The 57,671-nt window shown below is 45.0% G+C and carries 45 protein-coding genes and 2 tRNA genes (2 of these 47 running past the window's edge); 43 read left to right on the forward strand and 4 right to left on the reverse strand.

What is annotated here, in order from left to right; translation table 11 throughout:
* The 16 genes from clpX to K8S19_02625 form a co-directional block, all read left to right on the forward strand.
* Positions 1-602, forward strand: partial view of an ATP-dependent Clp protease ATP-binding subunit ClpX gene (gene clpX, locus K8S19_02550; GenBank protein ID MCD4812560.1) — the end only. Its footprint begins 661 nt before the window's first position; the window shows 602 of its 1,263 coding nt (coding positions 662-1,263); its start codon lies off the left edge, out of view; its stop codon occupies positions 600-602.
* A 25-nt stretch (positions 603-627) separates the two neighbouring features.
* Positions 628-3,084 carry an endopeptidase La gene (gene lon / locus K8S19_02555; protein ID MCD4812561.1) on the forward strand — a complete coding sequence of 819 codons (2,457 nt, stop codon included), beginning with the start codon at positions 628-630 and terminating at the stop codon, positions 3,082-3,084.
* Positions 3,066-3,692, forward strand: coding sequence for a ribosome biogenesis GTP-binding protein YihA/YsxC (yihA, locus tag K8S19_02560; GenBank protein ID MCD4812562.1), 627 nt, complete (start codon positions 3,066-3,068; stop codon positions 3,690-3,692). The genes lon and yihA overlap by 19 nt, the downstream gene beginning before the upstream one ends.
* A gap of 50 nt (positions 3,693-3,742) precedes the next feature.
* On the forward strand, positions 3,743-4,897 hold the full coding sequence (locus tag K8S19_02565) for an alanine--glyoxylate aminotransferase family protein (protein MCD4812563.1): 1,155 nt from the start codon (positions 3,743-3,745) through the stop codon (positions 4,895-4,897).
* A 17-nt stretch (positions 4,898-4,914) separates the two neighbouring features.
* Positions 4,915-6,501, forward strand: coding sequence for a phosphoglycerate dehydrogenase (gene serA / locus K8S19_02570; protein MCD4812564.1), 1,587 nt, complete (start codon positions 4,915-4,917; stop codon positions 6,499-6,501).
* A 155-nt stretch (positions 6,502-6,656) separates the two neighbouring features.
* Positions 6,657-7,940, forward strand: a complete 1,284-nt coding sequence (locus tag K8S19_02575; GenBank protein MCD4812565.1) for an adenylosuccinate synthase — start codon at positions 6,657-6,659, stop codon at positions 7,938-7,940.
* Positions 7,941-7,947: 7 nt separating this feature from the next.
* Positions 7,948-8,023 (forward strand) — tRNA-Lys (locus K8S19_02580).
* A 263-nt stretch (positions 8,024-8,286) separates the two neighbouring features.
* Entirely contained in the window at positions 8,287-10,179 is a 1,893-nt protein-coding gene (locus tag K8S19_02585; protein MCD4812566.1) for a tetratricopeptide repeat protein, read from the forward strand.
* Positions 10,180-10,211: 32 nt separating this feature from the next.
* Positions 10,212-11,738, forward strand: a complete 1,527-nt coding sequence (locus K8S19_02590; protein ID MCD4812567.1) for a SpoIIE family protein phosphatase — start codon at positions 10,212-10,214, stop codon at positions 11,736-11,738.
* A gap of 77 nt (positions 11,739-11,815) precedes the next feature.
* Positions 11,816-12,178, forward strand: a complete 363-nt coding sequence (locus K8S19_02595) for an STAS domain-containing protein (protein ID MCD4812568.1) — start codon at positions 11,816-11,818, stop codon at positions 12,176-12,178.
* A 277-nt stretch (positions 12,179-12,455) separates the two neighbouring features.
* Positions 12,456-13,325 (forward strand): ATP-binding protein, encoded by an 870-nt coding sequence (locus K8S19_02600; GenBank protein ID MCD4812569.1) that lies wholly within the window; start codon positions 12,456-12,458, stop codon positions 13,323-13,325.
* Between the two features lie 223 nt (positions 13,326-13,548).
* Positions 13,549-14,928, forward strand: a complete 1,380-nt coding sequence (locus K8S19_02605; GenBank protein MCD4812570.1) for a diguanylate cyclase — start codon at positions 13,549-13,551, stop codon at positions 14,926-14,928.
* A 43-nt stretch (positions 14,929-14,971) separates the two neighbouring features.
* Complete coding sequence (locus tag K8S19_02610; protein ID MCD4812571.1) at positions 14,972-15,673, forward strand: hypothetical protein; 702 nt, start codon at positions 14,972-14,974, stop codon at positions 15,671-15,673.
* Positions 15,670-17,271, forward strand: a complete 1,602-nt coding sequence (gene lnt / locus K8S19_02615; GenBank protein ID MCD4812572.1) for an apolipoprotein N-acyltransferase — start codon at positions 15,670-15,672, stop codon at positions 17,269-17,271. The genes K8S19_02610 and lnt overlap by 4 nt, the downstream gene beginning before the upstream one ends.
* A gap of 41 nt (positions 17,272-17,312) precedes the next feature.
* Positions 17,313-18,248 (forward strand): sugar kinase, encoded by a 936-nt coding sequence (locus tag K8S19_02620; GenBank protein MCD4812573.1) that lies wholly within the window; start codon positions 17,313-17,315, stop codon positions 18,246-18,248.
* Between the two features lie 27 nt (positions 18,249-18,275).
* Entirely contained in the window at positions 18,276-19,442 is a 1,167-nt protein-coding gene (locus K8S19_02625) for an aminotransferase class I/II-fold pyridoxal phosphate-dependent enzyme (GenBank protein ID MCD4812574.1), read from the forward strand.
* An 8-nt stretch (positions 19,443-19,450) separates the two neighbouring features.
* On the opposite strand, the gene K8S19_02630 is transcribed toward K8S19_02625, so the two are convergent.
* Positions 19,451-21,793: a GAF domain-containing protein gene (locus tag K8S19_02630; GenBank protein ID MCD4812575.1), complete on the reverse strand. Its 2,343-nt coding sequence runs from the start codon at positions 21,791-21,793 to the stop codon at positions 19,451-19,453.
* A gap of 330 nt (positions 21,794-22,123) precedes the next feature.
* On the opposite strand from K8S19_02630, the gene greA reads away from it, so the two are divergent.
* Positions 22,124-22,597 carry a transcription elongation factor GreA gene (gene greA / locus K8S19_02635; protein MCD4812576.1) on the forward strand — a complete coding sequence of 158 codons (474 nt, stop codon included), beginning with the start codon at positions 22,124-22,126 and terminating at the stop codon, positions 22,595-22,597.
* Positions 22,598-22,612: 15 nt separating this feature from the next.
* Here greA and lptG read toward each other — a convergent pair whose 3' ends face one another.
* The 3 genes from lptG to K8S19_02650 are packed head-to-tail and all read right to left on the reverse strand — an operon-like array spanning position 22,613 to position 26,474.
* A complete protein-coding gene (gene lptG / locus K8S19_02640) occupies positions 22,613-23,722 on the reverse strand; it encodes an LPS export ABC transporter permease LptG (GenBank protein MCD4812577.1) in 1,110 nt (369 codons plus the stop codon).
* Positions 23,719-24,876: an LptF/LptG family permease gene (locus K8S19_02645; GenBank protein MCD4812578.1), complete on the reverse strand. Its 1,158-nt coding sequence runs from the start codon at positions 24,874-24,876 to the stop codon at positions 23,719-23,721. The genes lptG and K8S19_02645 overlap by 4 nt, the downstream gene beginning before the upstream one ends.
* Positions 24,873-26,474 carry a glycosyltransferase family 39 protein gene (locus K8S19_02650; protein MCD4812579.1) on the reverse strand — a complete coding sequence of 534 codons (1,602 nt, stop codon included), beginning with the start codon at positions 26,472-26,474 and terminating at the stop codon, positions 24,873-24,875. The genes K8S19_02645 and K8S19_02650 overlap by 4 nt, the downstream gene beginning before the upstream one ends.
* Before the next feature lie 210 nt (positions 26,475-26,684).
* Here K8S19_02650 and K8S19_02655 point away from each other — a divergent pair, with 210 nt between their 5' ends.
* The 26 genes from K8S19_02655 to K8S19_02780 form a co-directional block, all read left to right on the forward strand.
* Positions 26,685-33,047 carry a hypothetical protein gene (locus tag K8S19_02655; GenBank protein MCD4812580.1) on the forward strand — a complete coding sequence of 2,121 codons (6,363 nt, stop codon included), beginning with the start codon at positions 26,685-26,687 and terminating at the stop codon, positions 33,045-33,047.
* Between the two features lie 552 nt (positions 33,048-33,599).
* The gene (locus tag K8S19_02660; protein MCD4812581.1) at positions 33,600-34,127 is read left to right on the forward strand and encodes a hypothetical protein; all 528 of its coding nucleotides are present in this window, start codon (positions 33,600-33,602) and stop codon (positions 34,125-34,127) included.
* A gap of 129 nt (positions 34,128-34,256) precedes the next feature.
* On the forward strand, positions 34,257-34,763 hold the full coding sequence (gene coaD / locus K8S19_02665) for a pantetheine-phosphate adenylyltransferase (protein ID MCD4812582.1): 507 nt from the start codon (positions 34,257-34,259) through the stop codon (positions 34,761-34,763).
* 3 nt (positions 34,764-34,766) lie between these two features.
* Entirely contained in the window at positions 34,767-36,407 is a 1,641-nt protein-coding gene (locus K8S19_02670; protein MCD4812583.1) for a peptide-binding protein, read from the forward strand.
* A 187-nt stretch (positions 36,408-36,594) separates the two neighbouring features.
* On the forward strand, positions 36,595-37,353 hold the full coding sequence (locus K8S19_02675) for a fumarylacetoacetate hydrolase family protein (GenBank protein MCD4812584.1): 759 nt from the start codon (positions 36,595-36,597) through the stop codon (positions 37,351-37,353).
* 17 nt (positions 37,354-37,370) lie between these two features.
* A complete protein-coding gene (locus K8S19_02680) occupies positions 37,371-39,662 on the forward strand; it encodes a glycosyltransferase family 39 protein (protein MCD4812585.1) in 2,292 nt (763 codons plus the stop codon).
* 106 nt (positions 39,663-39,768) lie between these two features.
* Entirely contained in the window at positions 39,769-40,737 is a 969-nt protein-coding gene (locus tag K8S19_02685) for an ABC transporter permease (protein ID MCD4812586.1), read from the forward strand.
* A gap of 194 nt (positions 40,738-40,931) precedes the next feature.
* Positions 40,932-41,780, forward strand: coding sequence for an ABC transporter permease (locus tag K8S19_02690; protein MCD4812587.1), 849 nt, complete (start codon positions 40,932-40,934; stop codon positions 41,778-41,780).
* On the forward strand, positions 41,773-42,735 hold the full coding sequence (locus tag K8S19_02695; GenBank protein ID MCD4812588.1) for an ABC transporter ATP-binding protein: 963 nt from the start codon (positions 41,773-41,775) through the stop codon (positions 42,733-42,735). Before K8S19_02690 ends, K8S19_02695 begins: the two co-directional genes overlap by 8 nt.
* Positions 42,732-43,724, forward strand: coding sequence for an ABC transporter ATP-binding protein (locus K8S19_02700; protein ID MCD4812589.1), 993 nt, complete (start codon positions 42,732-42,734; stop codon positions 43,722-43,724). Before K8S19_02695 ends, K8S19_02700 begins: the two co-directional genes overlap by 4 nt.
* 34 nt (positions 43,725-43,758) lie before the next feature.
* Positions 43,759-44,676, forward strand: a complete 918-nt coding sequence (locus K8S19_02705; GenBank protein MCD4812590.1) for a diguanylate cyclase — start codon at positions 43,759-43,761, stop codon at positions 44,674-44,676.
* A 27-nt stretch (positions 44,677-44,703) separates the two neighbouring features.
* Positions 44,704-45,042: a YbjQ family protein gene (locus K8S19_02710; GenBank protein MCD4812591.1), complete on the forward strand. Its 339-nt coding sequence runs from the start codon at positions 44,704-44,706 to the stop codon at positions 45,040-45,042.
* 115 nt (positions 45,043-45,157) lie between these two features.
* Positions 45,158-45,242, forward strand: a tRNA-Leu gene (locus K8S19_02715).
* Between the two features lie 220 nt (positions 45,243-45,462).
* Positions 45,463-46,383 carry a diguanylate cyclase gene (locus K8S19_02720; protein ID MCD4812592.1) on the forward strand — a complete coding sequence of 307 codons (921 nt, stop codon included), beginning with the start codon at positions 45,463-45,465 and terminating at the stop codon, positions 46,381-46,383.
* Positions 46,384-46,392: 9 nt separating this feature from the next.
* The gene (locus K8S19_02725) at positions 46,393-48,381 is read left to right on the forward strand and encodes a beta-galactosidase (GenBank protein ID MCD4812593.1); all 1,989 of its coding nucleotides are present in this window, start codon (positions 46,393-46,395) and stop codon (positions 48,379-48,381) included.
* Positions 48,375-49,001 carry a hypothetical protein gene (locus K8S19_02730; GenBank protein ID MCD4812594.1) on the forward strand — a complete coding sequence of 209 codons (627 nt, stop codon included), beginning with the start codon at positions 48,375-48,377 and terminating at the stop codon, positions 48,999-49,001. Before K8S19_02725 ends, K8S19_02730 begins: the two co-directional genes overlap by 7 nt.
* Positions 49,002-49,282: 281 nt before the next feature.
* On the forward strand, positions 49,283-50,248 hold the full coding sequence (locus K8S19_02735; protein MCD4812595.1) for an ROK family protein: 966 nt from the start codon (positions 49,283-49,285) through the stop codon (positions 50,246-50,248).
* 31 nt (positions 50,249-50,279) lie between these two features.
* Complete coding sequence (locus K8S19_02740) at positions 50,280-50,657, forward strand: response regulator (GenBank protein ID MCD4812596.1); 378 nt, start codon at positions 50,280-50,282, stop codon at positions 50,655-50,657.
* A 141-nt stretch (positions 50,658-50,798) separates the two neighbouring features.
* The gene (gene dtd / locus K8S19_02745) at positions 50,799-51,248 is read left to right on the forward strand and encodes a D-tyrosyl-tRNA(Tyr) deacylase (GenBank protein MCD4812597.1); all 450 of its coding nucleotides are present in this window, start codon (positions 50,799-50,801) and stop codon (positions 51,246-51,248) included.
* A 42-nt stretch (positions 51,249-51,290) separates the two neighbouring features.
* Positions 51,291-52,415 carry a DNA repair exonuclease gene (locus tag K8S19_02750; GenBank protein ID MCD4812598.1) on the forward strand — a complete coding sequence of 375 codons (1,125 nt, stop codon included), beginning with the start codon at positions 51,291-51,293 and terminating at the stop codon, positions 52,413-52,415.
* Entirely contained in the window at positions 52,406-54,469 is a 2,064-nt protein-coding gene (locus K8S19_02755) for an AAA family ATPase (GenBank protein MCD4812599.1), read from the forward strand. The genes K8S19_02750 and K8S19_02755 overlap by 10 nt, the downstream gene beginning before the upstream one ends.
* Positions 54,470-54,517: 48 nt before the next feature.
* On the forward strand, positions 54,518-55,411 hold the full coding sequence (locus K8S19_02760; protein ID MCD4812600.1) for an OmpA family protein: 894 nt from the start codon (positions 54,518-54,520) through the stop codon (positions 55,409-55,411).
* A 93-nt stretch (positions 55,412-55,504) separates the two neighbouring features.
* Positions 55,505-56,248 (forward strand): DNA repair protein RadC, encoded by a 744-nt coding sequence (radC, locus tag K8S19_02765; protein ID MCD4812601.1) that lies wholly within the window; start codon positions 55,505-55,507, stop codon positions 56,246-56,248.
* A complete protein-coding gene (gene rsfS / locus K8S19_02770) occupies positions 56,226-56,546 on the forward strand; it encodes a ribosome silencing factor (protein ID MCD4812602.1) in 321 nt (106 codons plus the stop codon). The genes radC and rsfS overlap by 23 nt, the downstream gene beginning before the upstream one ends.
* Positions 56,547-56,603: 57 nt before the next feature.
* Positions 56,604-57,428, forward strand: a complete 825-nt coding sequence (locus K8S19_02775) for an SAM-dependent chlorinase/fluorinase (protein ID MCD4812603.1) — start codon at positions 56,604-56,606, stop codon at positions 57,426-57,428.
* Positions 57,429-57,545: 117 nt separating this feature from the next.
* A protein-coding gene (locus tag K8S19_02780; GenBank protein MCD4812604.1) for a GAF domain-containing protein crosses the window boundary here: on the forward strand, positions 57,546-57,671 show its beginning. Its footprint extends 2,148 nt past the window's final position; only the first 126 of its 2,274 coding nucleotides appear in the window; the start codon lies at positions 57,546-57,548; the stop codon falls past the right edge of the window.

The raw sequence follows: 57,671 nt of genomic DNA on the forward strand, positions 1-57,671 counted from the left end.
CGCCCAAAGGCGGACGTAAACATCCCCATCAGGAATATTTAAAAGTGGATACAACGAATATTTTGTTTATTTGTGGCGGTGCTTTTAATGGGCTGGAAAAAATTATTGAGCATCGGATTGGGAAAAAGTCGATTGGATTTGGTGTTGAACATTTTACCCATGAAAAACGCGGGCATGATGAACTGCTGGGTCATGTTCAACCGGATGATTTGATTAAATACGGCATGATCCCGGAATTTGTTGGACGTCTGCCCGTTGTTTCCGTGCTTAATGAACTGGATGAAGTGGCGTTGATAAAAATTTTGTCTGAACCTAAAAATGCATTAATCAAGCAGTATCAAAAGTTTTTTCAGATGGAAGATGTCTTGCTTACCATAAGGCCTGAAGCCCAGGTGGCGGTTGCACAGGAAAGCTTAAAACGAAAAACCGGGGCACGCGGCTTACGTGCGGTTATGGAAGATATTATGCTGGATTTAATGTATGATCTTCCCGGACGTGATGACGTTCGTGAGTGTATTATTACACCGGAAGTTATCAGTAAAAGCGCCAAACCTCAATTGGTTTTGATCGAAAATGAGGACGCAGAAGAAAAACTCGCGTAAAAAAATGAAAAGAAAAAGTGCCATGATGTTAAAAAACAAAAATAAACAACCGGTTGGCAGGCAAACACTGCCATTGATGCCTTTGCGGGATCTGGTTGTCTTTCCGCATATGATCGTTCCTTTGTTTGTGGGACGGGAAAAATCAGTGGCTGCTTTGGAAGCGGCCATGCTGGAAGATCGTATGATTGTGTTGGCAACCCAAATGCGTGCTCAGATTGATGATCCAACAATCGAGGATGTCTATTCTGTGGGTATTCAGGCACAAGTATTACAGGTGCTTAAGATGCCGGATAATACGATCAAGGTGTTGGTTGAGGGCAAGGAGCGGGTTCGTATTCAGTCGTTTATTGAAAATGATAAATACTATTCCGCTCTTGTCGGTAAGATCACTGAAGTCCCCGGACCTGCGGCGACAACCAAGGCGCTGATGCGCAATTGTATTCAACTTTTTGAGCATTATGCACGTTTGAATAAAAAAATTCCTTCTGACATTATTTCGAGTGCGGCACAGATCAATGAACCAAAACGGTTTATCGATACAGTCGCCGCGAACATGAATTCCAAGATTGAGGAAAAACAGCGTCTGTTGGAGATTGAGGACACTATCGGCCGCTTGGAACTGTTGGGGAAGCTGCTTTCCGATGAAATTGAAATCCTTGAAATTGAGCGCCGCATTAAGGGGCGGGTCCGGAAACAAATGGAACATACTCAGAAGGAATATTATCTTCAGGAACAGATGAAGGCCATTCGGAAAGAACTGGGACAAAAAGATGACGGAAATGAAATTGAATCCCTGAGACAAAAAATTAAAAAAGCGAAAATGCCTGAAGAAGCTGAAGAAAAAGCATTGAAAGAACTGCAGCGTCTCGAACGGATGCAGCCGATGTCACCTGAAGCGGCGGTAATTCGTACTTATATCGACTGGTTTCTATCTTTGCCCTGGGCGATACGCACGCGGGAAAAACTTGAATTGCGGAATGTTGCGCGGCAAATGGATAAAGATCACTATGGACTCAAAAAAGTTAAGGAGCGTATTCTGGAATATCTGGCAGTGCGTAAATTGGCACCGGCGATGAAGGGGCCGATTTTATGTTTGGTAGGTCCTCCGGGTGTGGGGAAGACTTCATTGGCCAGGTCGGTGGCCAAGGCGATTAATCGAAATTTTGTCAGAATTTCATTGGGCGGAGTTCGCGACGAAGCGGAGATACGCGGGCATCGTCGAACTTACATCGGCGCCTTGCCGGGGCGGATCATTCAGTCGTTGAAAACAGCTAAAAGTAAAAATGCGTTACTGTTGTTTGACGAACTGGATAAAGTCGGATCGGATTATAGGGGCGATCCGGCGGCTGCGCTTTTGGAAGTTTTGGACCCGGAACAAAATGTTCATTTTTCAGATCATTATCTGGATGCGTATTTTGATCTTTCGGAAATCATGTTTATTGCCACGGCCAATGTCATGCATCATCTTCATCCCACGCTCAAAGACCGCATGGAGATTATTGAGATTCCGGGATACACATTGGAAGAAAAGGTGAAAATTGCTGAAAAACATTTGGTGATGCGTTTGATGACGGATCATGGTTTGACACCCGGAGATATTAGTTTGTCCCGGGAGATGATTGAAAAAATCATTATGGGTTATACGTCTGAAGCAGGGGTTCGGAATCTCAATCGTGAGCTGGCAGCGGTTATGCGTAAAGTGACACGCTTGAAAGTTGAAAAAAAAGTTTCGTCCGGCGGTAAAAAAATTAATACTGCGGATTTAGTGAGGTTTCTCGGAGCGCCTAAATATTTGAAACGAAAAGGTGAACGCAAGCATACTGTAGGTGTTTCAACCGGACTGGCTTGGACTGAAGTCGGGGGTGAGATTTTGGTCATCGAGGTGACTTTGATGCCGGGAAAAGGGCAACTGATTTTAACCGGTAAGCTGGGTGAGGTGATGAAAGAATCCGCGCAGGCAGCGGTTAGTTATGCCAGGGCGCATGCACAGGATATCCAAATTCCGGCTGATTTTTATCAGCAGACGGATATTCACATTCATGTCCCCGAAGGGGCGATTCCCAAGGATGGGCCGTCTGCCGGGATTGCAATTGCCACCGCAATTTTATCGGCACTCTCGGGAAAGCCGGTCAATAAGGATGTGGCCATGACCGGTGAGATTACATTGCGGGGACACGTGCTGGCCATCGGCGGCCTCAAAGAAAAACTTTTGGCAGCCACCCGGGCCGGTTTGAAAATTGTTTTGGTTCCAAAAGAAAATGAGAAAGATTTGTCGGACTTGCCGTCGGAAGTGAAAAAAAGCCTTGCAATTAAACTGGTGGAAGATATGTGTGATGTTTTGCCGGTTGCATTGTTGGGCGCGTCTAAAAAAAAGAAACAGGTAAGCGGTGCTGTTAGGAAAAAAACAGTGGCGGAGCAACCGGCGCAACACATTTGCCGAACACTTAAACATGAAAAACGTATATGGTTCAACGGTCGCTGACACTCATCAAGACGGCTTTTGAAAGCAAGCAATTTCCGCCGGAAACCGGCGTGGAAATAGTCTTGGCAGGTCGTTCCAATGTTGGGAAATCAACATTGATTAATCAACTTGGCGGGCAAACCGGGAAAATCCGGACCCGGGCCGGGGCGCGGGTTTCGCAAAAACCGGGGTGTACGCAATCAATTAATTTTTATGCCTGGGAATCCGGAATTACATTGGTGGATTTTCCCGGATTTGGGTATGCCAAACTGCCCATGGCACTACGCAAGAAGATTCAAGGATTGATTGATAGTTATTTTGCAAAAAGACAGAATATCGGGTTGTTGGTTCACTTGGCGGATGCGCGACTTCCGGTGCAGAAATTGGATTGGCAGATGATTGAGTGGGGAAAACATTTTGAGTATCCCTACTTGTTTACTTTGAACAAATGTGATAAATTGTCGCGGTCGCAAATTGCAGTACGAACCAATGAAATGAAGCAATTGCTTCGGACGGTACTGAAAAATCACCAAATTGTTCCCATATCGGCACAAACCGGACAGGGTATCAATACATTGAAACAGATGATTAAGTCGGCAGCTGAAACATTTCGTTCCACTGACGGCTGAAACGGTCATCAGCTTGTGCGGGTGTGTTTAAAAGAGAGGAGTAAATGACAATGATGTATAAAAAAAGACTCATGACACCTGGTCCCACCGATGTCCCGCCTACAGTACTTTCTGAGGCAGGTAAGCCGATGATTCATCATCGGACTCCCCAATTCCGGAAGGTTTTGACCGGTGTGGTTGCAGGCCTCAAACGGATTTTTCAGACAGAAAATGATATGCTGGTTTTTCCTGCTGCCGGAACCGGCGGCATGGAATCAGCCATCGTCAACTTGTGCTCACCCGGAGATAAAATTTTGGTTGCATCTTGCGGTAATTTTGGTAACCGCTGGACAGCCATTGCTAAAGCTTATGCAGTGGAGAGCGAGCATTATGAGGTGGCTTGGGGTGAGGCGGTGGATCCTTTGGAAATTGAAAAACGTCTCCAGGCCAATAGCGGTATTAAAGCCGTTTATATTACCCTGTCGGAAACATCGACCGGCATTGAATCAGATGTTCAGAAAATCGGTGAGATTGTATCAAAATTTAAGGCAGTTCTGGTGGTGGATGCCATTTCCGGGCTGGGTGCAACGGCCATGAAAACCGATGAGTGGAAAGCGGATGTGGTTGTGGTTGGCGCGCAAAAGGGACTGATGATTCCGCCGGGATTGGCCATGATCTCTATTTCAAAAAAAGCCTGGGACGTGGTGAAGGAATCCACGTTGCCCAAATTTTATTTTAGTTGGGAAAAGAGCCGGAAATCCATGGTTGCCGAGGAATTGGCCAATACACCTTATACACCTTCCGTATCTTTGATTATGCAGTTGGCAGAGGCGATTAAAATTATTGAAAATGAGGGCCTGGAAGCGATTTGGGCGCGTCATGCAACCATGGCGGAAGCGACACGGGCAGCCATGGTTGCGCTGGGTCTGAAATTATTTGCGACCGGCAGCCCCAGTAATGCAGTGACCTCGATTTGTGTTCCTGACGGGGTAGACGGCGGAAAGTTGTTTAAAACAATTCGCGATACCTATGGCATTACATTGGCCGGTGGTCAGGGGCAGATTAAAGGAAAGATTTTTCGGATCGGGCATTTAGGCTATGCTGACGACTGGGATGTTATTGCTGCGGTTGCCGCAGTTGAACGGGCGCTTCAGGAACAAGGTTTTAAGTTTGAACTTGGAAAAGGTGTTGCTGCTGCCGAAAAAGTTTTGTTTGCAGGATCCTAAGATGGAGGGATGAGAAGATGTTTAAGGTACTGATTAGTGATAATTTGGCAGTAGAAGGCCAGGAAATTCTTAAGAATGATCCGGAGATTGAACTTGATGCACGGGAGAAAGTAACTGCAGAAGAATTGCTTAAAATTATTCCTGACTATGATGCATTGATTATCCGGAGTGCCAGCAAAGTTACCTTGGAGGTGCTGGAAGCGGCAAAAAAATTAAAGGTTATTGGTCGTGCTGGTGTTGGTATTGATAACATTGATCTGGCCGAGGCAACCCGGCGGGGTGTCATTGTGATGAATACGCCGGATGGCAACACGATTTCCACTGCGGAGCATACTTTTTCTTTGATTATGGCGATTTCGCGCAATATTCCCATGGCAGATAAATCAGTGAAAGAAGGGAAATGGGAGCGGAAGAAATTTATGGGAACAGAGCTCTACGGGAAGACGCTGGGTATTGTCGGGCTTGGCCGTATCGGCACCGAGCTGGCCAAGCGTGCGCAGTCTTTTGGTATGAAGATCATGGCATTTGATCCTTTTTTAACCAAAGAAAAAGCGGACAAATTGAGTGTGAAACTTGCAACCTTGGATGAAATTACAACTCAGGCGGACTACATTACGGTACATACGCCGAAAAATAAGGAAACGGCAGGCCTGTTTAGCAAAGCGCAATTTGCAAAAATGAAAAAAACCACCAGGATTATTAATTGCGCCCGCGGTGGGATTGTCAATCAACAGGATTTGAAAGAGGCATTGGAAAATGGTGTCGTAGCAGGTGCAGCACTGGATGTTTTTGATTCGGAGCCGCCTGAGGATAATGGGCTGTTTGCTCTCGGAAATATCGTTTTAACCCCGCATCTTGGTGCGTCGACAGAAGAAGCACAGATCAATGTCGGGATTATTATGGCAGAACAGGTAAGGGACGCACTCAAGGGTGGTATGATTCGCAGTGCGGTGAATATTCCTACGGTTGCACCGGAAATACTAAAGGAAATTGCTCCTTATCTTGACTTGGCGGAATGTTTGGGTAGTTTTCAGGCACAGATGCTGGAAGGTCAGTTGAAAAAAATAACCATTAAATATGCCGGAGATGTATGTGATAGCCCAACTGATTTGATTAGTGTGGCGGCGGTTAAAGGTTTTTTATCCAGCATGCTCTCTGAGTCTCTGAATTTTGTCAATGCCCGGGTCCTGGCAAAAGAGCGGGGTATTGAAATTGTAGAAACAACTTCCACGGATACGGTTGATTTTACCAGCACCATTGCCGTGCAGGTTGAAACAGACAAAGAAGATCGTGAAATCGTGGGGACATTGATTAGTAAGAAGCGTGAACCTTATGTCGTTTCTTTATTCGGCTATCACACAGATTTTATTCCCAAAGGAAATCTACTGGTTTTTACACACAAGGATGAACCCGGGATCGTCGGTAAGATGGGGTCGATTCTTGGAAACGGTGGGATTAATATTGCAACGCTGCGCATGGGACGCGACGAAATCGGCGGAGAAGCAGTCAGCATTTTAAGTGTTGACTCAGAAGTGCCGGGAAATATTTTGAAGGAATTAGCTCAGGCAGCAGATATCAAGACAATTAAAAATGTTAATTTGTAAATATTCAACACATTAAAAAGTGATTCTGCTACAAAATCCTTTTTGCTGTCTTTGCGAGGAGCGGTAGCGACGAAGCCCCGATCGGTTGGGGAATCGTACGGGACTTCCTGTGGTCGTAATGGGGGAGCAGCAGAATCACAAGTTAGGATAACAGCATGTCAAATTTAGTCATTGTAGGCGCCCAATGGGGCGATGAAGGAAAAGGGAAAATTATTGATTTGCTTTCCGAAAACGCGGATGCGGTAATTCGTTTTCAAGGCGGAAATAACGCAGGTCATACAGTTGTTTTCGGAGGGAAAAAGCATATCCTTCATCTTATCCCATGCGGTATTTTACATGATGATAAAATGTGCATCATTGGAAACGGCGTTGTGATTGATCCGCCGGCATTGCTGGCGGAAATCCAGGAACTTCGCGACAGCGGTATCGAGGTTAATGAAAATCTAAAAATCAGTGCATTGGCACCTGTGACCTTTTCATTTCATCGTGAATTGGACAAAGCGAAGGAAACAAAACGTGGAAAAGGAAAGATAGATACGACACATCGCGGGATCGGTCCGACCTATATTGATAAATATAGTCGAATTGGAATCCGTTTGATAGATTTATTGGATGAAAAGCGTTTGCGGATATGCCTGGAACGAAATCTGGAGGAAAAGAATTATCTTTTTGAAAATTATTATTCAATTAAGCCTTTTAAAATTGAGGAACTTTTGGTAGAATATCTTGCATATGGTGAGCAGTTAAAGCCATTTATTATGGATACCGTTCCCCTGATTAACTCCCTGTTGGAACAAAATAAAAAAGTTCTTTTTGAAGGGGCTCAGGGGACCTATCTGGATGTTGATTTTGGGACTTATCCATTCGTAACAGCATCGCATCCGACTGCAGGCGGTGCCAGCATTGGAACCGGCGTAGGACCTACGCGAATTGACCGTATTTTGGGTATCGTCAAAGCCTATACCACGCGGGTTGGTGCCGGACCGTTTCCTACAGAATGGGCGGATGGCGGTGAAGACCTCCGCAAGAAGGGGAAGGAATTTGGGGCAACCACAGGTCGCCCGCGTCGCTGTGGTTGGTTTGATGCAATTGGGGTCAGACGGGCACGGCTGGTGAATGGTTTTGACCATATCGCGCTCACCAAACTGGATGTTTTAAGTGGCTTAAGTGAGCTTAAAATTTGTATTAGCTATGATATTGATGGGGAAATTGTTGAAGATGTACCAACGGCTTTGGATGACGTTGAAAAAATAAAACCAGTTTATGAAACCTTGCCAGGTTGGCAGGAAGACATTACCGGTGTCAAATCGCGTGAAGCGCTACCGGAGAATGCCAAAAAATATATGGATCGAATTGAAGCGCTTATTGGCGCGAAAATATCAATAATCTCCCTCGGCGAAGACAGAACACAGACGATTGTTATAGATACCTTGTTTTAAGGTGAATGAGCCGGTAGCTCAGTTGGTAGAGCACCGCCCTTTTAAGGCGGCTGTCGAGAGTTCGAGACTCTCCCGGCTCACCATAACTTGTTATTTTATAAGTGTTTTGTTTTAAAATATTAAAAAAAACCACTAATTTTATTACAAAAATATTATTAATTATTTACAAAAAAGCAAGAGAAAAAGTTGACAAAAAATATAAATTAAGTTAAATTTAAATAAAGCGACACTCTTCGTCAAAGCGTGATTTTATGAAAGAGGCCTTCAGATGGGCTATAAAAGTTCCCGCAATAAAACGGCGACTATTTTAATACTTTTAAGTGTGTTTATTATAGGCGCTATATCCTTGAGTAGAGCTGAATCTGATAATTTAAGCAAACTAAAAAATTTGGCGGCAACACAATCCAAAAATCCCAATGCACAATTTAATCTCGGTTTGTATTATTTCCAACAGGGTAAATATATACTCTCATTAGCTTATCTTAAAAAGGTCATTCAACTTAATTCTAAAGACGAAGAAGCGCTGGTGCTGTTGGGATCGGTTTATTTGCGATTGGGAAATCTTCAGGATGCAGAAAAAAATCTGCGTAAAGTTCTGGATATTAATCCGGATAATATCGATGCAAGAAACAACCTGAGTCTGGTTTATCTGAATCTAAGTAGGCCGGATGATGCCATCAATGCTTTGCAGGAGAGCTTACGGCTTCAGCCGAATAATCTGGATGCACTTAATAAACTCGCTTTTATTTATGTAACTTTGAACCGGGCGGATGAAGCGATTCGGGTGTATAAAAAAATTCTAAACATTGATCCGAAATCCATTTATTCCTATGAGAGGCTGGCGCAGCTTTATTTTGATTTAAAAAAACATAGTGAAGTTATTAAGCTCTACGGGCAATCCAAAGCAAAGAAAGTGTCGGTGACGGCTAAATTTTTGAATAGGGTTGCATTCGCCCATTTTTATAAAGGTGAAGTGAAAGCGGCCTACGAATATTTTTCGCGCGCCCATAAAATAAATCCCGGGGATGCGGAGAGTCATTATGGAATGGGGTTGGTGGCTTATAAAAAAGCCAATCTAGATATCGCGCTAAAAAAATTCAAACAGGCGATAAAAATTAAAAAAGATTATATTGAAGCATACCGGCAACTTGCCGTGACCTATGAGGATAAGGGCGAATATATTAAGGCACTCTATTTTTACCGTCAGGTACTCAAAATTTCTCCCGCAGACCGTTCGGCCAAAAGAAATTACCGGACCATCCGAACCAAAGCAATTGATTATTATCTCCGTAAGGGCAGTAAGGCTTACTTTGATGGCGATTACGAGGCGGCGGTAAAAGCCTGGAGCAATGTCCGAAAACTTGATTCTAAAAATGCCACAGCCAATAAATTTATTAAAACCGCCAGGGTGAAGCTGGCCTCTAAAATCAACGAGCATAGCGATCGCGCCGAAGCTTATTTGCGGCGTGGTCTGCATCAGGAAGCCTATCGTGAATTCAGGGCCGCGTTGCGGTTGGATCCTAAAAACAAGAAGGCACGCCGCGGAATGGAACGGGTGAAATTAAAGCAAAAGGAAAAAGATGAGATTAAAACTGCGCAGGCATTAGACAGTATTAAACGGGGCGGGAATGTGAAAGCCGCATTGCGGGATCTAAAGAGTATTTCAAGAAAAGATCCCACCAATATTACTGCAAAGAGAATGGTTCGCAAAGTACAGACGGAACAAAAATCCGGTACGGAAAGAAATTATCGGAAGGGCATTGAGTTGTTTTCCAAAGGGAAATTGCGCGAAGCGATTGTTAGTTTGGAACGCGCCATGGAGATGGATCAAAACAATCAGGGCATTAAAAATCTTTTATATAAAGCCCGGACCCAACTGCGGGAAAATATTAAAGCGCTTATGGCGCGCGGGATTGAATTGGCCAATTCGGGTAGAATTCCGGAGTCCAAGGAGAAATTTACGGAAGTACTTAAATTGGACCCGGACAATTCCGAGGCCAATGACTATTTAAAGAAGTTTACAGGAAAAATAGCTCAGGTTACTGTTAGTAAAGAAGAAATTAAAAAACTGTATTATGACGGCGTATCGCTCTATTTGGACGGACAAAATCGCAGGGCAATTGAAGTGTGGAAAAAAATCCTTCTGTTGGACCCGGAAAATCAGGAAGCAAAAAGTTCTATTACCAAGGCGGAAATGGAATTGAAAGAAATGGAAAAACGTGGTATCAAATCACAGTAGGTTTTCAAGATTTTTAAAGAAAGGTCGGCTGCATGGCTATTGACAATACGGAAGCTAAAGTGCCAATCATAAAATTAAAATCCAAGCGTGGTTTGCGTTTTAAGTTTGTCCTTTCGATCACATTGCTTTTAACTCTGACAATTATTTTTATCAGTTTTTTTGCATTGCAAGGAGAGCAAAAGGCTTTGCGTGCCGAAATGGAGCAGCGTGGTATTACGATCGCCAAAAATATGGCAGTGAATGCAGCGAAACCACTTTTGCGGGGAGAGATTTTACCCTTGGCATCGTTGGTGAAGGATGCCATGGGGAACAAAGGTGTTATGTATGCGCTGTTGGTGGATGAAAATGGGATGATTGTTGCCCATAATAACATTTCTGAATCAGGGAAACCTTATCAACGCCCGCCAGGTGTTCTTACGCTTGAGAGTAAGTCGATTGCTATTTCTAAAATTTTTCAATATCAAACCGTCAAAACAGTGGATATTGCCATTCCAATTTTATTGCAGAACCGCGCCAAACTAGGGGAAGCTCATGTGGGACTGTCTCAAAAATTGATTGAGGAAGTCATCCAGGAAGCGGTTACCCAAATTATGGTGATTGCATTGGGGTTTATTATTACCGGGATGATTGTGACACTTATTTTAGTAAGTATTATTGTGCAACCCATTCGTGCCTTGGAGGCCGGTGCACAAATTGTTGGTCAAGGAAATCTTGATTATACCATCAAGGTTAAGAGTCAGGATGAAATAGGCAATCTGGCAAAAACATTTAATAAAATGACCAGTGATCTCAAGACCGCTCAAAAGAATTTAATTGAGAAAGAAAAACTGGAGCAAGAATTGGAAACCGCCCGGAAAATTCAGGCAGTTTTATTACCCAAATCCGATCCTGTGATTGAAGGTCTTCAAATTGTATCTTTTTATCAGTCTGCCAAGGAAGTCGGCGGGGACTATTACGATTTTCATAATATTAGTGATAATTTATTGGGCATCACGGTTGCCGACGTCTCTGGAAAGGGTATTCCGGGATGCTTGGGAATGGTGATGACCCGTAGTATTTTACGTTCACAAATTCATCTGCTGGATGCATATAAAGTAATTTCAAAAACCAATTCACTTTTATATAAAGATATTAAACGCGGGATGTTTGTGACCATGTTTCATTTGCTTTTAGATATAAAGAAGAAGACGATTAATTGTGCCAATGCGGGTCACAATCCCTTAATCGTTGGGCATGCCGACGGTAAAGTGGATATGTTTAATCCTTCTGGAATAGCCTTGGGCCTGGATAAAGGTGTCCGGTTTGACAAAAAGACGCAGTCAGTTAATATTCAATTATATCCAGGTGATGTTTTTGTGCTATACACCGATGGTGTGACCGAGGCGATGAATAACAATGAAGAAGAATTTACTGAAGAAAGGCTGGCTGAAGTGGTTGGCCGAAACGTCTCAAAAAGTTCACAGGAATTGAATGATACCATTATTAATGAATTAATGGATTTTACCGCTGGGGCACCGCAACATGATGATATTACGCTACTGACGGTAAAAATTGGGTAGATCTGTAAAAAAAGTGTTTCATTATAAGGATTTTTATGATAAACTGCCTGCCAATGTGAGCGGGTGGAGGTGTGTGAATGAAAAAAATTAACGTTAATGTGCAAAACTCATCCATCAATACAGAATGTACTGTTATTGATGTAGAGGGCTTTTTGGATGCCTATACGGTGGCTGAATTGGAAGAAACGTTTAATCGCTTGATTAAAGAACAAAAGTTCAAATTGATTGTAAATCTTGCCAAATTAGACTATATCAGTAGTGCCGGTTTGGGAACATTTATGGGTGTTATTGATGAGATTCGCGACAACGATGGTGATATTATTTTAATCAATCTCTCGCCGAAGATCTTTAAAGTGTTTGATCTTTTAGGATTTTCTGAATTATTTGAGATTGTGGATAATGAAGCTGCGGCGGTTGCGAAATTCATTGAAGGGCAATAATTTGTGTTGGTATTGTGTATCAACCTTCTCGAAAAATCCACCGTGTAAAAATAAAAGGGCAGTTTTGGCATTAAAAACGTCTTGCACATTTTTTAAAACCGGATTTTATTGTGCTGGCGCGAATACGCTGGGCAGCCTGCCCGGCTTGCCCAGCGTATTCGGGGGCGAATGTCGGATGCCGGGTAAGCCCGTGGATTTTTATAATTTGAAAATATCTCGACCCACAAGGGTTTTGGTGTAATGGTTATTTCAATACTACGAATCGGGAATTCGGCGTATGCAGGCTCATCATTTTGAAATTATTGTGGATTGTAAAGAAATGGTATCTGGAGAACCGGCAAAAATTACGGTCAGGGCGGTGGATCCGACCGGTAATTCAATAGAGACATATCATGGTCAACCTCATTTGATTGTTGATAAAGGATTGATTTCACCGGTTTTGGCCAGAGGATTTCAAAAGGGTGTCTGGCAATCGGATTTTATCCTGACCGGCCCGGGACAGGTGAAAATCAGGGTCTGGGATAAAGATGGTGTGGGTGAGACATCGCTTCGTGTTGTAGAAACAGGTCAGTTAGTATCCTTTCCGGTTGATGTCAAATGCCCCGGATGCGAAAAAAAGAATATTGCCGGGAAAATCGATGTTTTTCGATGTATTCATTGCAATGAAATTTATTATGTGGATAAATTTGGACATGTAATTCCATTGAAGCATGGAAAAAACAGCGAGATGGGATATGTTAAGTATTTGGAATTTAAAATTCCCAGTGATGTTAATTATTTAAATCATGTGCGGAATTTTATCGTTGGTATATCAAGTGAAGAAAATATTGATGAAGAAAAAATAGCTCAGATTGAGATGTCGCTTGACGAAGCGCTTGCGAATGTGGTCGAGCATGCCTATTCTTTTGATCCATATCAAGAAATTCAAGTTGAAGCCTGGCTATATTCTGATAAACTGGAAATAGTCATCCGGGACCATGGTCGTTCTTTTGACAGTGACAACACACCACTGCCTGATTTGAAAAAGCATATTGAAGAACGGCGTGTCGGAGGGCTGGGACGGTATCTGATCGTCAAGTTTATGGATGAAGTGCACTACCGGAGTGATAATCATATCAATGAACTGAGAATTTTAAAGCGTTTTTAATATGTTAGCTGTGAATTTACCGGCTTTTCAGCCGACCGCAGTATGCCGGGCAGGCTGACCATGGCGTTCGCGCCGGCACGATAAGAAAAAGTGTGTTTTTTTCTAAAAGTGTTATGATGAAGATGCCGGTTGAACTGGTTTGGCGTTCGACTGAGCAAGGGGATTTGACAAGGAGTTCATTTTGTTAGAATTCAAAAACCCATTTTTACAGAGAAGCAAGTTTATGTTTATTCTTTATGGCAGCCTGGTTATTATTATTGGGCTGGTCTTCACCGCCTTTTTGGGTTATCGATTGCTGGATACAAAATTGGGTATTCCCCTCGTGGCAATCAGCCTTTTTTTAGTTGTTATTACAGTTTTTACAAATTATCTGATGTTTTCCCAGTTATTTAAACCGATCCAACTACTTATCCGAGAAACCGAGGAAACCCTGCAAGGAATGCGAAAAGGCGGGATATCTCTGGTGCGGGATGATGAAATCGGTCTTTTGGCGAATAATTTTAATCAGATTGTTCTGGATGCTCAAATGAAACGAATGGAGCTTGAGACCTCCAACCGGGAATTGGCCTCCCACGCTGAAATTATTGAAAAAACCTATCGTGAACTGGATAAAAAAGTTTACGATCTTTTCACGCTTTTTAATATTGGGAAAGAACTGAATTCGACCCTTTCTGTGGAATCAATTTTAAAAATAACCTGTTTTACTTCTATGGGGCAGTTGGGAATTACGACAATGACCATTCTGTTTTTAGAAGGCGGCGAAAACGAACGGACGATGTCCAAAGTTTATGTAAAAGGGATGCGCAAGGATCCCAACCGGCCGGAAACGCTGCGCACCAGTGAAGAATTTCTGAATTTTTTACGACTGCATGAACAGTCCTTATTAATTGAGGAAATGGAAGCCAAACCGGAATATAAAGCGGAATTGGATTTTTTCAATGCATACAAGGCACATCTTGTGGCACCCTTGATGGCCAAAGACCAGATTATCGGTGTTATGCTTCTGGGACGGAAACTATCGCAGGATGAATTTGCGCAGGGGGAAAAAGATTTTATCAATACGCTGGCATCTTTGTCTGCATTGGCGCTTCGCAATGCCCGCCACTATGAACAAGCAATTACTGATGCAATGACCAAGTTGTTTTTAAAGCGCTATTTTCAGATTAGACTTGATGACGAAATAAAGCGTGCCGGCCGTTATCATAACAAAATGACATTGATGATGATGGATATTGATCATTTTAAGCGGATTAATGACACCTACGGTCATACCAAAGGGGATGAAGTGCTGATAGCCGTTGCCAATGCGATTAAGGATAATTTCCGTGATGTGGATGTCGCGGCGCGTTATGGCGGTGAGGAATTTTCGGTTATTATGCCTGAAGTTTCCAAGGAAGATGCCCTGATTCCGGCGGAACGTCTTCGGAAAGCGGTTGAGAGCATCCCGTTTGTTTTAAACGGCGAGAATGTGACAATGACGATTTCCATTGGGTTGGCCGAGTTTTCAAAAGATGCACAAACACCATTACTGCTGATAGAAGCGGCGGACGCCGCTTTGTACCGTTCCAAGGAAAATGGACGGAATCAAACCACCACCGCCTAAATAGCCTATGCCGCGTAAGCCGAAAAAGAAGAAAAAAGTAAAAGTGTCACGCCCGATACCATGGCTGAAATGGATTGTCGGTACGTTGCTGCTTATTCCCGGTTTTTTTTCCACCCTGGTCATCATTAGTCACTTTCGGAAATTTACCTTTGGCACACCAACGCAACTGGCGCTGATTACAGGTGCCGGCATTTATCTGGTGATGCACCTATTGCTGTGGAAACCGGTATTTATGCATGTGATGGGGCATGAGTTGACGCATGCTTTTTGGGCAGTTATTCTTGGGGGGCGTATTAAATCCTTGCTGGTTTCGCGGGAAGGCGGCCAGGTAACGCTGTCAAAAACAAATTTTTTTATTGCATTGGCACCCTATTTTTTTCCGATTTATACATTTCTTATTTTGCCGATCTATTTTATTGCGGCACCTAAATTTTATTCAGTATTGGCATTTTTTGTTGGATTTACGCTTGCGTTTCATATCGGACTTACATTGCATTCATTGCGGGACCAACAGAGTGATATTGTGCAGGTGGGGACGTATTTTTCTTTGTCATTTGTATATTTTATGAATATTTTGGTTTTGGCCATCATTATTTCTGTTATTTCACCGGAAGTGATGACACTGGTGGAATTTTTTAAAGAAACCTGGGTGTTGTTTTTTCGATTTGTATTATGGTTTGGTGATATTATTTTTGAGTTTTTGGAAAATACTTGGTGGATCACGACTGGAAACGGTAGAGCATGAAATTAAGAAACATCCTTTTTAGTCTGGCGGGCGGTTTGCTGGCAACCATGGCTTTTCCTAATCCGGTGTTTTATAAACTGCAATGGCAGGGAGGTTTTTTGGCCTTTGTTTGTTTGGTGCCCTTGCTCATGGTACGCAGTCCGCAGCGGCCCTGGTCGGCATGGCGCCTGGGATTTGTTTTTGGGATGGTTTATTTAGGCGGGGCGATCCTTTGGATGGCTGGGATGAAATCAATGCATCCGCTCGGTCCGCTGGCATGGTTGATTCTTTCTGCTTATCTGGCGTGTTACCCGGCTTTGTTTTTGTGGGCCTATCACAAATTACTTGCACGCAGGATTTCTGTTTGGATTGCAGCACCCATGCTTTGGATCGTGCTTGAATATGTTCGGGATTATTTGATTTCCGGTTTTCCCTGGGTTGCGTTGGGGTATGCACATTATCAGAATCCTTTCATGCTTGCCGTCGCACCGGTGACCGGCGTCTGGGGACTTTCCTGGATAACCGTTTTGGTTAATGTTGGTGTTTATAAAATTTTGGTAAAAATATTTCCGAAAATTGCAGGCGAGGATACGGTTCGCGGCACACCCCCGGTTGACAGACGACAGGGGTGGTTACGCCAGAGTGGTCTGCTGCTTATGCTTTTACTCCTTATGGGGGGTGTTTTGTATGAGAAAAAAGCTTATGACCAGGAGCAGTTAAAGGTATCGGAATATTCAGTAGCTGCATTGCAAGGAAATATTGATCAAAATCAACCGTGGGATCAGGCCTATCAGAAAAAAACGCTTGAAGTCTATGCCAAACTAACGGCAGATGCCAAGCAAGCCGGCGCCGAATTAAGTGTTTGGCCTGAGACCGCTTTTCCGGGGATATTTAGTTTGGATCAACAATTATCCTTAATTATTCGAGATTGGTCGCGGCGATTCCAGATGGCCCAACTGGTGGGGACGGATGAAGTTGAAAAATCTTCAGGAAAAGAATATCTGTATTTTAATACACTGCTTCTGATTGATGCGCAGGGGAACCATCGGGGGCAAACAGCAAAACGGCATTTGGTCCCATTTGGAGAGTACGTGCCCATGAAAGATTCATTGTTGTTTTTTGTTCATAAGGTGGTGCGCCGGTATGGGGGGGCAGGCTGGACCCCTGGTAGGGAACGAAAAGTACTGAAGTTGGGCAAAGGCGTTGTGGGTGGGTTGATTTGTTTTGAAAGTATTTTTTCGCGTTATGGCAGAGAGTTGGTAAAAAAAGGGAGTAATCTTTTAGTCGTTATTTCAAATGATACTTGGTTTGGTAAAACGGCAGCACCTGCCCAACATACATCGTTTTCTGTTTTACGTGCAGCGGAGACTTCCCGATATTTGGTCCGTGCCGCGACGACAGGGTATTCATGCATCATTTCTCCGCGGGGCCGGATTTTAACGGCACTTCCGATTGATCAGGCTGGTCAAATTACAAGCACTGTTCGATTATTACATCATCAGACACTGTTTGTGCGCTATGGGAATTGGCTTTGCTGGATTTGTGGATTTGTGTTATTCTTGGAAATCTTTTTGCCTTTGGCAATCCTGAAGACACGCCGCAGGTTTGGCTGGGAATAAATTTTGAATTCAAATTAAAACAATGTAAAAGGAGAAACGGGATGGATGTGGTCATTGTAGGTTCCGTGGCGCTGGATGATGTAAAGACCCCGGAGGGTGAGGTGAAAGATGCGCTCGGCGGATCAGCGGTATACGCATCTTTATCCGCCGGTTACTTTACCTCGCCGGGGATTGTAGGTGTTGTGGGGGAGGATTTTTCTGATGCACATGTTGCATTGCTGGAAAAACATGGCGTATCTTCTGTGGGCTTGGAAAGAACCCAGGGAAAAACATTTCATTGGGAAGGTTATTACGAAAAAGAGATGGGGACGGCATTTACAGTGGATACTCAGCTAAATGTTTTTGCCGTTTTTTCACCGAAAATCCCCGGGAAGTATAAAGATGCACCGTTTCTTTTTTTGGCCAATATTGATCCGGAACTGCAGTTGGAAGTGTTGGATGCCATGGATCGGCCCCGGTTTGTGATGTTGGATACAATGAATCTTTGGATTGACATTAAGCGCGCGGCATTGCTTGAGGTCATCAAGCGTGTCGATATGGTTGTGGTTAATGATGCAGAGGCCAGACAGTTATCCGGCCAATCCAATCTTATTTCAGCAGCCCGCTGGATTCAGGCGCTGGGGCCTAAAGGCGTGGCGGTTAAAAAAGGGGAACATGGTGCCTTGGTGTTTTGGGAAACAGCGATGGGGGTTTTGCCCGCCTTTCCGGTGGTTGCTGTGAAGGACCCGACCGGTGCCGGAGATACCTTTGCCGGCGGATTGATTGGCGCTTTGGCCCAACAAAATGAAATTACGATCGACACCTTGAAAACTGCGGCTTCCGTTGGGACGGTTATGGCGTCTTTCACAGTGGAAGATTTTTCAGTCAATCGTCTTGCCGGATTGACTGAAAATGATATTGGTGACCGGCACAAAAAATTAAAACAGATATCTGAAATACGTGATAGCGCTTTGACCATTTCGTGTTCGGGAAAATAGCGTATGAAAACGCGAGAGAGGTAGCAGATGAATTCAAATAAATTGAACAGAATCCCACCTTATATTTTAGCAAAAGTAACTGCAGGAACGAAAACAGCACGCTTGCGCGGTGAAGATATTATTGATTTTGGGATGGGAAATCCCGATATGGGAACACCCCAACACATTGTTGACAAACTGGTGGAGGCAGTGCAAAAACCACAGAACCATCGCTATTCCGTCTCAAAAGGGGTTTTTAAACTGCGTGAGGCTGTCTGTCAGTGGTACGCAAGACGGTTTGATGTTGACCTGGACCCTGACCGTGAAGCGATTGCCACTATCGGTGCCAAAGAAGGTATTTCTCATTTAATGCTGGCGTTGTTGGATCCGGGCGATGCGGTTATCGTACCGACGCCATGCTATCCCATCCACGCCTATTCAGTGGTTTTGGCGGAAGGCAATGTGATCGGAATTCCATTTAAGCCGGGGGAGGATATTTACCCGAAAATTGTCGATGCCTGTAAAAATGCTTGGCCGAAACCTAAGGCGATCATCCTTTCATATCCGCAGAATCCTACAGGTACAACGGTGGAGCTTGAATTCTTTGAAAAAATTGTTGCACTGGCCAAACAGGAGAAATTTTTGGTCATCCACGATCATGCGTATGCTGAACTGTGTTTTGATGACTATAAATCGCCAAGTTTTCTTCAAGTGCCGGATGCCAAGGACGTTGGGGTGGAATTTTATTCAGTCTCAAAGACGTATAATATGCCGGGATGGCGGATCGGTTTTATGGTAGGAAATCATGAGGCGGTCGGCATATTAAGCAGAATAAAAAGCTATCTGGATTACGGAATGTTTGCGCCAATTCAGATAGCCGGGATTTGTGCGCTCAATGGGCCGCAAGACTGCGTGAAGGAAATCGTGGATACTTATAAATTCCGGCGTGATACCCTAGTTGACGGGTTGAATAAATTGGGGTGGAATGTTCCGAAACCGGATGCCACAATGTTTGTCTGGGCACCGATTCCTGAAAAATATAAAGAAATGCCGTCTGTTGATTTTGCCATGAAAATGTTGGATGAGGCCAAAGTGGCTGTGTCACCGGGCGCGGGTTTCGGCGAAGGCGGGGAAGGTTTTGTCCGGTTCGCTTTGATTGAAAATGAGGAAAGAATCCGGCAGGCATTGCGCGGTATCAAGAAAATGTTTTGCTAGACGATTATTTATAATTTATTGATTTTTGGTGCCGGTGAGATGGGGATAGTAAACCAGAAACGACTCCCTTCATTGATCCGGCTTTCAACCTGGATTTCCGAACCATGTGCCTCAAGGATTTCTTTTACAATCGCAAGTCCTAATCCGGTTCCGACATATTTACGCGTGGAAGACGAATCAACCTGAAAAAAACGTTGGAAAATTTTCTTGATTGATTTTTTGGGGATGCCGGCTCCGGTATCGACAATACTGACTTCGAGTCGTTTTTCTTCGTTTTTTAGTTCCTTATCAGTGCCGGGTGCCAGTACTTTAAGTATGATTTTGACGGAGCCGTTTTCCGTGAATTTGATGGCATTGGTAACCAGATTTTGTAAAACTTGTTGGATTTTATGCCGGTGCATTCTGACCATGACAGGATGCTTCGGACCTTGCCATAGCAATTTAATGCCTTTATTTTTTGCCAGTTCAATTGTATCGGAAATAACATCTGAGACCAGTTCCTGGAAAATCAATACTTCCATATTTTTTAAAAGCATTTTTTGATCTTGGATTTTTGCCAATGTTAGCAGGTCATTAATAAGGTTTAATAGGTTGTTGACATTGCGGCTCATGATTTGGAATTTTTCTTTTTGATCAGCACTTAGGACGCCGATTTTATCGGTTGAAAAAAGCTCGATATAAGTTTTGATTGTCGTGATTGGCGTCCGAAGTTCATGGGATACATTGGAAAGAATGCGGTTTTTAAAACGGTCCATTTCCTGGAGATCCTTATTAACCTCTTCACGTTCCTTGATTTTAAGCTGCAGTTCAATATACAAGAGGGCATTTTCCACTGCGATCCCCAGTTCGTCGCCAATACGGGTCAGCTGGTCAAGGTCCTTGTAATGGAGGAAATATTTTTGGTTGCTGGCAATCGCGAGAAGTCCGACAATACGTTTTTTTGAACGGAGAGGAACCAGCAAGAGGTCGCGGATATTGTCCGTTGCATCCAAAGTCTGGGATTTGAAATGACGCGCAACATCCCGGATAAGGGATGGTTTGCCCGATGTATACATTTTTTTCATGAGTCCCTGAAGAAATGAGAAATCACGTAAGCGGGAAACAGTATTCTCTGAGATGCCCAGATAAGAGACGAGGCTCATGCGTTTGAGCTGTGGATCAAAAACATAAATCCAACCGGAAAAAGTTTGCATCATCTGGAGAATTTTTCTTAAGCTGCGATCAAGGAAAGTATTGAGATCGATGGATTGGTTGATGATGCTGGTGATCTCATTGAAAAAAGTAAGTTTACGCGTTTTTTTTTGGATTTCTTCATTTCGGAAGACCAGGGTATGCACCATTTGATTAAATGTTTGGGTGAGACGTCCGATCTCATCTTGCGACCTTACAGGAAGCGGCTCTGCCAGTAATCCGGCTTCAAATAATTTAATACCGTCCTCCAGTTCTTCCAATGGACGCATGACTTGGGATATGAAGAGGAGACCTGCACTCAGTGTGAAAAGGAGTGGGCCGGTTAAGAGCGCCAGAAGTATCCAGCGCATACGAAAAATGCGGCGCGTGATAATCTCCGAATCCTGTTCCAGAAACACCCCCCAATCCAATTGGTTGCAGTGCGCGTAGGTTCTGAAAACATTGACGCCTTGATCATTTGGGGAGGTGAGCACTTTGGAACCCGAATAGGCAAAAGCGGGATTTTGTGCGGAAGAAAGTCTTTCGTGAACTAAAAGTAAATACTGTTTAATCCGACTGCCCTGAGCAAGTCTGGGATGAAAAAGAATTTTTCCCTCGCGATTCACCAGGGCAAATTCAGTTTTAGGTCCGAAATGCCATTTTTGAATGGCAGCTATAAGATCATCAAGAGATAAAAAAATTGTTAAAAAATCCCGATTTTCATCAGCATTCGTAAAGGGGATCGTGTATTTTAGCGGGATGGCCAATTCGCCGAGTTCTTTGAAGTAACATGCGTTTCCGATTGCATAGGAAACACTTTTGATGGTTTTATTATGCGGGGGCAAAAAAAGAGCGCTGGGAATTAAGGGGACTTTTTTTCCCGGATTAGTATTTTTTGAGTAGATCCGATTGCCATCGAAATCCTCCAGGGTTATCGCAGAGATGATCGGGAAAGCAGTGGTGAGGTCCATAAAAGCGGATTGGAAGAAATCAGGATTTTGGAAATTTGAGGTATGCCATCGGGAAATCATACCGGCAATTCTTTCGAATTGGTTTATATAGTAAGAATCAATGAACCGCGCCAGTTCGCCGGAATAACTTTGATTTTGTTTCTCGTTATTCCATGAAATATAGGAGGTCTTGGTTCGCATGGCAAAAAAAGCGAAAAAAATAAAATTCATTGCGGTTAATGCTAAAACGATGAGTAATAATTTATTACGGATTTTATTTTGGAAAATGACGTGATGCCACAGCAAGCGCCAATAGATGCCTAGTTTATGAAAAGGAGTACGGTGCGTCATGGGGATATTGTATTTCGAAATGAAAGAAAAATCAAGAAAGCACTCAAGTGTTTGACAATATTATTTGGGTGCATTACAATAGCATATCAAAAAAATAAAATGAACAAGTTTTGGGTATGTGTGCCGATGGGCGTAATGATGGTGCTTGGGATGCTTACCCAGTCTTTATTTTTTGTGTTTTTAAAATACGACTCATAGGGAGTGCTCGTCATGGGGAAGATATTTTTAACTAAAGAGGGTTTTGAAAAAATGGAAGCGGAATTGACTCATCTAAAGGGACCCCGTCGGCGTGAAGTGATTCAGGCGATTCAGGTTGCACGTGAGCACGGTGATCTCTCGGAAAATGCAGAATATGATGCAGCCAAAGATGAACAGGCTAAATTGGAATTGCGCATCAGTCAGCTTCAGGAACAGCTGGGCAATGCGCAAATATTGGACAAATCAAATATTCCGGAAGGAAAAATTTCTTTGGGGCAAAAAGTCCGGTTGGAAGATTTGGCGACAAAGGCGGAAATCGAATATTATTTGGTGGCCCCGGAGGAGTCGGATTTTGAAACAAACCGGATATCGGTTACGTCTCCCATCGGGAAAGGTTTGGTAGGAAAAACGGTGGGTGCAGAGGTTGAGATTCGTATTCCGGCCGGTGTGAAAAAGTATAAAGTACTTTCCGTTAAAATGGCGTGACTGAAGTCGCGTTGGTTAACTCTTTGCTTTGGTTATCAGGAACACTCCTAATCCTAAAAAAATAAAATTAGCGATCCAGACGGATAAAAACGGCGGCAGTGTGCCGTTTTTTCCGAAGGATGTTCCGACGGCAATAAATCCGATATAAAAAAAACCGGTCACAATGGTGATGACAAATCCGATGGCAGTTCCGACAATGGCACGCCGGCCGGTCGGGAAAATAAATGGGAGTGCAACACCTAAAAGTGCCAAAATAAAATTGGAAAAAGGGAAAGCGATTTTTAAATGATAGTTGACTTCCTCGGCGCGCGGGTCGGTTCCCATTTCACGCAACAGGTTGATTTGGGTCTGGAGTTCCTTGATGGGGGTTGCGAGCATTAAGTCGTCGTCTTTTTTCTGGCGGATGAAATCAATGGGTGATTCTCGAAACGGTATTTTGTACTCATCGAATTTCAGGTAACGGTTTACAGCACCGGAGTCGTCAAATGCACGCAGTGTTCCATTTTGGAATATCCAATGCCCGTCTTTCCAGGATGCCTGGGGCGCATCCAACCGTTCAATGATATCACGTTTTTTATCCAGCTTTAACAGCATCACATCAAACATTTTTCCCGTCTGGGCATTCAGGTGCTGAGTATGTAAGATGCGGCGGCCTGAAACGCTGCGGGTGAGCCAGTCACGCCGATACCGGAAGGTTTCATCGGATTTATGCTCGATATTGACACGCTTGATATGGTAGGCACGAGGGTTGGTATAGGGAATAACAATTTCATTAAAAATCATGACCATGCCCACAATCGACAGGGCGGTGATTAATATCGGCATGGCAATTTTTAAAAAACTTACACCGCAGGCACGCAGTGCGACAAGTTCATTGTTGCGTCCGAGTTGTCCTAAAGAAAAAAGTGTTGAAAGTAAAACCGCCAAAGGAAGGACTTGGACCATAAAATAGGGGATTTGATAGAGATAAAATAAAATGACCAAGGATATCGACGGTTTGTGATTGACGAAAGAACGCATATCATCGACCAGCTCCGCGATGACATAAAGTCCCACAAAAACCATGATCGTGAATAATAATGCTTTTAAAAATTCTTTGGTGATATAACGTGAGATAATTTTCATAATCGGGAAACTCTTCGGAGGCGTTTGAACGGTGAGGGCGGATGTTCCCGGATGACCCAGGCAAGTCCGTAGAGACCGGCGCCGGTTAAGATGATATTTGGCAGCCACATGGATAAAAATGGATGCATGCGGCCGTCTGCGCCGAATGTTTCACCCAGGGAAATAAAAATGTAATACAAAAAAATGAGCATCACGGCTATGAAGTAGGAAAAATACCGTCCTGAACGCGGGGCAAGAATGCCGGCCGGTGCACCGATGAGTACGAATGCCAGACAGGCAAAGGGGATGGACATTTTTTTTTGGTATTCCACCCGGAGCAGGTTGATATCTTTGCCTTCTGCCTGATTTTTTTTGATTTGAAGTTGAATGTCATGCATTGACATTTCCCGTGCACCCCGCTTGATTTCCTTTTTTTGGTTGAATAATTCGCGCTTGATATCCAGGTCTAAAAAGGTCGTGTTGAAATTAATCCGGGAAAACATGTCCGGGTCTTTTTTAGGGGCGATCTGCATATAACCCTGTTCCAATTTGAGCATGACCCGCCGGTTTTCCGAATCGCTGATGAGCTGTCCGCGTTTGGCCACGATGGTACGGACCGGGTCGTTCGGTTTTTGACCGCGTACCAAAACCATGACACCTTTTAACTCGCCGGTAATGGGATTTTTGCTGTCCACCCGAAAGACATAGCCGTCAAAATCTTCAACGAAGACATGTTCGCGGATAACAATGGCCGCACGCTGCCGAACAATATCAAAGTAAAGATTGCGATAGGCTAAGTTGGCATTGGGCAAGACGGTATTATTAAATAGAATCATGCCAATGGTGAGCAAGGATGCGATTAAAATAATTGAGCGCAGCATGGGGAGGGGTGAGATGCCGGATGCTTTCATGGCGGTGATCTCATTGTCGGCGTTTAAGCGTGAAAAAACGACCATGACGGCGACCAAACATGCCATGGGAACTGTGATCGCGAAGGTAGCCGGGAGTATGAAAATCAATAATTTAAGGACGGTGAAAACGGATACGCCGTATTTCACAATTAGATCCGAGAGCGTAAAAATTTTATCCATAATGAGAATAAATGTGAAAATTGTCACACCCATGATAAAGGGGAAAAACAATTCTTTGGCAATATAGCGCTGTAAGGTCTTCATGGGTGTTGCGTTTCCTTTTTGGGCGGTATCGCCCCGCTTTTTTTATCGGGCAAGAAATTATACGCGAAGAAGAAATGATTTTCACGAATTCTTTTTCCTTTTGCTGAAGCTGTGAAAATCGGGAGTGATTCTATGTGTTCGAATTTTTTTCGGATGTGCTCCATTTCCCAGTAGTCTTCACAAACATAGAGCGCATTTTGTCCCTTGAGCAGTTCGCTCCGGTCCCAGAAACGGTACTGGTTATTGGCGGGTTCCCGTAAAGGGAGTAATTGAACCTGAGGCTGGCCAGGGGTATAAAAATTGAGGATACCACCCATCTGATAGCGCCGTGCAGCAAGAAAAGCGCCTTGCGGACTTTTGGCCCGGAGTTGTTCCAAATAAAGGGCGGTTTGTTTGCCCAGGGGCCGCCAACCGCGAACTCGATTAATCGAGTTCGCGGCATTACCGGAAAGCGGAAGTACGCCAACCGCAGCTTCGAGATAAACCAAGGCGGTTAGGCTAAATGAAAAAATGAGTGTTGCTAAAATCCATTTTCGTAAACGCAGTGGGTTTTTTTTAAAATGAATTGAAATCCAGCCTGCCAGCAGGGCAATGGCGGCGGGATAAGCCGGTGCCGGCCAGTTGGCGTAAACCTGTGTCTTCACGGAGATAAGTAAAAAGAAGATGAAGATGGGTGCTGAAAAACAAGTGGTAAATAAGAAGGCCTCGCTCAAGTCAAATGCTTTTCGCCATTGTTTCCATCCAATCACCGGCGAGGCCAAACAAAAAAAACCGAGAAGCGGGCTCAAAACAGCCAACTGTCCGCCCAGATAGTCACCTACCGTTTTCAACTGAAAAGCCCAGAGTTTTTTTACGCCGCCTAAATCACCCACATGACCAAATGAAGCCCAATCATTGCCGGCATTCCAAAAAAGGATGGGCGAGACAACCAGAAGTGTGATGAATCCGCTTATGTAAAGATGCGGTTTTTTCCACCAAATACGTTGTTGCGGAGAAAGGATAAGAAACAGCAGCAAACAAGGTACGAATAGCGCCATGGTGTATTTGGAAAGTGCGCCCAGGCCCAGAACAAGTGCACCTAACCACCAGCCTGGTTCCCAATGGTGAATGATTGCGTTTAAAAATAAGTAAAGACATGCAATCCAAAAGAAGAGCATAATGGAATCATGCATCATCAACACCGCACCTACGGAAACAAGCAATGCAGATTGGAACCCTAAGAAACCATACCAAGCGGCCCGGGTGGATTTGAAAAGTTTGATGATGAGCTCGAAAAAAATCCAGGAAGACAAAAAAGAGAGGATGACTGAACCCATACGTACTTGCCATTCTTGGGTTGAACCGAACAATTTTGTAAAAAATCCAATCACCAGGGCCAACATGGGGCCTTGATCAAAATAGGACCAGTCAAGATGCCGGGACCAAGTCCAATAATAAGCTTCATCAGGCGCGAGTTCAAATTGGCTGGATAAAAAGATGCGAAAGGCAGTCAAACTAATCAAAAGAATCCAGAAAAGTCTGCGATAGATGTCCAAAACCGACTCCTTGAAAGGCAGTGCCAGGAAATAATAATGAATCCAGGACATTCTAGAGGTCATTGGCGCAGCTGTCAAGCGAGGACTGATCGTGATGGGGGGATGTAAACGCTTTAAATAAGTTGTTTTTCCAGAGGGGGCGGGAGTTTGGTGATTTTGATTAAAAATCTTGCGACTTTTGGAAAGTCTTGTGATAATAGGCGTCAATGGGGTGTCTGAAATGGGGAAAATGAAATGTGTCCAACGGCATCCAGGGCACTTAGGAGAGTTTCTTTGTTTGCGTCTAAACGATTCAGGCTGCTTTTTATTCTGAGCGTCCTGCTATTATCTTATAGCAACGGTTTTGCAGCGGCACCTGCTGTTCTTCAGGGTGTCACGTCGACTGTACAACCACTGATTGTCAATCAATCGGGCAATACAATTCCAGTGATTGCTGTTCAACCGGTTGCGAACACACCGCCTGCCGTTGCCTTGGGCAACACGCTTAATGCACGAACCAATACGATGACCGCACACGGCGAAAAACAATCCCGGAAAAAAATCTATTCATTGGCGGTGCCTCGGGGACTGCAAGCCAAAGCCGGAGGAAATAAAGTCCTGCTCGCTTGGGAGCCGATACAATCGGGGGCTAATTCGAAAGTCGCGTACCACGTTTTTCGTGGTATCCGACCGGTTTTATTACCCGAAGACGTCGAATCCTGGCCTGAACCGTTAAATAAAAAATCTATTTTAAAAAACTATTTTATGGATGCGCCTGGAAAATCCAGAATCCCGCCGGTTGCCAATCAACAATACTATTATAATGTGATGGCAGTTGATGCCCAAGCGAATCGGTCGCCCTTGTCGGCACCACTTAAAGTGTTGAATGCATTTGAACTGTCCACCCCGGTTGGTTTCAAAGGCAGTTCCCAAGATCAGGCGATTTTGCTTTCCTGGGGAAAAGCATTTTCCGGCGGGCAATACGGGCTGGCAGGTTACCGGGTTTTTAGGTCCGCGACGAAAAATAGACTTGGCAAGCCGGTCTTGGAAAAACTTGTTCAAGAGACAAGCTATCTCGATCAGGGTACAGCGGGTGAAACACTTGTTAATACAATGAATTATTTTTACACGCTTTTTGCAGAGGATGTCCGGGGCAACCGGTCTTTGGCAACCGATCAGATCATGGTGATGCCCTTTGTGGCAGCCGGGATTCCCACTTATGTAACCGCGACAGGAAAAACCGATGATGTGATTGAATTGCAGTGGCGTACGCCGGAGGGCGGTACATTTAAGCTGAAAGGTTACAATATTTACCGGAAATCCGACCAGGAACAAACCGCAGTTAAGATTAATAAGACGTTGGTAAGCAGCACGATCTACCGGGATTCTGAACAAAATAGCACCGTCAAACCTATTTTGGGCCGGTACTATACGTACACACTCAGAGCCGTGGATGAAAAAGGTAATGAAGGGGCGGCTTCTGCGATTGCCCAGGCCAATCCAAGAGCACCGATTGAAATTCCTGCCAGTGGTCTTATATCCACCTCGATCCCGGGATTACCGCCGGAATCATCTTTGACAATTTCCGGTAAGAAAAAAATTGATATTTCTTATACCGAGGTTATAGCGCTGAAAAAAGGCGAGGAAACGACGGATGAACGCTATCCTTCCATTACGTCAGGTTTGAGCGATGGTTTTAATCTCGAACAAGAACTGCAAGTCAGGCTGCAAGGGAAGGTGGGCAAGAAAATTTCGGTGGATGTTGATTATGATGATACCAAAGAGGAACAACAGAAAATTTCAATTATCTATGCCGGTGATCCGGATGATGTTGTTCAGGAAGCCGCTTTTGGCGATATTTTACTTGATCTGCCGCGAACCGAGTTTGCCGGGTACAATAAAAATTTATTCGGGGCTAAAATTAAAGTGGCGTTGGATAAATTTCGTTTTACAGCCATTGGCGCGCAGACCAAGGGGATCACGGTAACTGAGAAATTCAAAGGCAACACGTCGGCCCGGATTATTGATAAACAGGATATCAGCTTTACGCCGTTTAAATATTATTATCTTACCAAGGATGCCACGCAGGTCAATCATCCGGATTTGTCTAATTACAATGCCACTGAAGCACGTCACGGCATTGTTCCCGGCTCGGATATCGTCTATGTGACCAATGGCGTTGTCACAGCCGAAACCATTAATACCACCACCGCTTCAGGTCATCTGGTGAAATTTAATAAATATTCTCCCGGGGTTGATTACTCGGTTGATTATGAACGCGGTATTCTTTCCTTTAATTCAACGATTCAGCAGACCTGGATGATCGCCCTGGCGTATAAATATTATGATGCCGCCGGGACGGTACATACAATTGGGTATACTGCCGCTGGGGATGAATTTGACTGGACCATCGCAGGGCTTCAAGTTCCCACCGACGGTTTAACCTCTGATAATGCTCATTTGATCCAGGATTATAACAGCACGACGAATGAACGATCTTATATTATGATGCTCATGAACCGCTATTCGCTGGGTTATCAGAATATTAAGGACCCGCAAAGCGACCCGGATTTTGTGATCAAGGTTTTTTCGACGAGCGGCAGTGAACGGTTTATTCCTCAACCCTCAGATACGAAAAAGGCGGAAGAAATTTATAAAATAGATCCTACTTTTGGCACGATCGAATTTAGACATAATTACCCTTTTAAAGCCGGGACAACTGATTTTATAACCGGGACGGATGTCTATGCCGATGATGCGCAGGATGCCTATAGTACGCTCAACAACCCCTCGCTCTCCAGCGGCGGTGATTCGGGCAAAGCCAATAAATATTATATTCATATTGAATTTAAAAATTTAATTACAACTTTTCAATTGGCCAACTGGAATGTCATAAAAAATTCAGAAATCATAAAAAAAGACGGCGCCAAAATGCAGCGTAATACTGATTATTATATTGATTATGACACCGGATTTATTACTTTTTTGAATCCGGAAAGCATTGCTTCCACCACCGAGATTACCGTCACGTATGAGTATCTGCCTTTTGGGAGTAACTTGCAGTCCAATCTGTTTGGCGCCCGGGCGGAGTATGACATTATTGAGAAAAAACTTTCGATTGGTTCAACCTTTTTATACAATGCCAGCCAGACTCCCCAGGATGTACCGGATGTCAATTCGACCCCAACTTCACTGATGCTTATTGATGGTGATGCCAAATTTAATCTCAATCCGGAAGATTTTGGGGAGTGGTCCCTACCTTATCTGGGTAAATTTAAAGTACCGGTGACCATTGATGTTTCAGCGGAGGTGGCGTACAGCTCCTATGCGGTGAATACCTATCGCAAAGCAGGGGAAGACGGCGTGGCCATGATTGATAGTATGGAAGGGTCGGACAATATTTTATCGTTGCCGGTCAGCGAAAACGCGAATAATATTTGGTTTCCCACATCCCGCCCCAGCACCGAGCTTCCGGAAAATAGACGCTATGTCTATTTGACAGATGCTTTTGAGACCGGGCGTGTTCCGGTTGACAGTAATGATAAATCGCATCAAATGCGCTGGTATTACTCGGATATGACCGCAGATACCTGGGATGGTTTTATTTATCCGCTTTCTTCATCCGGCTCCAATCTCAATGATTATAATTATATTGAAATGTCGATTTACAGCAATGCTGATGCCGCCCATCCTGTGGTGCTGCGGGTTGATCTCGGGGTCTTGAGTGAGGATTCCAATGGCAATGGAAATCTGAATTTCGAAGGTGATCGCGAAACCTATAAAGAAGCGGATGATGTCGGGATTAATAATTATATGACGGACCCTTATTCAATTCCGCCTAAGATTGCGGTGGATCCCAGTGGTGTGGCAGGCATTTATCCTACGGATGCGCCGACAGGATATTGGGGTGATGGTAATACCCGGCTGAACAATGAAGACCTGGATAATGATGATCTGCTGGATACGCAGGAAAGCTACTATGAATACGAAGTGACATTGGAACCGGGAGAATGGAAGCTGTACAAAATTTCGCTGAAAGATTTTACCGCCGCCATGGGAAACAATATTCCCACCCTGGATACACAGAGTGAAACATTTTTAAGTTATGTCAAGCATGTCCGTCTCTGGGTGAGCGGTGTAAGCGGCGATCCCAGCTCGAATTATTTTCAGATTGAATCGATGCGGCTGACCGGGAATAAGTGGCAAGCCAAAGGGTTCGCGAGTGATGGGACCGCCATTGAACCGGCCGCTTCAACGATCAATGCATCGGCAATCAGTTTGGTGACGGATGATAATTATTTGGTGAATAAAAATTTCTATGTTTATGATGAGAATAATGCGGATGAGGAACTGCGGAATGAACGTGCCTTGAAATTGGAATACAATCTGGACAGCAGTGCGATGTTGACCAATACGGTACCGGCGTATTTTTTGACCAGAACCCTGACCACGAATTCCGCAGGCTATAATTACTCCAATTATCAGTATTTGCGGATGGATGTGTATAAAAAAACCATTACCAGTCCGGGCGAAATTCTTTTTGTCCGTTTGGCGATTGATCAAAATAATTATTATCAGTATGCCATGTCCCTGGATGACGCGCCGGTGGGTACCTGGCATACATTTAAAAATGAGATGAACGGCAGTGACGGCAAACGGATTAGTGTATTTCAAACCGGGACCATTGTCGGGCTCACGAAAATTAAGGAAATTTCCATTGGCATTATCAATCCTAATACCGTCGGCACGACAGAAGAAATATGGCTTAATAACCTCCGGGTGACGGAGGCCAAGCAACGGGAAGGCATTGCCATGCGCCTCTCGTCCAGCACACGCCTGGCGGATATTTTTACGGTTTCAACTGATTTGCGTGATATCGCCTCGGATTTTTATACCATTGATGAGACCCCGTCCGGGAAGCAGCATACTACCAGCAATAAAGTGACAGGCAATTTAACAAAATTTTCCACGTTGCCGGTGAATGCAACCTGGAGCCGGACCAATAATTATACGGAACTGGAACACCGGCCTGAGCCATACTATTCCAATAATTTTGCAACCCCGGATACTGTCAACGAGACCGTGTCGGGTAATCTCAGTTATTTGGGAGTTCCCGGACTCACACTGGGTCTCAATGCCACGCAGTCGCGGCAGCAAACCGCCTATATCGATCAAATTTACAATGTGAATAATGAAGTCGAGACCCTGAATGCCATCCCCAGTGTTTCCTATACATTGCCCGGAAAAATTTTGAATGTGCCGATCGGCAGTACAACGTTTACAGGTAAATATGAATATATAGATTCCCACACCCGGTATGATGAGGAAAAAGCTGCGGATAAGAATCGCAGTGATCTTTGGAGTAAATGGAAGCATTCTAAAAATGAGACATATACTTATGTAGGGAGCTATAACCCGATTAAATATTTGAAAATTTCGCCCAGTTTTACTTATACGCAAAATAGCGATCGCGGGTATCTGTCTTGGTATAAATTTTATGCTGCACTTGATCCGGGTGGTACGGAAAGCAGCGTTTTGCAGCAAAGGTACTACTCCGATCTCCACCGTATGGCCAGTTTGAATAAAATAGCCAAGCTTAATGTTAACTTACTCAATATTCCGGTGATCACACCCAGCATCTCCTATTCAATGACCAATACCCGGGATTATGTGAGTGATACACTCTCTGTGCCCGGTTCTTTGTCCTGGCAGAGTGGTTTGGCGCTGGGGGATGTGATTGGCTGGAGCCGGTTCCCGAAATTGAATCTTTCCCAAAATTATACGGTTTCGGCAACGTACCGTAATGAGATTGGTGATGACAAAGACCAGCCGATTCACAAACTGACCTTTGATGATCTTTGGATGATTGATCCGGTGACCTTCCGGGGGGGGGGCGGTAATCTGGATACAGCCTATATCAATTCGCGAAATTTAAGCGAGAGTGTGAGCACCAACATCAGCCTGATTCCGGATGTGAGCTTTACTCCCTCGTATGCGTTTAGTTGGAACCGTTCCATGAGTTCTCAGCAAAATTTTAGTACCAAAGAGACCCTGTCGTATGGGTCCGGGGCGGTATGGAGTAGAATACCTTCGCCGTTGTGGATGCAGCTGCAGAGTCTTAATCTGGATTATCGTTATTCCCAGAACAAAACCTTTGATACAAACGAAAAAGAAATTTCAAGAAATACCACCCATACCAGCTCAGCTACGTTGCCATTCCGTTTGTTCAAGGAAATATCCAGTACAGTTAAATTTAGCACTTCCAATGGGACCAATCAAACAGGCGATAAACTGGATGTTATTATTTTTAATAACACCTACAACACTGGTCTTACCATGTCCTATAATTTGAATATGAGCACACCGCTTCAGCTCCCGAATTTTTGGCCCTTCAATGGTGCGGTCCTGAAAGTGCAGCAAACACTGCGTTTGAGCAATTCATTTGATGCTGAATTTGTTGTGAATGAACAAGAAAATATTGAAAGTGCCGCCAAGGAGACCAATACGTATACCAATGATACCTCCATTAAATACTCGCTCTGGAAAAATGTTGAAGGCGATATCGTCATTACCAACCAGTGGTTCTACGATAAGTTGGTGGATAATAAGGACTACTGGGCCATTCGGATCAAAGCCGGTCTGACCGCTATTTTTTAAATTGTCGTTTACGCTTGTTTACATAAAATTAAAATTTTACCCACCCTGCTCGTCGATGTCAAAACAGTGGAATCGTCCTTTGTTTTTTATTGAAAGAGCACGGCCAAGGACCGGCAGGGCGGGAAAATTACACAATTTTAAAAAGTTCTAAAAACATTTTTCTATAGTTTTTTTAGATTTAATCCACGTAATCTGTGTAATCTGTGGATTATGTCTTTGTTTTTAGGTTTTTATAATCTTTTCTGTTTAGTTAGGGAATACTGATAATAATTTTATTTTTTTAAAATGAAACCAAGCAGGTTTGTAGTCTAACCTACCATGAAACTGCCGCGTCGTCTTAACATGTTGGGGTTACATGGTTTGAATTTACTGGCACCACCGGTGTGTCCGGGGTGCTTGAAATCAGCCAATCACTATGGTTTAAGTCTTTTGTGTCCCGCGTGCCGCCCGATTTACCGGGGACGTTTTTTTTGTCAAACGTGCGGCCATGGTGTTCCTTTTGTTCCGTGGCTTAAAACCCGGGATATCCGGTTTTGCCGCGCCTGCAGAACCATGAGACGTGCTTATCATCAAGCCCGCAATCTGGATGTGTATCGCGGCAATTGGAAGAAAGCCATTCTGGCATTAAAACAGTATCCTAATCCGGAAATGGTCCGACAATTGGCTAAGTGGTGCATCCAACAGCGGGAATCTATGCAGTATACACTCGTGTGGTCTCAGGTTACGGTGGTGCCGAGCCGGCAAAAAGAAACAACCGGAATTGAGCGCGTTGCCCGCTGCATTGCCAAGCGTCTGGGAATTATATTTTCACCTGTGCTGAAATTTTCATGTCATACTGTTTCGCAGCATACATTGGATCGCACAGCCAGGTTGCATAATATTCGCGGAAGTATTGCGACAAAAAGAAAAACAATGATTACCGGCAACTGGTTGGTAATTGACGACGTCTATACCACCGGCGCAACAGTCAATGAGTGCGCCCGGATATTGAGGAAATCAGGGGCACAAAATGTTGATGTTCTGACCCTGGCGCGGGGACTCGATAGGCGGGTCGGGGAACCGGGCGGGCGGCACGTTTAGTTTGCTATGCGGGATGTGTTTTCTGTCTTTTTTCGCCGGACCGATTATTCTTAATTAAACAAGGTTTGCAGTTGTGAAGTGGCTGGTTTTTATTTATAATTTTCTACCAGATATGAAAGCGGAGGCGGTATGAAGACCCTGTTGATTTACCCTGGAACATTTGATCCGGTAACCCTTGGTCATCTTGATTTGATACGGAGATCCTGTGAGCATTTTTCGCGGGTGATCGTTGCGGTGGCGGAGACTACGCACAAAAAAGCGATTTTTTCTTTGGAAGAAAGAGTGGAAATGGTCCGGATGGCCGCACAAACACTGCCTTCAGCCGGGAGGGTGGAGGTGGAATCTTTTTCCGGATTGCTGGTTGACTATATGCGATCCAATAAAGCCAGTGTTGCTTTGCGCGGTTTACGGGCGATTTCTGATTTTGAATATGAATTTCAATTGGCACAGATGAACCGGAAGCTCTACCCGGAATTTGAGATTGTTTTTATGATGCCCGATGAAAAATATACATATATCAGCTCGTCTTTGGTTAAAGAAGTGGCGTCGCTCGGCGGCGATATCAGTGCCTTTGTGCCGGGAGCGGTCATGGATTATTTGATGGAAAAATACAGTAAAACAAAATCAGGAGGCTGAAAAATGAAGGTAGTTTTGAAAGTGGGAATCGTGTTGCTGCTAACCGGTATCATGGGTGTTTCGGGTTGTGGAAAAAAAACGGCTCTGGAAAAAATACCGGATGCCGGGCGGACCCATGCACCGGCTTACGGTGATGCCATCGTTGAAGGGACGATTGCAGATCCTTCCATTCTTAATCCCGTGCTCGCCTCGGATTCAGCCTCGTCCGATGTGACTGGTTTGATATTTAATTCGTTGCTGCGATATGACAAAGATTTGAACCTCGAAGGGGAACTGGCCGAGAGTTGGGAAATTTCTTCTGATGGCACAGTGATCACATTTGTGCTCAAACCGGATATTAAATGGCATGATGGGCACATGCTAACCGCGCATGATATTGTTTTTACGGTCAAAACTTTTCTTGATCCGAAAGTGAAGACAGCCTATCGTTCTAATTTTATGAATATTAAAAAATATAAGGCGTTGGATGACCTGATTTTTAAGGTTTGGTATAAGGAACCTTTTGCGCCCTCCCTGGAAAAAATCGGCGGCATGTCGATTTTACCGAAACATTTATTGAAAGGCCGCAATATTAATCAAACCGATGATTTTAACTTCCGCCCGGTCGGCAGCGGTCCGTACAGATTTGTTTCATGGAAGCGGGCTGAGTCGGTTATGCTGCAGGCCAATCCGGAATATTTTGAAGGCCGGCCGTATCTTAATCGGGTGGTCTACCGGATTATTCCGGATATGTCGGTCCAGTTTTTAGAATTGCAAAACGGCGGATTGGATATGATGGGTCTGACCCCGAATCAGTATTCGGATGAGGGGAGCAAGCCGGATTTTTCCGGGAAATTTAACCGGTACCGTTATGCCGGGAATCAGTATACTTATATGGGTTTTAACTTGAGGAAAGCGATGTTCCGGAACAAAAAATTTCGTCAAGCCATCGCACTGGCGATTGATAAAGAAGCGCTGGTGCAAGGTGTTTTAGAAGGCCTGGGAACAGTATCCACCGGGCCTTATACGCCTAATTCATGGGCATACAATGAAGATGTCAAAGCAGTTCCCTATGATTCACTCAGAGCACGTGAGCTTTTCGTGGAAGCGGGATACCGCTATGCCAAAGACGGCAAGCTTACCCGTGACGGCAAATCGGTTACATTTACCCTGTTGACCAATCAGGGAAACCGTAACCGCGAACAGACTGCGACGATTATTCAATCTCAGTTAAAAGATGTGGGGATTGAGGTCAAAATCCGGATTATTGCCTGGAGCACGTTCCTCTCGGAATTTGTGAATAAGCGAAAGTTTGATGCCGTGCTGCTGGGATGGTCCCTGGCCCGGGACCCGGACCTGTACTCGATATGGCATTCCAGTAAAACCGGTGAACATGAATTTAATTTTGTTTCATATAAAAATGCCGAGGTGGATCGTCTGATTGTTCAGGGACGCAAGACATTCAACCGGAACAAACGAATCGCTCTTTACAACCGTGTTCATGCCATTATTGCGGATGAACTGCCGTACGTTTTTTTATATGTTCCCGACAGCTTGCCGGCTGTGCATCGCAGGATCCTGGGGATTGTGCCGGGCGCAGCCGGGATTGGTTATAATTTTATTAAGTGGTTTGTACCGGAAGGGTATCAGAAATACCAAAAATAAACCAGGCGGAGCATGCGTAACTCAGCGCAAAAGCGATATGGCACCATCCGCCGGTAATTGTATTTTTGTTTGATGGCACTGGTCATTCTTGTTCGGAAAAAAATACAGCACTTAAGGCGAATAGAAGATAGTGTATTAATAATTTAAACAGCAATGAGTACCGTTTTTCAATGAAAGGAAGCGCCTTATCCGGTTCGTGCGTATTGTGTATAAAAATACAACCTCTTTTGCGGTTTTAGAGAAGGATCACTACACGCTCTTGGAGGGGCCGGGCACTGCGGGTGCTTTGCCGAATTCACTGAAAATTCCGCTGCAGGATGCGCAGCTGCTTGCGCCGATTCTTCCCTCAAAGATTATTGCAATAGGTTTGAATTATGGAAATCATGCCAAAGAACTGGAGATGGAGGTTCCGGAGACGCCGGTCTTGTTTATGAAACCTCTTTCAGCCTTGGCCGATCCCGGTGCTGCAATCCAATTACCCGGTTGCAGCCGTCAGGTGGATTTCGAAGGCGAACTGGCGATCGTCATCGGTGTTAAAGGACACTGTATTCCACAGGAGAAAGCACTGGAATATGTGATGGGTTATACGCTTGCCAATGATATTACCGCGCGGGATTTACAAAAAAAAGACGGGCAATGGACGCGTGCCAAAGGATTTGACGGGTTTTGTCCGGTAGGGCCTTGCATCCGTACCGGGATCGATCCTGCGCTGTTGGAATTCAAAACATTTTTAAATGACGAACTGCGCCAGACCGGGAAAGTCAGTGATTTTATTTTTTCCATTCCTGAAATTATTGCATTTGTTTCGGAAGTCATGACATTGCTGCCCGGTGATGTCATCCTGACCGGAACCCCGCCGGGCATTGGCCCTATGCAGCCGGGTGACCGTGTCCGGATTGAGTGTGATGCCATCGGGACTCTGGAAAATACCATGACAGCTTTTTGAGGGTACGGGATCTTGCCATGATCAGGAATTGGATTCGCAGTTTTAATGATGACCGTCTGGCCTGGTTCTGGTTGGCGGCTGTCGCAGGATTGACGAGTTTTTTGCGCTGGCATGGATTTGATGCGCCTTTGCACACGGATATCTGTGTGTATGCCATGATGGGTACGGAATTACTTCAAGGCGGTCAGCTTTACCATACTTTGTTGGATAATAAGCCCCCTGGAATTTATTTTTTCTATATGCTTGCCATCCGTATCGCAGGTGACGCCCCCTTGGTGTTCAATGCTCTCGGACTTCTGTTTATCCTGCTGGCACAATTTTTTATTTTCTTGATCCTAAAACGGATGGCTTCTTCGCTGTTTGGATTGCTGGGCGCTTTCCTCTGGGGAATCGTCACCCTCTCGATTCCCATTTGGGCCAATCATCCGCATACCGAGGTCTTCATCAATGCTTTTTTACTCTTGGCTGTCTGGGGCATGGTTGCCCGGTTGCAAGGGGTACGTCACGGATTGTGGTGGACAGGTCTCGGTTTGGGCCTGGCCTCAGTGATGAAGACCAATGTATTTTTTGTTTTCCTGACGCTCTTTGTTTTTTTTGTGGTTCTCGTTTGGCAGGGAAGACGCCGGGGTGAGATGGTACCGGGATGGAAGGAAGCCGTCTGTCTGATTGCGCCGCCTTTGACGATCTGGGCGGGTGTTGTTGGATATTTCTTAGTTCAGGGAACCTTGCCGGAGTTTTTTGATATTGTTTTTAAATCGTTGCGTGCTTATGCAGGGAATATTTTTGTCAATCAGATTGAGTTTTTCTTTGTGTGGAAGAAACATCCGCCGATTTATCAGCATCTGTTTCTGGTAACGATTTTAGTGACATTGGGGTGGGGTCTTGGGAAAAGTCTCCAACGCAGACTCACCCGAGTTGAGGCAGTGGTGCTTTTTTATCTGGGTGGCTGTCTTTTGATGATTGGCAGTTTAGATGGGCTGTATATTCTTTATTTTCAAATTTTCTTGCCGCCGCTGACACTTTTGAGCACATTGTTTTTTTATGAAATACGAACCCGGGCCAGGCGTTTTTTTGTTCCGGCGATGATAGGCATGGTCCTGGTGGTAGGCGTGTATGGTTTGCGCTATTTGAGCAAAACCCCGGAACAAATTTCAATTGAACAATATGGAGACGTTTTATTGGCTGATCGAAAACTCGGGGACTATATTCAAAGTATTACCGAGCCTGATGACAGGGTTTATCAATGGGGCATGAATGCACATCTTAATTATTACAGTTGCCGGAAATCACCCGTAGGATTGATTCAAAATCATCTGCTGGATTTCAGTCCCGATGCCATACAGTTTAAGATAAAAAACAAAACATTTGATGCGTTGATGAAAGCGCCGCCTGAGATGATTATTTTTGCAGCCTGGATTGGTGATTTTCGGTCCAATATGTTTTATCAGGCCCTCTGGCCCAATTACACTTATTTTGGATGTTATGATAAGTATTTGATTTTTATTCGCAAGAGCATTGCGGTTGATCCCCGGGCAGACCCGGAAATGTTCCGGATGATAACGGAGAAAAGCCACAACACACTGGGGACGGCCAGGCTGTTGACTGCGGCCCAAAGCCGAAAGTTATTTGACCAGGGTAAACTCATCACAGGCAAGGAGTCGCGTGATTTTCTGACATTGGAGGGCAAGGACAGGTTTGAACAAACGATTAACCAGGGTGTCCGTTTGGCCCGGGCCGGGAAGTGGCATGCTGCGATGGAAATATGGGCCAAGGCCCATGACATCAAGCGGTTGCGGCCGGAATCTTTTGCCAATCTGGGAATCTATCACGAATATATGGGGAGTTATTACCTGGCATTGCAAAATTATGCAGCAGCAGCACAGCAACTCGATTCGCCCTGGGATGACTATTACCGCTCCGCCCGGATGAGGATGGTGCATGAACTCCATCTGTTGGAAGACCGCAGTCCGGCAGCGCCGCGTCTCAAGCGGAATCTTGTGGATGCCAAAGACCAAACAGACTATGCGCAGCTGATCCAGGCCGGGAACCAAGCTGCCCGGAAATTCAGGTGGGAGACGGCACGCAAACACTGGGAACAGGCACTGCAACTGGATGACCGGGAAATTGCGGCGCGTGCCAATTTGGCGCTTTATTATGAGATTCATTATGAATTTCAAAAGGCGCTGGAATTCTATCGAGTGCTTGCGCAGCAGCAGAAAAATCCCTGGGAAACCTATCGCCAAGAAGTAGAGAGCATGTTGGAAACGCTTCCGAAAGCAGGAGATTCGCCCACCCGCCCCTTGCGTTAAAATCAGTGTAGATAGGATATTCAAGTCAGTCTTACAGCGCGTGTCAGCTTGTTTGGTTTCATTTCGGCGGTTCTCAATTCGAAGAAAATACGTTATACTAGCAGCCATGCTCAGATTTATTATTCGACGATTATTGCTATCCATTCCTATTCTTATCGGGATTACGATCATTACATTCGGGATTGTCCATCTGACACCTGGCGGCTTTACCTCAGTGCATATGGATATGAATCCCAATGTTTCCGCTGATTCCATTGCTGATCTGCAAACCCTCTACGGCCTGGATAAACCCATCCATGTTCAGTATTTTCAATGGGTCGGTCGTTTGGCACGATTCGATTTCGGACGGTCGTTTTTGGACCAACGTGAGGTGATCACCAAAATCGGGGAAAGATTGCCGGCCACACTGCTGTTGAGCGGCCTTGCCATGTTCGTGATATTTCTTTTAGCCATTCCGCTTGGGGTTTATTCGGCCATGCACCATAACAGCCCAAAAGACCGCTTGATCACGATTGTAACGTTTGTTGGTTATTCCATTCCCACTTTCTGGCTCGCGCTTTTATGTATGCTGCTTTTTGGTGTGGTGCTGGGATGGCTGCCGATTTCCGGTATCCGCTCAGTGAACTACGATCTGCTGGGTTTTTTTGATAGATTATGGGACACCCTGTCTCATTTAATTCTGCCTGTTTTTATTTCCGCATTTGGAGGATTGGCGTCTATTTCCCGCTATACGCGGAGTAATATGTTGGAGGTTGTGCGGCAAGATTATATCCGCACCGCCCGGGCCAAGGGACTGCCATTAAACCGGGTCTATTATATTCATGCCTTGAAAAATGCACTCTTACCGATTATTACCATCATAGGTCTGGCTTTGCCCGGACTTATTGGGGGCAGCTTTATTTTTGAAACAATATTTTCCTGGCCGGGGATGGGTCGCTTGGCGTATGAATCAGCCCTGAATTTTGATTATCCGGTTATCATGGGAATTGCGGTGATCGGTGCCATGTTGACATTATTAGGAAATATCATCGCAGATGTACTGTATGCCGGTGTTGATCCGCGCATACGATTATAAAAAATGATAAGCAAAGGAGCCTTGTGTTTTCATGATCAAGAGTCGTCTGTTTTTTTGCAGCGCGTACTGTATGAGCTTCCCAAAGGGGGCGAGTTACGCAGCCAGGAAAAACAGACGACTCTTGGTCATGAAACTGTGTTTCAACGGTAGTATAGTTTATTGTGGTAAAATATCGTTTTTAAATGGGATTAAAAATGAAAAATACGTTTTGGAAAAAATTTCTAAAAAAACGTCTTGCTGTCATCGGTGCCGGTATCGTGGCACTGTTGGTCCTGATGAGTCTGGCGGCACCGTTTTTATCACCGTATGCGCCTGATCAGCAGGATTTAACCATGCGCCTTAAGCCGCCGAGCATGACGCATGTCCTGGGGACAGATGAATACGGCCGGGATGTCTTCTCACGCATGCTCTATGGAGGTAGAATTTCACTCTCGGTGGGTTTGGTCGCGGTGGGTATTTCACTGCTCATAGGCGTCATCCTGGGGGCTGTGGCAGGCTATTTCGGCGGATGGGTGGACCAACTCATTATGCGAACCGTGGATATTGTGCTGTGTATTCCAACATTATTTTTAATTTTAATGTTGATTGTCTTTTTGGGTCCGAATCTTTTGAATATTATGATTATTATCGGTTTAACCAGTTGGACGGAATTATCCCGGCTTGTCAGAGCAGAGTTTCTCTCATTGCGGCAGCGTGATTATATACAAGCTGCCCGGGCAATTGGTGTTCGGGACAAGCGGATCATCTTTGGGCATATTCTTCCCAATGCTTTGGCGCCGGTTTTTGTTTCCGCCACATTTGGTATTGCAGGTGCTATTTTATTGGAATCAGGCCTGAGTTTTCTCGGGCTGGGTGTACAGCCCCCAACACCCTCCTGGGGGAACATTTTGACCTCCGGGAAAGATTATATCACCCATGCCTGGTGGCTTACCCTGTCACCTGGTATTGCCATTTTTTTAACCGTTCTCGGGTACAACCTTTTGGGAGACAGCCTGCGGGATATTCTTGATCCAAGACTTTCCGGGAGCAATCATCATGAATGAATCTGCACTCCTTAAAGTTAAAAATCTGAAGATCCAGTTTGACAATCCATCTGGAGCACCTATTGAGGTTGTACGCGGGATTGATCTTGAACTTAAGCGCGGGAAGACCCTCGGGATTGTCGGGGAATCAGGCTCAGGTAAAAGCATGACGGTTCTGTCCATTTTGGGTCTGGTACCTGGAACCGGGAGCGTTAGCGGCTCTATCCGGTACCAGGATAGGGAATTGATTGGACTTGATGATAAAGCATTTGAATCTGTGCGTGGGGCGGAAATTTCCATTGTTTTTCAGGACCCATCAACAGCCTTGAATCCGGTGTTCACCATTGAACAACAACTGGTTGAAACCATTCTGGTGCATAAACAGGTAACACCTGAGGCTGCCCGTTTATTGGCATTGGAAGGTCTTCGTCAGGTTGAAATTCCCGATCCGGAGCAGCGTATTAAGGACTATGCGCACCAATTGTCAGGTGGTATGCGGCAGCGTATTCTGATTGCCATGGCTTTATCGTGTGAGCCGTCTTGTTTGATCCTGGACGAACCCACAACTGCCCTGGATGTTACGGTTCAGGCTCAGATTCTTGATTTGGTAGAGCGCATACAACACTTTAACAATACATCAATAATATTGATATCACACGACTTAGGAATCGTTTCTGAAATTTCAGACGAGATAGCGGTGATGTATGCCGGGCGTATTGTAGAGCATAAAAAAACCCGTGAACTATTGGAATCACCCCAGCATCCTTATACCATTGGTCTGTTGAATTCCATACCCAAAGTAGGAAACTATAAGCAAAAAATGGAAGCCATCGCCGGGTTTCCACCCAATCCGGCCCAATTACCTAAAGGTTGTGCTTTTCATCCCCGGTGCGAACGAAAAATCAGTCAGTGTGAATCTCAAGAACCTCAATTTGAGGGTGTTGTGGCATGCTGGAACCCGGAGAAAGCCAAATGAACGGTCCTATTTTAAGTATAAAGATGCTCGGAAAGGATTATACCGTAAAGGGTAAAGGCGGGATTATCCTTCAAAACAAAGAAAAATTAATTGCCGTGGATCATATCACCTTAGAAATTGAAAAAGGCACGACATTGGGTTTGGTAGGTGAATCCGGTTGCGGGAAAAGTACACTGGGAAGAATGCTTTGCCGCTTAGAAGCACCCAGTCGCGGGGAAATATATTTTCAAGGTCAACCAATACATGCTTTGAAAGGAGAATCACTGCGGCGCATTCGCCATTTTTTTCAACCGGTTTTTCAAGATCCGCTAGGAAGTCTTAATCCGAGATTGAATGTTTTCCAGACCCTGGCTGAGCCGCTTCAATTGTATGGTAAAAAAGGAGATGAAAACGAGGTTATTATATTGCTGGAAACCGTTGGGTTGGGCAACGAGGTGATGCATCGCTATGCGCATCAGCTTTCCGGCGGGCAGCGTCAGCGCCTGGGTATTGCCCGGGCATTGGCTGTTGGGCCGCAGCTTTTGGTCGCGGATGAACCGGTTTCCTCGTTGGATGTCTCAATTCAGGCACAGGTATTAAACTTATTTCTTTCTTTGCAGCAGAAACTCCAGCTGACCATGGTATTTATTTCGCATGATTTACGCGTCATCAGTCAGCTGGCAGATCGCGTGGCAGTGATGTACGTAGGGCGCATCATGGAAATGGCCTCGACCCGTGAGTTGTTCGACAATCCCTGCCATCCCTATACCCAAGCATTGCTAAATGCCCTGCCCAGACTTGAACCGGGCCGGGGAAGGAAGCGTGCCATTTTGACCGGCGAGATTCCCTCGCCAGTCAACCCCGTTCCCGGATGTCGTTTTTACAGCCGGTGTCAATACAGGGAGGAAGGGTGCCGATACTATGAAAATGAAATTATTAAAATATCTCCTGAACATAATATCGCTTGCAAGCATTGGCAAAAAGTCCGGGAACACCGGAAAAATAATTAAACACTCCGGATGATACCAGGGAAAAAGGTGCGATATGGCAGAGACCATTTTATTGGCAGATGATGATCCCAAGACCATTGAGTTGCTCCGGGTTTTACTGGAAACCAAAGGATATGATTTGATCTGGACGCGTGATGGCGAGGAAACACTGCAAAAGGCACGAGATGAAAAACCGGATTTAATACTTATGGACGTGATGATGCCCAAGCTAAACGGCTATGAAGTGGCGCATCTCCTCAAGGAAAATCTGGAGACCAAGGATATGGCGATTATTTTTGTATCTGCCAAGTCAGAGCAGAGTCATAAAATTACCGGATTGAAAATGGGCGGGCACGATTATATTACCAAACCTTTTGATATTTATGAACTCATGGCACGGGTTGAAGCAGCGTTGCGGATAAAAAACAGTACCGGGCCGCTGCATCGTGGTGACCGGCGGTTTGCCGATTCGGCAGTAGCCGATCCTCTGACCGGTCTGTATAACAAAAAGTATTATCTTGAGAGATTTGAAGAGGAACTGGCCCGGGCCCGGAAATACAGTTATCCGGTGGCCTGTGTCCTGATTACGGTGGACCGGTTTGAGGAGATTGGTGAAAATTTTGGACGCCTGCAAAGCGACCAGGTTTTACAGCGTATTGCGTTACTCCTGAAAAAAAGCAATCGTGTCGTTGATATGATCGGTTGCTACAATGAAAAGACCTTTATTGTTCAACTGACACAGACGGATGCAGGCGGTGCCCGGGTGGTGGCACAGCGCTTTGCCGAACAGATCAAGCGGGTTCGTTTGGTGAGCAATGATCCGAATTATAAAATTTCGCTTTCCCTGGGAGTGGCGGCTTTGTCCGGGGGCGCGAGTAGTGGTGGTGAGGAAATTATTCAACAAACCCAGGCGGCGATGCACCGTGCAATGGCGCAGGGCGGTGACTGTGTTGCGGTTGCTAATGAAATTTAAATATAATAACAAAGGGGGAATAGTGGGATGTATTTGACATCGCAAGATAACCTGAAGGAGTTTGAGATAGAAAAGACACTGGGTTTGGTTAAGGGTAATACAGTTCGGGCCCGTCATTTGGGTAAAGATATTATGGCAGCGATCCGTAACTTGATTGGCGGGGAGTTGCCGGAGTACACAAAACTTTTGGCAGAGTCGCGGGAGCAAGCAACAGACCGGATGATCAAAGAAGCGGAAGAACTTGGTGCAGACGGCATTGTTGCCATCCGCTACACAACCTCGAGTATTGCTCAGAATGCAGCTGAATTATATGTATACGGCACAGCTGTGACATTGAAACAGAAAGCCCAGGATAGAAAAAAATAGCAATTGTTTTTGTGCATTTGATATAAAAATCAATGAAATGACGGACTTAATTATTACATTTCTTGACAGACAAGGTTCTATCATGTATATTTTGCATCTCTGCTGAAGGAAATGTGCGAGGGTGGTGAAATTGGCAGACACGTGCGCTTGAGGGGCGTATGGAGCAATCCATGCGGGTTCAAGTCCCGCCCCTCGCACCAGTCAATTCCGCAAAGCGGAATTGACAGAGCAATAGACCAGTAGAGCAGCGGAGCAGCAGAAAAAACAAGAGCGGTCTGCTGATCTGCTGATCAAATACTGATCCGCAAAGCGGAATTGACAGATCGATTGAAGTATTTATCTAAAAGTTAAATAGGCGTTGGTTATAAAGATTTTCGAAGTTGTTGTTGGATTGTTTAAGTTCAAAGGTGGAGGTCAGGCATGACTGAAAACATTTTAATCGCCGAAGATGATGCGAATATTGCTGAATTAGTTAAGATTATCTTGGAAGCCAAAGGGTATTCAACTACCTGGGCCAAGGACGGGCAGATGGCTTTGACCATGGCGGAAGAAGCCAAACCGGATCTCATCTTGCTGGATGTGATGATGCCGCGTCTTAATGGTTATGAAGTTTTAAAGCTTTTAAAAGAAAATGAGAAACTCTCGCATATTCCGGTTATTTTCCTGACAGTTAAAGGCGAGACGGATAGTAAAGTGGTCGGGCTGCGAATGGGCGGACATGATTATATTACCAAACCTTTTGATCTGGATGAACTGATTGCGCGTGTGGAAGCGGCGTTGCGGATCAAAAGCGAGCACGATCATCTGCGCCAGGCCAACCAGCGGTTGTCGGAATTGTCCATGACAGATCCCTTGACATCATTGTACAACCGTCGCTACCTGATGGAACGATTTCATGAAGAAGTGGAGCGCGCCCGGCGCTATCAGTATCCCTTGGCGTGCATCATGATTGATATTGATAATTTTAAGACTATTAATGACACTTACGGCCATATGCAGGGTGATCAGATTCTTCAGCAAGTTGCGCTTATCATGAAAAATTCCAACCGGGTGGTGGATATTATTGCCCGCTATGGCGGTGAGGAATTTTTGCTTATTCTGCCGCAGACAGATCTGGGCGGCGCGGCCGTGGTGGCAGAACGGTTGTGCAAATTGATTTCTGAGACACGTTTTGTAAGAAATAATCCGGAACAGGAAGTAACGATTTCCCTGGGTGCTTCAGCCTATCCAAGCGGCAAGACCGGGACGAAGGAAAAACTGCTGGATACGGCAGATCAGGCCCTGTTGGAAGCTAAGAAGCTGGGGAAAAATAGACTTGTTACTTTTTCTATAGAAGACTGATTAATTCCTATGACTGTTAAACTCAAATCTTCCGGCTGGGAGCTGGGGGGAGAATATCTTCCCTGGGTCTGGGCTCAAATTAATTACTGGGACATTGAGAGATCCCGCTGGCATGATGTTTTGAAAACCTATCATCTGGCAGGTCATCGTGTTGTCTCGACGGTTGTACTCCCCAGTGTGCATCAAATTGGAGACAATGAATATGATTTTGGGAAAGCCAGACCCCACCTGGATCTGTCGGCTTTTTTGAATGAGGCCAGAGAAATCGGGCTCAAGGTTTTTTTATGGGCAGGTCCTAAGGACTGTCCCGGCGTTGCCGCTGCAGGCTATCCTAAGATGCTGCTGGAAACCGGAGCAGCCCTGGCACGTGATGCCAAAGGGAATTTTGTACTTTCATCGCAGTGTTTTGGAAAAGATGTTTTTACATTACCGAATCTTATCTCAGACAGATTGACCGAATTCCTGCTTCCTTTTGCGGAAGCATTGAAAAATACGTTACATTCCCATATTCATCCTGATGGGCCCGTCATCGGCATGGGTTTGACCCAGGCGCCGGGGTGGGCGGCTGCGACATCCGCTTTTGCCGCGGATTACAGCACAGAAACCGTCACCTATTATCAAGCGTTTTTAAAAAAACAGTATTCGAAAATCGCTAATTTAAATAAAGTCTATGGTACGGAGTATACTTCTTATCAAGGTATTCATCCACCGCAGTCCTTGGAGAATTCCGGGAGTTTTCCAGGTCCGCGTTTATTGGATTGGGCACGGTTTCGGGAAGACTACTTTGTTCAGGCGGCGGAAAAACTTTTTGCATTATTTGCCGGTATTGTCGGCGAAAAAATTCCGGTTTTTCTTTCTGCTTTGACAGGGGGGAGGCCGTTGAATCTTGCGGAATTGGAAAAATCGCGTTGTTATAGTTATGCTTTGCCTGAAATGCCGTCGGGAGATGATGCATTTGGATTTCGGAGTGCAGCCCAATCGCGCTTTTTACTTTCGCAAAACACAGTCGTGTCCCAAGCCGGGGAAACCGAGCAGGAAAAACATTTTCGTTTCATGCGGGGAATTGCCGCAGGTGTGCGCGGATGGGATGCCTTGGCACCTGCCGGTGCCGGCATGCAGTCCGGGTTTGTCTCGGATCGTCAGGGGATTCCTGTGCGCCATAAATCGCAATGCTGGGAGTTGTTGAAAGAATTTAATACTGCGGATCATTTTTTACAAAGTCAAATTTCCGGCGAGATTTTACTTTTGAGCCTGCCTGCTTTAGAACGCGCCCTCTATATTCAAACACCGGCACAGCCTCGATTTGATTTTTTTGGACAAACGGATTCGGATGAAACCGGTTTGGTGCTGGATGATCAGACCCATGCGTATCTAGCTTTGTTTAAGGAGCTGGAGCGGTTTTTAATCAAACAACAATACCCGTTTTTAATTGCCGAGGGAGATGCGAATATTGATAAAATGAGCAAAATGTCACTGGTGGTCATACCGGGTGCGAAACAGATGGAACCGGCAATTCAACACCTGCTGGCAGGTTTGGTGAGCAAGGGGATTCATGTTGCTATTGTGGGAGAAATTCCGGGACATCCGGAAAAAGCAACGCATACCCCTTTGCAGGAATTGGTCAATAGCAAACCCCGGAAGCTAGTATCGAAGACCAAGGTGAAGGCAAAGTCCAAGTTGACCAAAACCGGGCGCCTCTTTCATCTCGAGGAATTTTCTGAGGTGAAACTGGATCGGTTTCTTAAGCAAACCGGTATTCAACGTCCTTTGGTGATTGATGATGCACGTGTGCGGGTTACGTTTCATAAATTGAGGAACCGTATTTTTATAGCAGCTGTGAATCAGGAAGCTGAAGCTGTTCATACCGTGGCCAGACGTGATGGGAAGTTTGTTGTGAAGGATTTTTGGGATGAAAATAAGTATTGGGGCGGGAACAATGAGATTAAACTTTGTTTGCCGGCACGGCAAGTGATGTTTTGGGAGTTGATCGTATGTTAAATCCGGCATTTTGCTTATTGGATCCTGAATTGGATCATTTGGAAAAATTGATGTCATTGTCAGGTGATGGATCAGACGGATTGACTTGGCAGGCCATTGTGGGAAATTTAGAAGCCGATCAAAAAAAACGAATTGTCGATCAGACGGTCGCGCAACTGACCCGGCCGGGCATACATCCCCAGGAAGAGATCACCCGGTTGCTTCGTCAGGCAGCAAAGACGCAAGGGGTTGAGACACCGGAACCGAGATATTTTAATTGGCCGGAAGCGGTATTTCGGAGACTTTTCAACCAGTTTGCCGGCCCGGCACGGGTTTATGTGCTTGGAATTTTAGATGCAGAGGGGATTTGGGCCGGCGGAATAGTGGGTGCGTCACACCAGGGACTGGATTTTCTTTCCACATTTAGATTGATATGGAGTGATGAACCTGAACTTGCTTCCAGGCAAACGCTGGATGACTTGACGGAATTGTGTCAGGTGGTTGAAAAGCGATTTTCTATGCCGGTATGCGGTCTCTATGTGTATAAGGACGAATTTATTCAGTGGCGCAGTTCCGGTTGGTCAAGAACGGTCTTTGACCGGTTTGTTGCATTGCAGACCATGAAAACCTCCGGTTTTTAGTTTTAGTTATTTCAAGAGCCCTATTCCTTTTCTAATTATTAGGTAATGTTATTTTTACCGACGTAATCGTTTTATTTTCAAACGAAATATCTTGCGCGAGACAATTTTTCGTCGTAAAATACAAAACTAATTGGATGGGTTGACAACCATTCAACTGCTTGTTTTAAATTCTGCGTATTTTATTTGAAGCGCACGAAATCATAGGAGCATAAAAGGCGATAATCCTTAGGAATTGCCTTTATTGGGGAAGTCGCTTTTAATATTTTTTGAAAGGAAGTCTTGTGAAGCATTTGTATCTTGGTATTGATCTCGGTGGCAGTAATATCACCGCAGCACTTATGAAACGTTCCGGGGAAGTCCTGGCAATGAATAAGGTGAAAACACTGGCGCATGAGGGACATGGGAAAATTACCAAGCGTTTGATTGAAAATGCAAAGGCTTTGTTTGCTGATGAACCAAGCTTGCACCGGAAAAATTTAAAAGCTGTGGGGATTGGTGTTCCGGGCGTGATTGATATCAAACGCGGTGTGGTTCGCTATTCTCCCAATCTTCCGGGATGGACTAATATTCATCTTCGGGAAAAAATACGAAAAGCATTTAGGGTGCCGGTGTATATGGACAATGATGCCAATGTGGCGGCGTTTGGAGAAAAATGGCTTGGGGCCGGGAAAGGTTTTCGGCATGTGGTTGTTTACACGCTAGGCACAGGTGTTGGCGGCGGTGTTATTCTTAATGGGGGGATTTTTCACGGGTCCTGTGACGGCGCAGGTGAACTTGGACATACAACGATTATTCCCGATGGGCCCTTATGTAATTGCGGCAATCGCGGGTGCCTTGAGGCCTTGGTTTCCGGGACGGCCATAGCGCGTGAAGGCCGACAGGCTGCCGGAAAAGACAAACGGTCTTTGATGAATAAACTGGCAGAGGGTGAGTCGGGGAAAATAACTTCGAAAATAGTGTTTCATGCTGCAGAACAGGGAGACAAAACTGCATTGCGGGTGGTGAGTCAAGTTGGGAAATATCTTGGTATTGGTGTTGCCAATGTCATTAATTTGTTGAATCCGCAATTGATTATTATCGGTGGCGGAGTCTCTAAGGCCGGTGACGCGTTACTAAAGTATGTCAAGGCTGAAGCACAAAAAAGGGCGATGAAAGAATTATACCGCTGTACCAAAATTGTCAAAGCACAATTGGCGGACCGGGCCGGTGTTTTTGGCGCCGCCGGAATTGCAATTCATGTCAAGTAAGAACGCAATGGCTGGAGGGGGATGAATTCGAATGGGCAAAAAAGTTATTTTTATAGAAGATGAAGAAGATGTAAGGAATGCAGTAAAATATATATTGGAAGCGGAAAAATATGAGTTCTATGGTGCTTCCAGCGGGCCTGAAGGCATTGCTAAAATAACCAAGTATAATATTGATTTGTTGCTTTTGGACATCATGATGCCCGGTATGGACGGTTTCGAAGTGTGCCGGGCGATTAAAAGTGAACCTTCAATTGCGTTGCCTGTCATTTTTGTGTCGGCCAAAACCGAGGCGACGGATATTGCGCGTGGTTTTGCTTTGGGTGCCGACGATTATATCATCAAACCTTTTGAACCCAATGATTTGGTTAATCGGGTGAAGCGTGTACTGGATAAGTACGACCGTAAATAGTTTGTTTTCAAAGCATCATTTCGGACCTTTCGTGAATTCGACCCCCGACATTCAACAGGTATTGTTCGTGCGTGTTGCAGGCTGGATTGTTTTATTTCAATGCAGCCTGCAGACAATGATAATATGCAAGGTGGTATGTTTATGAAGATTGTTATTCAGCGTGTCTTGCAGGCTAATGTGACAGTGGCGGGAAAAAGTATTGCCCGGATTGATGAAGGGTTATTGGTTTTAGTGGGGGTTCATCAGGATGACACACCCAATGATGCAGAGTATCTGGCAGGCAAAACAGCCGGTTTGAGAATTTTTGAGGATTCTTCCGGGAAAATGAATCTTTCGGTCTTAGACTGCAAGAGCAGTATTTTGGCAGTGCCGCAGTTTACGCTGTTGGGGAATTGCCGGCGCGGAAAACGGCCGGATTTTACCCGGGCTGCCCCGCCTGAAAAAGGGAAGGAACTTTATCTATGTTTTTGTGAAACATTAATCAAGGCCGGGCTGGATGTGAAGCAAGGGAGCTTTCGCGAGCATATGCATGTTCAGTTGATTAATAATGGTCCGGTAACCATTCTGTTGGATTCTAAAAAGGAAACATAAACCAGGGATTGTCCGGCAAACCGGTTAAGAACAGGAATGAGTATGAAACCTTCGCTTAAAATTATCCATACAGCAGATATTCATCTGGGTGCGAAATTTGTCGGACTGGGAAACAAAGGTTCGGACCAGCGGCGCAGACTTCGTGAATGTGTCGGCGATATTATTGATTATGTCATTTCTGAAAATGCCGACATGCTGTTGATTGCAGGCGATGTGTTTGATAATCAGCAACCGTCGCCGGAATCGATTTCAGCATTAACCCATGGTGTGCAGCGTCTGCGGGATGCCGATATTCCTGCTGTGATGATTGCAGGAACCCATGATTCGTTGCGCGAGGACGGCGTGCTTAAACGTTGGGCAATTAAACAAGCAGGTGTTGTTTTGCTGACGCCCGAACAGCCGGTGTGGATCGATGAACAGAAGCAGCTTTGCGTTCAGGGTGTTTCCTTGACATCGGCGCATGAACCCAAGCGGCCTCTGACAGTGATGCATAAACCTGAAGGGGATTATTGGCAAATCGGTATGGTGCATGCAGCGCTCGAGATGGGACGTGAAAATCCTCAAGAGGCGGTGTTTTCGCTGGATGAGATTGCCAAGAGTGCTTTGCATTATTTGGCATTGGGACATTGGCACCGGCGTCGTGAGTGTTCAAAAGGAAAAACAGTGGCGTGGTATCCCGGGTCACCGGAAATGATTGCGCTGGATGAGTCTGAACCCGGGACGGTATTGAAGATTGAATTTTTGGAAGGGTGTCAACCCAAGGTGACGCCGTATGTTGTTGGGAAGCGCTCTTTGGTGGAAATAACACTGGAATTATATGATGTGGAAGCGATTTTGACGCAGATACGCAATTATGCGGACGTGGATAAAGTTCTTTTGCTCAGACTGCAAGGCATCATTCCACCGGAACTTTTTCCTGATATTTCAGAGATAGCGCGAGCATTGGAAAAGGATTTTTTTTATGTTCGTGTAAAAAATGAATTTACAGCAACCATCAAAAAAGACGTCCTGGACCAATATGGTGAGCAAACCGTTATGGGGAAATTTGTCAGGATTGTTCGGGATGAAAAAGACGGTGTTGATGCAAAGACGCAGTTGGAATTAGACCAAGTACTCCAGTTGGGGTTGGCGTTGCTGGCGGGACGCGAGGTGCCGCCATGCTCCTGAAGCGGCTTGAATTAAAACGGTTTCGTAAATTTTCGCACCAGGTTATTTCGTTTGCGCCCGGATTGAATATCATTTGCGGCCCTAATGAATCCGGCAAGAGTACACTTCGGACGGCTTTAACAACCGTCCTGTTTGGCAACCCTACCAGTACCAGTGAACTGACCCGTGAGCTGACAACCTGGGGTGGCGGCGAGAAGTTTGAATTGCGGCTGGATTATGTTGATGAAAATAATATGGAGTGTAATCTGCGTAAGGATTTTGCGGGAAAAAAAATCTTTTTAATCAAGGGTGAGGAATCACTCAGGACATTTAAATCCATTCAGGCGAGTATTGTTGGGACGCTGGGTATTCCCAGTGAAGATCTTTTTAGATTGTGTGCGTCGCTGGATGTTCGGACGCTGGGTAATTTGGGAACGCAGGTTGAACGTCGGCAAGTGAATAAAATGCTGGCCGGCATGATAACCGGCACGGATACGGGCGGCGATGTTCTGCAAGCACTAAAAAAACTTAAAGATACCCTGGCATTATTAGGGAAGGGTATCCGCGGACAAGCGGTGAAAACACCGGGCCCCATCAAGGGAAACCGGGATAGATTGCTTCAGTTAAAGAGTCAACAAAAGCAATTGCAGGCAACCTTGGCGTCGCACCGGGAAAAAAGTAATGAACACAATCAGATCGAGCAAGCAGTGGAAAATTCTGAAAAAAGAGGGGCGGATTTAGACCACTTGCTTTCGTCCAATAAAAAAATCATGGAATCCGAAAAACGCCGGAACGAATTGGTGGCACTCGAAACAGAATTGGAGAATCAGGATAAGACCCGGAAGGATGCGGAAAAGGAATTGCATGAGATCGAGACGAAGATGGTCTCGTTTTCATTTGGCGCTTGGGGAGATGCAGACAGTGAACGTTTGCGTCAACTTGAACTTGAGATTGCGCAATGTGCCGGTCAAATTAAAAACCACGCCAAACCGGAAAAAAGCAATGGGAAATATTTTTTTGTGCTGGGTGGTATTGCGGTTTTTGTGGGACTGATTCTTTTTTTATACCAGTGGATTCCGGCCCTGATGTTTTTACTGGCCGGGAGTGGAATCATGCTGGGCGGCACGATGAAGCAAAAAAAAATCAGAACGCAGGCACAAAAAGAATTGGAAGGGTTGCAAGAAAAAGAGGGTGCGTTGGCGTCGCTGCAACACGAATGCGCCGACTGCATTTCCAAAACCGGGTATCAATCGAGTGAGGAAATTTTCCAGGAATGGCCAAAATACAGAGAGTTGCAGATCAAAAAAAATGCCTGGGCACAGCGTTTGCAAGCGCAGATGCCGGTTGATGCTGTGCGTTGGCAAACAGTTCGGCGTGAATTGAGAATGACGGAAGATATGTTGGGGGAAAATGATTTGATGACGCTGAAACTTTCGGCGCAGGATGCCGCAGCATTCCAGAGGGAGTTTGATGATCTGTTGAATAGACGCCAAGTGCTGACGGATAAAAAACGCCAACTTAAAGTTCTTTTGGACCATGAGCAAACCCATCAGGATGACCTTTATAACGTTGAGGAGGAAATTGATGCGGTAACTGAAACCTTGCAACGTTTGGAATCTCAGGAACAGCTGTTTGAAAAAACGCATGCGTTGTTGGATCGTGCCAGGCGCGACACGCTTAACCCGGCGCGTAAGGTTTTGGAGGAAAGAGCAGGGGAGTTCATGGCAGTGTTCAGTCAAAAACGCTATACGAACATAGCGGTTGACGATGAAGATTTATCTTGTAAGATATTAATACCCGAGACGGGAACATGGGAAAATCCGCAAGTGCTTTCACAAGGAACTTATGATCAATTTTATTTAAGTTTGCGTTTTGCTTTGTCTGAAGTTTTAACCGATGGCAAGCCTGCGCCGATTTTTCTGGATGAACCTTTGGCGGCATTTGATGAACATCGGGTACAGGCAACGCTGGAAATGCTTAAACTTGTCGCTAAAAAGCGTCAGATTTTGTTTTTCACCTGCAAGCAAGACTATCATGCTGCGGCTGATCATGTGGTGGATCTGTCTTTGGCATAAACAGGGGGAATGTTTTAGGGATTTAAGGGAAGCGAGGTGGGGAGATTTATGCGAGAGATCATTACGATTGTGATTTGTGTGGTTGTGTTTTTAGTTGCTTTGCAAAGCGGGTTGGTGAAGACCGGACTTGATTATGAGGTTGTGCGTAAGAACAATGAAAATCTTCAGGCGGCCAATGACCGATTGTCAAAAGAAGTGAAACGGATCAATTATATACAGCAAAGCGGGGCTGATATTTCAGCCGGACAGGTCGCCATGATGGAACGATTGGAGAAAGCCAAAGAAGATCTCAGAAAAGGATTGGCGCGCGAGGTTAAACGGCGGGAAATTACGCTTGAGGAAAATGGAGATATGTTCCAATTGGTGCTGCTGGATAAAATACTGTTTGGTCGGAATTCTTCGAAAATTTTGTCCTCGTCTTTTCCCTTGCTAAAAAAAATTGCCCGGGTACTAAGTCATTTTGATGAAGTGGAAATCCGAATAACGGGTCACACCGACAATAAACCATTATCGACGGTTGCCCGTAAGGCGTTTCCGACATTGCGGCATCTTTCAGTGTTTCGGGCGATTGCGGTGCTGAAGTATCTCGAGAAAGACGGCAATATTGATCCGGTGCAGATGCAGACTGCCGGTTACGGCGAGAGCAGACCGCTGGTCCCGAATGATTCGGAATATCACCGGACATTAAATGGCCGGATTGTGATAAGTTTACATCCGGTACAGTTGGAACAATTAAATAAATCACGCGATATCTACCGGACGGAAAAATTAATTCCACAAAAAAAAACAGTGCCGACAAAAGCATCGCGGGAAAATGTTGCTGAAGAGTATGAACCGGATCCGGATGCGGAGGGTGGACAGCCGATTGGAGAAGATGCACTTGAGAGTATGGAAGATAATGATTTTGATGCGGGATATGCCGTGCCGGAGGCACTGGAATAGGCGAACAGTGATTTAGATTAAATTAGATGCATGGAATTCCCAGGGCGGAGGTCTAATTCTCTTAGCGCAAGATGAGAGAAAGGGGGCCATGGGATGACAATACCACTTTCGGAGTGGCCGGATGAAGAAAAGCCGCGGGAGCGGATGTTGGCCAAAGGGGCAAAAGCGCTTTCTGATGTTGAATTGATAGCCATTTTTCTTAATACAGGCTGTCGAGGTGTATCGGTGGTTGATCTGGCCAGAAGTTTATTGAATGAAGTTGGGGGTATTTACGCGCTAGGTAAATTTTCGGTGTGGGAACTTTCTCAATTAAATGGGATGGGACATGCCAAGGCAATCCGGTTGTTGGCTGCCTGTGAGCTGGGAAGACGCCGGGAACGAAAACCTATCCGGCAGGAACCCATTATTCGGAGCGTACGCGATGCGGGTAAATTAATTGCCTCGCGCTTGCGGGACGTTGGGAAAGAGTGTTTTTTTGCACTTTACCTGGACAAGAAGCACCGGGTTGTTGATGAAGCGTTTATTAGTATGGGTGGATTGGATCAAGCACCGGTTCATCCGCGGGAGTTATTGCGTCCGGCACTGGCCTGTTCGGCCTCGGCAATTATTATTGCGCATAATCATCCGAGCGGGGATCCGACACCGAGTATGCAGGATAGAGCGTTGACGCAACGACTGGATCACGCGGCTTGGCTGATGGGTATAAACCTGCTGGATCATATTATTATTGGAGACGGGGAGAATATCAGTTTTGCAGAAAAAGGTTACCTTGAAAAAGACAAAAACGTTAACCGGCTTACAAAAAGCCAAACTATTGGCCCACGCAGGGCAGAATAAAAAAGCCATTCGACCGGTTATTTTGGATGTGCGGGAAATATCCGGAATTACCGACTATTTTGTTATCCTGTCGGGTAACACGGAGACTCAAGCGAAAGCGATTATGAATGAAGTCGATCGCGTGTGTCATGAAGAGAAAGTTTCGATTGCACATATCGAGGGAACCAGGGTATGCACTTGGGTTTTGGTGGATTTGCATGATGTCATTGTTCATGTTTTTACGGAAAAGGAGCGAAATTACTATAATTTGGAAAAATTATGGAAAGACGCCAAACGGGTAAATCTTCCTAAATTATAAAAACACACAAGTTTGCAATTTACCAGACAAGGGCATCAGCAGGAGAAAATGGCTTTCATGACACCCGCTAGAAAGATACCTGTGATTACAGTGATGAGCGATTTTGGGCACAATGATGGTTATGTAGCTGAAATGAAGGGGGCGATTTTATCCCGCATTCAATGTGTTCAGCTGGTAGATATAACCCACGAGATACCGGCATTTGATATTGAAACCGGAGCCCGCATGCTGGCGCAGACATTTTCGCGTTTTCCATTAGGTACCGTTCACCTCGCGGTGGTTGACCCGGGGGTTGGAGGCGGAAGGAAATGTCTGGTGGTGTATAATCATGGGCACTATTTTATCGGGCCGGACAATGGTCTGTTCACTTTGATTGCCCATCCTTTGAAAAAAGCACAAATATTTTCAATTAAAAAGATCTCAGGACCTGGAATTTCCGCCACATTTCATGGACGAGATGTTTTTGCACCTGCAGCAGCCGGGGTTGCCTCCGGCATGTCCCCGCTTGAATTTGCTATTCCCATTAAAACACTGATTACGTTAAAGAACCTTGAGCCCTTGAGGACAGGTACCCATAAATGGTTGGGAAAAATCATTAAAATTGACCATTTTGGAAATGCAATCAGTAATTTTCCTGCCCGTTTGCTGAACAAAATGAATAAACCTGTATTGCTGATTAAAGATAAAAAAATTATCCATCGCTATCGAACTTTTGTTGACGGCGCCCCTGGGAAACCGGGGATGATTATTAATAGTGACCAGTTGGTGGAAATAATACTGCCTGGAGAATCAGCCGGGAAAACGCTGGATATTGTAAAAGGGGAACCGGTAATTCTTTTAGATATTTTGAAAAACAAGGAGGAATGCATAGGCGGCGGTTGATGAGTGTCTACATATATGATATACTACTAGAGTTTGGAAATTGATGACACCGATGAGTTCATACGGTGATGCTTTTCCAATTTGCTTTCCATTCGTTAAAGGACGGATGATATTTGAATGTCGACTCATGAATTGTACATACAACGTGCGCGAGACGATTCGAACCGCCGCTGGTGGGTTATTGCCGGTTTATTAAGTCTGATTATTTTTCTTCATCCTCACCAGAGTGTTAAGGAATTTTGG

The sequence above is a fragment of the bacterium genome, assembly GCA_021108215.1.
Classification (GTDB): domain Bacteria; phylum Oederibacteriota; class JAAXVQ01; order JAAXVQ01; family JAUVAV01; genus JAIORK01.

Coding starts and splice junctions, on each gene's coding strand:
- K8S19_02625 (MCD4812574.1), top strand. CDS start 18,276: ATGAATTCAAATAAATTGAACAGAATCCCACCTTATATTTTAGCAAAA.
- lon (MCD4812561.1), top strand. CDS start 628: ATGTTAAAAAACAAAAATAAACAACCGGTTGGCAGGCAAACACTGCCA.
- serA (MCD4812564.1), top strand. CDS start 4,915: ATGTTTAAGGTACTGATTAGTGATAATTTGGCAGTAGAAGGCCAGGAA.
- K8S19_02605 (MCD4812570.1), top strand. CDS start 13,549: ATGTTTATTCTTTATGGCAGCCTGGTTATTATTATTGGGCTGGTCTTC.
- K8S19_02630 (MCD4812575.1), bottom strand. CDS start 21,793: ATGAATTTTATTTTTTTCGCTTTTTTTGCCATGCGAACCAAGACCTCC.
- coaD (MCD4812582.1), top strand. CDS start 34,257: ATGAAGACCCTGTTGATTTACCCTGGAACATTTGATCCGGTAACCCTT.
- lnt (MCD4812572.1), top strand. CDS start 15,670: ATGAAATTAAGAAACATCCTTTTTAGTCTGGCGGGCGGTTTGCTGGCA.
- K8S19_02710 (MCD4812591.1), top strand. CDS start 44,704: ATGTATTTGACATCGCAAGATAACCTGAAGGAGTTTGAGATAGAAAAG.
- K8S19_02695 (MCD4812588.1), top strand. CDS start 41,773: ATGAATGAATCTGCACTCCTTAAAGTTAAAAATCTGAAGATCCAGTTT.
- K8S19_02690 (MCD4812587.1), top strand. CDS start 40,932: ATGAAAAATACGTTTTGGAAAAAATTTCTAAAAAAACGTCTTGCTGTC.
- K8S19_02775 (MCD4812603.1), top strand. CDS start 56,604: ATGACACCCGCTAGAAAGATACCTGTGATTACAGTGATGAGCGATTTT.
- K8S19_02575 (MCD4812565.1), top strand. CDS start 6,657: ATGTCAAATTTAGTCATTGTAGGCGCCCAATGGGGCGATGAAGGAAAA.
- K8S19_02565 (MCD4812563.1), top strand. CDS start 3,743: ATGATGTATAAAAAAAGACTCATGACACCTGGTCCCACCGATGTCCCG.
- K8S19_02650 (MCD4812579.1), bottom strand. CDS start 26,474: ATGACCTCTAGAATGTCCTGGATTCATTATTATTTCCTGGCACTGCCT.
- lptG (MCD4812577.1), bottom strand. CDS start 23,722: ATGAAAATTATCTCACGTTATATCACCAAAGAATTTTTAAAAGCATTA.
- dtd (MCD4812597.1), top strand. CDS start 50,799: ATGAAGATTGTTATTCAGCGTGTCTTGCAGGCTAATGTGACAGTGGCG.
- K8S19_02645 (MCD4812578.1), bottom strand. CDS start 24,876: ATGAAGACCTTACAGCGCTATATTGCCAAAGAATTGTTTTTCCCCTTT.
- K8S19_02670 (MCD4812583.1), top strand. CDS start 34,767: ATGAAGGTAGTTTTGAAAGTGGGAATCGTGTTGCTGCTAACCGGTATC.
- K8S19_02750 (MCD4812598.1), top strand. CDS start 51,291: ATGAAACCTTCGCTTAAAATTATCCATACAGCAGATATTCATCTGGGT.
- K8S19_02700 (MCD4812589.1), top strand. CDS start 42,732: ATGAACGGTCCTATTTTAAGTATAAAGATGCTCGGAAAGGATTATACC.
- K8S19_02680 (MCD4812585.1), top strand. CDS start 37,371: ATGATCAGGAATTGGATTCGCAGTTTTAATGATGACCGTCTGGCCTGG.
- K8S19_02720 (MCD4812592.1), top strand. CDS start 45,463: ATGACTGAAAACATTTTAATCGCCGAAGATGATGCGAATATTGCTGAA.
- K8S19_02730 (MCD4812594.1), top strand. CDS start 48,375: ATGTTAAATCCGGCATTTTGCTTATTGGATCCTGAATTGGATCATTTG.
- K8S19_02595 (MCD4812568.1), top strand. CDS start 11,816: ATGAAAAAAATTAACGTTAATGTGCAAAACTCATCCATCAATACAGAA.
- K8S19_02620 (MCD4812573.1), top strand. CDS start 17,313: ATGGATGTGGTCATTGTAGGTTCCGTGGCGCTGGATGATGTAAAGACC.
- yihA (MCD4812562.1), top strand. CDS start 3,066: ATGGTTCAACGGTCGCTGACACTCATCAAGACGGCTTTTGAAAGCAAG.
- K8S19_02740 (MCD4812596.1), top strand. CDS start 50,280: ATGGGCAAAAAAGTTATTTTTATAGAAGATGAAGAAGATGTAAGGAAT.
- radC (MCD4812601.1), top strand. CDS start 55,505: ATGACAATACCACTTTCGGAGTGGCCGGATGAAGAAAAGCCGCGGGAG.
- K8S19_02600 (MCD4812569.1), top strand. CDS start 12,456: ATGCAGGCTCATCATTTTGAAATTATTGTGGATTGTAAAGAAATGGTA.
- greA (MCD4812576.1), top strand. CDS start 22,124: ATGGGGAAGATATTTTTAACTAAAGAGGGTTTTGAAAAAATGGAAGCG.
- K8S19_02685 (MCD4812586.1), top strand. CDS start 39,769: ATGCTCAGATTTATTATTCGACGATTATTGCTATCCATTCCTATTCTT.
- K8S19_02705 (MCD4812590.1), top strand. CDS start 43,759: ATGGCAGAGACCATTTTATTGGCAGATGATGATCCCAAGACCATTGAG.
- K8S19_02660 (MCD4812581.1), top strand. CDS start 33,600: ATGAGACGTGCTTATCATCAAGCCCGCAATCTGGATGTGTATCGCGGC.
- K8S19_02725 (MCD4812593.1), top strand. CDS start 46,393: ATGACTGTTAAACTCAAATCTTCCGGCTGGGAGCTGGGGGGAGAATAT.
- K8S19_02755 (MCD4812599.1), top strand. CDS start 52,406: ATGCTCCTGAAGCGGCTTGAATTAAAACGGTTTCGTAAATTTTCGCAC.
- K8S19_02590 (MCD4812567.1), top strand. CDS start 10,212: ATGGCTATTGACAATACGGAAGCTAAAGTGCCAATCATAAAATTAAAA.
- K8S19_02760 (MCD4812600.1), top strand. CDS start 54,518: ATGCGAGAGATCATTACGATTGTGATTTGTGTGGTTGTGTTTTTAGTT.